Source organism: Pseudarthrobacter sp. B4EP4b (assembly GCF_006680095.1).
Classification (GTDB): Bacteria; Actinomycetota; Actinomycetes; order Actinomycetales; family Micrococcaceae; genus Arthrobacter.
This window is the reverse complement of record NZ_VHIJ01000043.1, coordinates 1-57,671: the sequence shown is the minus strand read 5'-3', so window position 1 is coordinate 57,671 and position 57,671 is coordinate 1. Positions and strand designations below refer to the sequence as shown.

40 protein-coding genes (1 of these 40 running past the window's edge) are annotated in these 57,671 nt (G+C 63.1%); 26 read left to right on the top strand and 14 right to left on the bottom strand.

The window, feature by feature from the left end:
- The 6 genes from gyrB to dnaA form a co-directional block, all read right to left on the bottom strand.
- Window positions 1-1,572 carry the 5' portion of a DNA topoisomerase (ATP-hydrolyzing) subunit B gene (gene gyrB / locus FNL14_RS16660; protein ID WP_091419365.1) on the bottom strand. The gene continues 501 nt to the left of window position 1, outside the view, so only the first 1,572 of its 2,073 coding nucleotides appear in the window; its start codon is at window positions 1,570-1,572; its stop codon lies off the left edge, out of view.
- A 381-nt stretch (window positions 1,573-1,953) separates the two neighbouring features.
- Complete coding sequence (locus tag FNL14_RS16655; RefSeq protein ID WP_142062116.1) at window positions 1,954-2,511, bottom strand: DUF721 domain-containing protein; 558 nt, start codon at window positions 2,509-2,511, stop codon at window positions 1,954-1,956.
- Window positions 2,504-3,706, bottom strand: coding sequence for a DNA replication/repair protein RecF (gene recF / locus FNL14_RS16650; protein WP_142062113.1), 1,203 nt, complete (start codon window positions 3,704-3,706; stop codon window positions 2,504-2,506). The genes FNL14_RS16655 and recF overlap by 8 nt, the downstream gene beginning before the upstream one ends.
- 45 nt (window positions 3,707-3,751) lie before the next feature.
- Entirely contained in the window at window positions 3,752-4,636 is an 885-nt protein-coding gene (gene gnd, locus FNL14_RS16645) for a phosphogluconate dehydrogenase (NAD(+)-dependent, decarboxylating) (protein WP_142062110.1), read from the bottom strand.
- A gap of 102 nt (window positions 4,637-4,738) precedes the next feature.
- A complete protein-coding gene (gene dnaN, locus FNL14_RS16640; protein WP_091419638.1) occupies window positions 4,739-5,863 on the bottom strand; it encodes a DNA polymerase III subunit beta in 1,125 nt (374 codons plus the stop codon).
- A gap of 524 nt (window positions 5,864-6,387) precedes the next feature.
- Window positions 6,388-7,809 (bottom strand): chromosomal replication initiator protein DnaA, encoded by a 1,422-nt coding sequence (gene dnaA, locus FNL14_RS16635; RefSeq protein WP_091419371.1) that lies wholly within the window; start codon window positions 7,807-7,809, stop codon window positions 6,388-6,390.
- A gap of 468 nt (window positions 7,810-8,277) precedes the next feature.
- Here dnaA and rpmH point away from each other — a divergent pair, with 468 nt between their 5' ends.
- The 8 genes from rpmH to FNL14_RS16595 all read left to right on the top strand — a co-directional run bounded on the left by rpmH (window position 8,278) and on the right by FNL14_RS16595 (window position 14,034).
- Window positions 8,278-8,415, top strand: coding sequence for a 50S ribosomal protein L34 (gene rpmH / locus FNL14_RS16630; protein ID WP_003800212.1), 138 nt, complete (start codon window positions 8,278-8,280; stop codon window positions 8,413-8,415).
- A 40-nt stretch (window positions 8,416-8,455) separates the two neighbouring features.
- Window positions 8,456-8,863, top strand: coding sequence for a ribonuclease P protein component (gene rnpA / locus FNL14_RS16625; RefSeq protein ID WP_091419373.1), 408 nt, complete (start codon window positions 8,456-8,458; stop codon window positions 8,861-8,863).
- Window positions 8,856-9,248 (top strand): membrane protein insertion efficiency factor YidD, encoded by a 393-nt coding sequence (yidD, locus tag FNL14_RS16620; protein WP_170850781.1) that lies wholly within the window; start codon window positions 8,856-8,858, stop codon window positions 9,246-9,248. Before rnpA ends, yidD begins: the two co-directional genes overlap by 8 nt.
- Before the next feature lie 15 nt (window positions 9,249-9,263).
- Entirely contained in the window at window positions 9,264-10,235 is a 972-nt protein-coding gene (gene yidC, locus FNL14_RS16615; RefSeq protein ID WP_091419377.1) for a membrane protein insertase YidC, read from the top strand.
- Window positions 10,235-10,801: a R3H domain-containing nucleic acid-binding protein gene (locus FNL14_RS16610; RefSeq protein ID WP_091419378.1), complete on the top strand. Its 567-nt coding sequence runs from the start codon at window positions 10,235-10,237 to the stop codon at window positions 10,799-10,801. The genes yidC and FNL14_RS16610 overlap by 1 nt, the downstream gene beginning before the upstream one ends.
- Before the next feature lie 21 nt (window positions 10,802-10,822).
- Entirely contained in the window at window positions 10,823-11,473 is a 651-nt protein-coding gene (rsmG, locus tag FNL14_RS16605; protein ID WP_142062108.1) for a 16S rRNA (guanine(527)-N(7))-methyltransferase RsmG, read from the top strand.
- A gap of 89 nt (window positions 11,474-11,562) precedes the next feature.
- On the top strand, window positions 11,563-12,630 hold the full coding sequence (locus FNL14_RS16600) for a ParA family protein (RefSeq protein ID WP_285249545.1): 1,068 nt from the start codon (window positions 11,563-11,565) through the stop codon (window positions 12,628-12,630).
- Window positions 12,631-12,696: 66 nt separating this feature from the next.
- Window positions 12,697-14,034 (top strand): ParB/RepB/Spo0J family partition protein, encoded by a 1,338-nt coding sequence (locus tag FNL14_RS16595; RefSeq protein ID WP_142062106.1) that lies wholly within the window; start codon window positions 12,697-12,699, stop codon window positions 14,032-14,034.
- A gap of 5,396 nt (window positions 14,035-19,430) precedes the next feature.
- Here FNL14_RS16595 and trxA read toward each other — a convergent pair.
- From trxA to FNL14_RS16570, 5 genes are all read right to left on the bottom strand, one after another.
- The gene (gene trxA / locus FNL14_RS16590; protein WP_091419383.1) at window positions 19,431-19,757 is read right to left on the bottom strand and encodes a thioredoxin; all 327 of its coding nucleotides are present in this window, start codon (window positions 19,755-19,757) and stop codon (window positions 19,431-19,433) included.
- 33 nt (window positions 19,758-19,790) lie between these two features.
- The gene (gene trxB / locus FNL14_RS16585) at window positions 19,791-20,747 is read right to left on the bottom strand and encodes a thioredoxin-disulfide reductase (protein WP_142062104.1); all 957 of its coding nucleotides are present in this window, start codon (window positions 20,745-20,747) and stop codon (window positions 19,791-19,793) included.
- A gap of 255 nt (window positions 20,748-21,002) precedes the next feature.
- Window positions 21,003-22,601 carry an ABC transporter substrate-binding protein gene (locus FNL14_RS16580; protein ID WP_142062101.1) on the bottom strand — a complete coding sequence of 533 codons (1,599 nt, stop codon included), beginning with the start codon at window positions 22,599-22,601 and terminating at the stop codon, window positions 21,003-21,005.
- A gap of 165 nt (window positions 22,602-22,766) precedes the next feature.
- Window positions 22,767-24,935: a murein biosynthesis integral membrane protein MurJ gene (murJ, locus tag FNL14_RS16575; RefSeq protein ID WP_142062098.1), complete on the bottom strand. Its 2,169-nt coding sequence runs from the start codon at window positions 24,933-24,935 to the stop codon at window positions 22,767-22,769.
- A gap of 60 nt (window positions 24,936-24,995) precedes the next feature.
- Window positions 24,996-25,496 (bottom strand): NUDIX hydrolase, encoded by a 501-nt coding sequence (locus FNL14_RS16570; protein WP_050057127.1) that lies wholly within the window; start codon window positions 25,494-25,496, stop codon window positions 24,996-24,998.
- Window positions 25,497-25,703: 207 nt separating this feature from the next.
- On the opposite strand from FNL14_RS16570, the gene FNL14_RS16565 reads away from it, so the two are divergent.
- The 18 genes from FNL14_RS16565 to FNL14_RS16480 all read left to right on the top strand — a co-directional run bounded on the left by FNL14_RS16565 (window position 25,704) and on the right by FNL14_RS16480 (window position 54,024).
- Entirely contained in the window at window positions 25,704-27,209 is a 1,506-nt protein-coding gene (locus FNL14_RS16565; protein WP_142062095.1) for a CCA tRNA nucleotidyltransferase, read from the top strand.
- Window positions 27,206-27,790, top strand: coding sequence for a histidine phosphatase family protein (locus FNL14_RS16560; RefSeq protein ID WP_091419393.1), 585 nt, complete (start codon window positions 27,206-27,208; stop codon window positions 27,788-27,790). The genes FNL14_RS16565 and FNL14_RS16560 overlap by 4 nt, the downstream gene beginning before the upstream one ends.
- A gap of 438 nt (window positions 27,791-28,228) precedes the next feature.
- Window positions 28,229-28,504, top strand: coding sequence for a hypothetical protein (locus tag FNL14_RS16555; RefSeq protein WP_220126192.1), 276 nt, complete (start codon window positions 28,229-28,231; stop codon window positions 28,502-28,504).
- Between the two features lie 135 nt (window positions 28,505-28,639).
- Entirely contained in the window at window positions 28,640-30,106 is a 1,467-nt protein-coding gene (locus FNL14_RS16550) for a glycosyltransferase family 87 protein (protein ID WP_142062089.1), read from the top strand.
- On the top strand, window positions 30,099-31,547 hold the full coding sequence (locus tag FNL14_RS16545) for an NAD(P)/FAD-dependent oxidoreductase (RefSeq protein WP_142062086.1): 1,449 nt from the start codon (window positions 30,099-30,101) through the stop codon (window positions 31,545-31,547). Before FNL14_RS16550 ends, FNL14_RS16545 begins: the two co-directional genes overlap by 8 nt.
- A gap of 66 nt (window positions 31,548-31,613) precedes the next feature.
- Window positions 31,614-33,602: a penicillin-binding transpeptidase domain-containing protein gene (locus FNL14_RS16540; RefSeq protein ID WP_142062083.1), complete on the top strand. Its 1,989-nt coding sequence runs from the start codon at window positions 31,614-31,616 to the stop codon at window positions 33,600-33,602.
- 42 nt (window positions 33,603-33,644) lie between these two features.
- The gene (locus tag FNL14_RS16535; protein ID WP_142062080.1) at window positions 33,645-35,327 is read left to right on the top strand and encodes an ABC-F family ATP-binding cassette domain-containing protein; all 1,683 of its coding nucleotides are present in this window, start codon (window positions 33,645-33,647) and stop codon (window positions 35,325-35,327) included.
- A gap of 142 nt (window positions 35,328-35,469) precedes the next feature.
- Window positions 35,470-36,243 (top strand): DeoR/GlpR family DNA-binding transcription regulator, encoded by a 774-nt coding sequence (locus FNL14_RS16530; protein WP_142062077.1) that lies wholly within the window; start codon window positions 35,470-35,472, stop codon window positions 36,241-36,243.
- Window positions 36,240-37,433 (top strand): MFS transporter, encoded by a 1,194-nt coding sequence (locus FNL14_RS16525; protein ID WP_142062074.1) that lies wholly within the window; start codon window positions 36,240-36,242, stop codon window positions 37,431-37,433. Before FNL14_RS16530 ends, FNL14_RS16525 begins: the two co-directional genes overlap by 4 nt.
- 58 nt (window positions 37,434-37,491) lie before the next feature.
- Complete coding sequence (locus FNL14_RS16520) at window positions 37,492-38,988, top strand: bifunctional phosphatase PAP2/diacylglycerol kinase family protein (protein WP_142062071.1); 1,497 nt, start codon at window positions 37,492-37,494, stop codon at window positions 38,986-38,988.
- Between the two features lie 163 nt (window positions 38,989-39,151).
- Window positions 39,152-40,099 (top strand): ABC transporter ATP-binding protein, encoded by a 948-nt coding sequence (locus tag FNL14_RS16515; protein ID WP_142062068.1) that lies wholly within the window; start codon window positions 39,152-39,154, stop codon window positions 40,097-40,099.
- Between the two features lie 5 nt (window positions 40,100-40,104).
- On the top strand, window positions 40,105-41,001 hold the full coding sequence (locus tag FNL14_RS16510; RefSeq protein WP_142062065.1) for an ABC transporter permease: 897 nt from the start codon (window positions 40,105-40,107) through the stop codon (window positions 40,999-41,001).
- Window positions 41,002-41,023: 22 nt separating this feature from the next.
- Window positions 41,024-42,406 (top strand): sensor histidine kinase, encoded by a 1,383-nt coding sequence (locus tag FNL14_RS16505; protein ID WP_142062062.1) that lies wholly within the window; start codon window positions 41,024-41,026, stop codon window positions 42,404-42,406.
- On the top strand, window positions 42,403-43,095 hold the full coding sequence (locus FNL14_RS16500; protein WP_142062059.1) for a response regulator transcription factor: 693 nt from the start codon (window positions 42,403-42,405) through the stop codon (window positions 43,093-43,095). The genes FNL14_RS16505 and FNL14_RS16500 overlap by 4 nt, the downstream gene beginning before the upstream one ends.
- A 62-nt stretch (window positions 43,096-43,157) precedes the next feature.
- Window positions 43,158-44,048, top strand: a complete 891-nt coding sequence (locus tag FNL14_RS16495) for an intradiol ring-cleavage dioxygenase (protein ID WP_142062057.1) — start codon at window positions 43,158-43,160, stop codon at window positions 44,046-44,048.
- A gap of 10 nt (window positions 44,049-44,058) precedes the next feature.
- A complete protein-coding gene (locus FNL14_RS16490) occupies window positions 44,059-45,360 on the top strand; it encodes a M18 family aminopeptidase (protein WP_142062054.1) in 1,302 nt (433 codons plus the stop codon).
- 298 nt (window positions 45,361-45,658) lie between these two features.
- Window positions 45,659-51,172: a DUF4082 domain-containing protein gene (locus FNL14_RS16485; RefSeq protein WP_142062050.1), complete on the top strand. Its 5,514-nt coding sequence runs from the start codon at window positions 45,659-45,661 to the stop codon at window positions 51,170-51,172.
- 122 nt (window positions 51,173-51,294) lie between these two features.
- Window positions 51,295-54,024 carry a WecB/TagA/CpsF family glycosyltransferase gene (locus tag FNL14_RS16480; RefSeq protein ID WP_255470884.1) on the top strand — a complete coding sequence of 910 codons (2,730 nt, stop codon included), beginning with the start codon at window positions 51,295-51,297 and terminating at the stop codon, window positions 54,022-54,024.
- A gap of 48 nt (window positions 54,025-54,072) precedes the next feature.
- Here FNL14_RS16480 and FNL14_RS16475 read toward each other — a convergent pair whose 3' ends face one another.
- Genes FNL14_RS16475 through FNL14_RS16465 form a run of 3 tightly spaced genes read right to left on the bottom strand, consistent with a single transcriptional unit; the run spans window position 54,073 to window position 57,574 of the window.
- A complete protein-coding gene (locus FNL14_RS16475; RefSeq protein ID WP_142062047.1) occupies window positions 54,073-55,374 on the bottom strand; it encodes a hypothetical protein in 1,302 nt (433 codons plus the stop codon).
- 44 nt (window positions 55,375-55,418) lie between these two features.
- Window positions 55,419-56,252, bottom strand: a complete 834-nt coding sequence (locus FNL14_RS16470; protein ID WP_142062044.1) for a chain-length determining protein — start codon at window positions 56,250-56,252, stop codon at window positions 55,419-55,421.
- Window positions 56,240-57,574, bottom strand: coding sequence for an O-antigen ligase (locus FNL14_RS16465; RefSeq protein WP_255470887.1), 1,335 nt, complete (start codon window positions 57,572-57,574; stop codon window positions 56,240-56,242). The genes FNL14_RS16470 and FNL14_RS16465 overlap by 13 nt, the downstream gene beginning before the upstream one ends.
- Between the last annotated feature and the right edge of the window lie 97 nt (window positions 57,575-57,671).

Genomic DNA, 57,671 nt, shown 5'->3' with positions numbered 1-57,671 from the left:
GAAAGCCGTGATCATGGACTGGACCTCCGCGTTGCCCAGGGCCTTGTCCAGGCGGGCACGCTCTACGTTCAGGATCTTGCCGCGGAGGGGAAGGATGGCCTGGGTCTCGGGGTTGCGGCCGCGCTTGGCGGAACCGCCTGCCGAGTCACCCTCCACGATGTAGACCTCGCACCTCTCCGGATCCTTGGAGGAGCAGTCGGACAGCTTGCCCGGCATGCCGAAGGATTCCAGCGGGCTCTTGCGGCGGGCGTTGTCGCGGGCTTTGCGTGCAGCCATGCGGGCCTGCGCTGCCGAGATCGCCTTGCGGATGACGTCGCGGGCGGGACCGGGGTTGCGTTCCAGCCAGTCGCCGAGCCCATCGGTCACAACGCGCTGGACGAAGCCCTTGACCTCGGAGTTGCCCAGCTTGGTCTTGGTCTGGCCCTCGAACTGCGGCTCGGCGAGTTTGACGGAAATGACGGCGGTGAGGCCCTCACGGATGTCGTCACCGGTGAGGTTGTCGTCCTTTTCCTTGATGATGCCCTTCTCGCGCGCGTAGCGGTTGATCAGGGAGGTCATGGCAGCGCGGAAACCCTCTTCGTGGGTGCCGCCTTCGTGCGTGTTGATGGTGTTGGCGTAGGTGTGGACGCTCTCGGAGTAGGCGTTGGTCCACTGCATTGCCATTTCCAGGGCGATCTTGCGCTCCTGGTCCTCGGTTTCGAAGGCGATGACGTCCTCGTGGACCACGTCCACCTTCTTGCCCGAGTTGAGGTGCTTGACGTAGTCCAGCAGGCCCTCGTTGTACTGGTACACCACGGTGCGGTGCTCTGCGCTGACTTCGCCTTCGGTGACTACGCCGTCCAGATCGAGGTCGGCATCCGCCTCGCTGTCGCCGGCGGGGGTGCGTTCGTCGGTCAGGGTAATGCGCAGGCCCTTGTTGAGGAAAGCCATCTGCTGGAAACGTGCGCGCAGGGTCTCGAAATCGAACTCGGTGGTCTCGAAGATCGCCGGGTCCGGGTAGAACGTCTGGGTGGTTCCGGTGAGGTCTGTTTCCTCACCCTGCACCAGGCTGCCCTGGGGCTTGCCGCCGTCGGCGAAGGACATCCGCCAGACATGGCCCTGGCGGCGGACCTCTGTGTCCACCCGGCTGGACAGTGCGTTGACAACGGAGATACCCACGCCGTGGAGGCCGCCGGAAACGGCGTAGCCGCCGCCGCCGAACTTTCCACCCGCGTGCAGGATGGTCATAACAACTTCCACCGTGGGCTTGTGTTCGGTGGGGTGCATGTCCACGGGGATGCCGCGGCCGTCGTCGACAACCTTCACGCCGCCGTCGGCCTGGAGCACTACCTCGATATGAGTGCAGTATCCGGCCAGGGCTTCATCAACGGAGTTGTCCACCACTTCGTACACCAGGTGGTGGAGTCCGCGGGGTCCGGTGGAGCCGATGTACATGCCGGGACGCTTCCGGACAGCTTCCAGGCCTTCAAGCACGGTAATGTCGCTGGCGCCATACTCCCGTGGAGTGTCAGGCGTGCGGGCATCCTCGACTGCGGATTCAACTGCCAGAATATCTGTATTGTCGTTAGCCACAGGCGCTGTCGACTCCTCTGTTCTCGATGATGGCCGGCCGAAAAGCTCTTCCAGGCATGGAAAAACCGTCCGCCAACAGGCACAAACTTATGGCGCCGGCTACTAGCTGATGGTGGGATCCGATATCCGCGTGCTGGAACCATGCGGAGAACGGACTCAGTCAACGTTTCACCGGCGCCCAGTTATCTACAACGATTCTACCGTGTAACAGGCCGGATTCCCGCATTCCGGAGACCGTGGATGGCGGGCGATATGCCTGCTGCAGGGCGTAGACCGCGCCTTGGGCGCTCCGAAACTCCGGCCTGCGGGTGCCTATACACCCTCCGGCCCTTCCAGGGCGCTACACGGCAATCAGAGGATTTTCAAGAGTTCGACGGCGGGCTATCCGTAAGTGTCCCGCGGTCCCCGGCCGTTGACGGTCCGGCCACCCTTGCGCCAGCTCGGCGCGGATGGCCCCAAAACCTGGATGCTCGTGACCACGCCCTCGCCCAGCTCCACCCGGAATTTCTCGAGCAGGCTCATGCTGAGGAGCCGCAGCTGCGTGGCCCAGGCCGTTGAATCACACCTGACATGCAACGTGGTGTCCGTGAAGCTTTCGGGCGTGCAGTGCGCCGAGATTTCCGGCCCCACCAGGGTGGCCCATTCCGCCATCACGGAGCCGACGGCAACCGGGGAGGTCCAACCGCGTTCGGCCACCAAACGGCCAACCACTTTGCCCAGTCCCAGCGGATCGCGGCCGGTGGCATGGAACTGGCTGAATCCGCGGGTATCCCGGATACCGCGCTTGGCCTTCTGGGATCCGGGACGCACTGCTGTCCTGCGGATCTCGCCCCGGGCGGCCGCAGCTTCCCGCATTCTGTTCAGGGCGGCCTGGGGCGCATCGATATTGTCGGGCTCACGGCCCGGCTGCCGGGCGTCGTCGTCCTTGGCCCTACTCATCGATACCTCCCGCGATGACCTTCACCCGCCGTCCGGACAGCTCTTCCGGGATATCGGCGTCGACGGCGGCGGTCACCAGGACCTGTTCCGCACCCGAGACTATTGCGGCCAGTTTACGCCTGCGCTGCACGTCCAGCTCGGCAAAAACGTCGTCGAGGATCAGGATGGGCGCGGAACCACCGGTCCGGGCGTCGTCCAGCATCACGTAGTAGGACGCGAGGCGCAGCGCCAGGCACATGGACCATGTTTCTCCGTGGGATGCGTACCCTTTGGCGGGCGCCTGGCCCAGGACCAGTTCCAGTTCGTCGCGGTGGGGACCCACCAGCGAAATGCCGCGCTCCAGTTCCTTGCGGCGGGAGTCGGCAAAGGCGCGCACATAGCGCTCCGTCAGCTGTTCCACGGTGAGCTGGCGCAAGTCCTCAGGTTCCGGTGTCGTACCTCCGGCTCCGCTGCCGGCAGGGCGCAACTCGGGGGCGCCGTCGTCGTCCATCTGGTTCTGGAGGGTGGAACGGTAGATGGCGTCGGCCGGCTTTGAGGTGTCCGTGAGCCCGGCATATGCCTTGGCAAGGTGCGGGCGGAGGCGCTCCACGAGCTCGAGCCGTGCGTGCAGCAGTTCGGCACCGGCTTTGGCCATGTGCTGGTCCCACACATCCAGCGTTGCTTCATGCACCGGGGTGAATTTGCCTGCCCGGGCGGACTTCAGCAGTGCGTTGCGCTGTTTGAGCACGCGGTCGTAATCGCTGCGGGTGGCCGCGTGGTGCGGAATCAGGCTGGCGAGGAGTTCATCCAGGAAGCGGCGGCGGTTGGACGGATCACCCTTCACCAGGGCCAGGTCCTCGGGCGCAAAGAGCACCGTCTGGCAAATGCCCAGCAGGTCGCGGGCGCGGACCGGATTGCTGCGGTTGATCCGGCCGCGGTTGGCCCGGCCGGCATTGATTTCCAGTTCGAGAACCGTGGTCTGCCCGCCGCGGACCAGCCGGGCCCTGACCAGCGCGCGCTCGGTACCGAACCGCAGCAGCGGACCGTCGGAGCTGACCCGGTGGGAGCTGAGGGTGGCCAGGTACCCGATGGCTTCCATCAGGTTGGTTTTGCCGATGCCGTTGTAGCCCACCAGGACGGTGACGCCCGGGCCCAGGGCAAGGTCAACCTGGGCGTAACTGCGGAAATCAGTCAGCGAGAGGTGTTCTATGTACACGCGGTTTTCGGCAATTCCGGGAACCTCCCAGGTTCCCTCTGGTTGCTACTTGGCAGGACGGGTGGCGTGCCCGCCGAACTGGTGGCGCAGGGCGGACACCATCTTCATGGCCGGGGAGCTGTCCTCGCGGGATTCAAAGCGGGCGAACAGGGCAGCCGTGATGGCCGGTGCGGGAATGGCGTTGGCGATGGCCTCTTCCACAGTCCACCTGCCCTCGCCCGAGTCCTCGACGTAGTCATCAATGTTCTGCAGCCCCGGGTCCTCGTCCAGCGCTTTGACCAGGAGGTCCAGCAGCCACGACCGGACCACGGTGCCCTTTTGCCAGGCGCGGAAGGTGCCGGGCAGATCGTTGATGATGTCCTTGGATGCGAGGAGCTGGTACCCCTCGGCGTACGCCTGCATCAGGCCGTACTCAATGCCGTTATGCACCATCTTGGCGTAATGGCCGGCACCGATTCCGCCCACGTGGACAAAACTGTCAGCGCGTTCACCTTCGGGGCGGAGGGCGTCAAAGACCGGAAGGGCGCGCTCAATGTCGGCGGCGTCACCGCCTGCCATCAGGCCGTAACCGTTCTGGAGCCCCCACACCCCGCCGGACACACCACAGTCTGCGAAGTGGATACCCTTGGCCGCCAGGAGTTCGCCGTGTTTCTGGTCCTCCGTGAAGCGGGAGTTGCCGCCGTCGATCACCAGGTCACCCTCGGTGAGTTTTTCGCTGAGCTCCTTGACGACGGCGTCCGTGATGTCACCGGCAGGAACCATCACCCAGATGAGCCTTGGGGCGGGGACTGCTGCGATGAGCTCATCAATGGAACCGGCGTCCGTGACGTCCGGGTTCCGGTCATAGCCAGTGACCTCAACGCCGCCCTTGCGCAGGCGTTCGCGCATGTTGAATCCCATTTTGCCAAGGCCAATCAGTCCAATATGCATGGTGGAATCTCTTTCTGCGCTGGGGGTGGGAAATTCTCTGGCTTGCCCAACTGGGTAGCTCTAAGTGTCGTTTTGGGCGGCCAAAACGACACTTGCTGCTACTTAGTTGGGGAGGCGGACCGGCATCACGAGGTAGCGGTAGTCATCCTGGTCTTCGCCGTCCGCGTCCGCCTGGGCCGTGATCATGGCCGGCTTCGGTGCCGTGGTGAACGAGAACCGGACGAACTTGGTTTCGATGACGCTCAGGCCTTCCACCAGGTAGTGCGGGTTGAAGGCCACTGTGATGTCGTCGCCGGAAAGCTGCGCTTCCAGTTCCTCGGAGGCCTGTGCGTCTTCGCCTGTGCCGGCGTCCAGGTTCAGCAGGCCTTGGGTAAAGGCGAGGCGGACCGGGGTGTTGCGCTCTGCTACCAGCGAGACACGGCGTACCGCTTCGACGAGTTCCTGGGTCTGGACGGTGGCGTGGATTGGCGTGGAATCCGGGAAAAGGGAGCGGATCTTCGGGTAGTCGCCGTCCACCAGCAGGGACGTGGTGGTGCGGCCGCCGCTTTCGAAACCGATCAGCCGGCTGTCATCATCCGAGAGGGCAAGCTGGATGTCTCCGCTGTTGCCCAGGGTCTTGGCAACCTCGTTGAGGGTTTTTGCCTTGACCAGTGCACTGGTGGAGATGCCCGGAGTGACAGGCTTCCACGGAACTTCACGCATGGCGAGCCGGTAGCGGTCAGTGGCGAGAAGGGTGATGAGGTCGTCCTCGATCTCCATCCGCACACCGGTGAGGATGGGCAGGGTGTCGTCTTTGCTCGCAGCAATGATCACTTGGGAAACAGCCTGGGCAAACGAGTCACCGGGAACTGTTCCGCTCACCGTGGGCAGGGCGGGAAGCGGCGGGTATTCCGCTTCCGGCATGGTGGCCAGGTGGAAGCTGCTGCGGCGGCAGGTGAGGGTGACTTTATTGCCGTCCGTTTCGACGTCCACGGGAGCGGAAGGAAGGCTGCGGCAGATGTCAGCAAGGAGGCGGCCTGAAACCAGGATGGTTCCTTCGTCCCGGATGTCAGCGGCAATCTCCAGCCGTGCTGACGTTTCGTAGTCAAAGCTCGAGAGGCTGACCGTGCCTGCTTCAGCCTTCAGGAGGAGGCCGGAAAGGACGGGGACAGGCGGCCGCGGAGACAACGAGCGGGCTGTCCAGGTGACGGCTTCTGCCAGGACGTCCCGATCGACTCTGAACTTCACGGAAGGGTGCCGCCTTTCATTGCTGCTGCGTTGGTGTTCGACGAAACTTCCCGCAGGAAGCTCCTCAAGGGAGTTGTCCCACACCTGAACTTGCATGGTCCGTGCTGCCTGAACCACGCAGAAACCCAAGGATGGGAGCGCTGCTGACAGCTTAGCCGGAAGATCCGGGATTAACCCATCCCCACTTTGCGGCGTTGGCCCCTTGGGGCCGGCGGCCCCTCCGAGCGGTGCGGGCGGATCGATCTTGTTGTTTGAGGGACTTCAAATTTTTGGGATTAGTAGTGTTAATAACTGCTGTGGAAACTGTGGATAACTGCCTCTCGCCGTACGATCCGGCGGTTAAGCCCTGTTCATGGACTGTGGGTGGAGCAGGTTTTAAACAGGGTGTGGATGGGGATAAGAATTTTGGCGTTTTTCGCGATCCACAGGCGGCTTAAGGGTTTTAAGCCCATTAACCGCGGTTGTCCCCTTAAGTATCCACAGGCTTATCCACATGCACCTGTTAATAAGGTATCGATGCTTGGTCAGGAATCCCGTTGCTGTTGCTTGATCCGGTTGGTCAGCTCGGTCACCTGGTTGTAGATCACACGGCGCTCGGCCATCAGTTCCCGGATTTTGCGGTCTGCGTGAATCACGGTGGTGTGGTCGCGGCCGCCAAGCTCCTGGCCGATCTTGGGAAGCGACATGTCGGTCAGCTCCCGGCAGAGGTACATGGCGATCTGGCGTGCGGTGACCAGCGTCCTGGTGCGGGACTTGCTGCAAAGCTCTTCCATGCTGAGCTTGAAGTACTCGGCCGTCTGCTGCAGGATCTGGCTGGACGTGATCTCCTGGGCGCCGTCGTCGGTGATGAGGTCCTTGAGCACCATCTCGGCGAGGGCAACGTCCACGGGCTGACGGTTGAGGCTTGCAAAGGCAGTGACCCTGATCAGGGCGCCTTCAAGTTCGCGGATGTTGCTGGAAATCTTGGACGCGATGTATTCGAGGGCGTCGTCCGGAGCAGACAGGCCTTCACTGAGGGCCTTCTTGCGGAGGATCGCGATACGGGTTTCCAGTTCCGGCGGCTGGATGTCCGTCAGCAGGCCCCACTCGAAGCGTGATTTCATCCGGTCCTCGAACCCGGCGAGCAGCTTGGGCGGCTGGTCCGAGGTAATGACCACCTGCTTGTTGTTGTTGTGCAGCGAGTTGAATGTGTGGAAGAACTCCTCCAGCGTCCGGTCCTTGCCGGCCAGGAACTGGATGTCATCGATGAGCAGGACGTCCACGTTGCGGTAAGTGGTCTTGAAACTGGCGCCTTCATCGTCACGGATGGAGTTGATGAAGTCGTTGGTGAATTCTTCGGAATTGACGTACCGCACGCGGATGCCGCTGTAGAGCCGCCGGGCGTAGTGGCCGATGGCGTGCAGGAGGTGGGTCTTGCCCAACCCCGAATCGCCGTAGATGAACAGCGGGTTGTAGGCCTTGGCCGGAGCTTCGGCGACGGCGACGGCCGCGGCGTGGGCGAAGCGGTTGGACGAGCCGATCACGAAGGTGTCAAACACGTACTTGGGATTCAGCCGACCGAATTCGTGGGAGGTGCTCGGCAGCATGGGCTGCGGCTTCTGCTCGATCAGCTGGTCCGGCGAGAAGGAAGGCTCCACAACAGGTTCGGGCTCTTCGTGGATGGGCACCAGGTCCGTGTCCACGTCAATGGCACAGCGGATGTCCTCGGAGAAGACGCTGTGCAGCGCATCATCCAGGGCGTCCTTGACCTGGGTCTGAAGCACTTCACGGGTAAGTTCATTGGGTACTGCCACCAGCAGGGTGGAACCGATCAGGCCCTGGGCCTGGGCAAGGATGACAAAGCCACGCTGACGGGGTGAAACGCGGTGGTCCTGTTCCAGCAGGCTGACAACGCGGCGCCAGGAACTTCCGACAGTATTGGCGTGATTGGCTTCGTCTACTGTCATCAATTGGTTCCCTCAAAACTTGCTTTGCCTGCATTGCCTGCAGCCGCAAGCACGGAACCAGGATCCGGTTCAGCTTCATCCACAGGGTTATACACAGCACGTGGATAATCGGCTACTGGGCCACTCTAGGGGATGAAAAGCCTAGAAGATAGCTGGCAAGTAGCTTGTGGATAATTACACGGTTGTGGTTCTGAAATGGAGCCTGTGAGCCACTTCATCCACAGGCTCGAAGGGCAGGTTTGCCACAGGTGGGGACAACGCCGGCGGCCTGCTTCGGTTTGACTGGGGGCAGTGAATTGCCCTAACGTTGTGAAGTCCTTTGTGTCCGCTTTTTGGCCCCATCTGAATCTCTCAGACGCAGTGCGTGTGAGCAGCCGGGGGAAGCGTGCATATACAAAACTTAGCGTCGGCCAGTTCTTCCCCATACTGATCGGGTGGGCGCACCTTTGATCCACTGGAGTAACTAACGTGAGCAAGCGGACTTTTCAGCCGAATAACCGCCGTCGAGCCAAGAAGCACGGCTTCCGCCTTCGTATGCGTACCCGTGCCGGCCGCGCAATCCTGGCAGCCCGTCGTGGCAAGGGCCGTACCGAGCTGTCGGCGTAAATAACTGACTTGTCGGTAGACATTTCTTTGCGAGTTTAAGGTGCTGGCCACCCGCAACCGTTTGAGGACTGCAACCGATTTTTCAACAACTGTACGTTCCGGTGTCCGCAATGGACGCCGGAACGTAGTGTTATATGCGGCAGCTATTGCTGCCGACGAACCCAGCCGGATCGGGTTCATTGTTTCCAAAAGTGTTGGGAACGCTGTGGTCAGGAACCTCGTTAAGAGGAGACTGAGGGAAGCCGGTGCTGCCTCGCTGCGCGAGTACGGTACCGGGTTCGCCATAGTGGTCAGGGCGCTGCCTGCGTCCGCGTCCGCGAGCTGGGAGCAACTGCTCTCGGATTACAACGCTGCACTGGAGTCGACAATGGCCCGTCTGGCCGGCCGCCCCCGGGCTGCCGCCAACGGTTCGGCCGGTACAACACAGGAGGGGACACCGCGTGCGTAACGCCACCGCCGTCGTCGCCCATTTACATCCTGTTGTGGCCGCCGTGGCGCTGTTCCTCTGGAACCTGCCCCGCAACATCCTCATTCTTCTGTTGAAGGCCTACCGCAAGGTGGTTTCTCCCTTGTACGGCCAGGTCTGCAGATTCTTCCCTTCATGCTCGGCCTATGCCCTTGAAGCGATTACTGTCCATGGTGCCGTCAAGGGAAGCTGGCTTGCTGCGCGCCGCCTTGCCCGCTGCCACCCATGGAATGCCGGCGGTGTGGACCATGTCCCCGCCGGCCACCGGGAATGGCCTGCCAGCCAGACCCCCACAATTGTTGTGCTGAACAACCCGGACAAGTACCTGGCTGCTCGGACTGATGGAGAAGGCCGCACGGCGGCCTGACGAATAGGGATAAGTATGGACTTCTTTGAAACAATCATGTTTCCGTTCAAGTGGCTCGTGTCCGTCATCATGGTGGGCTTCCATGAGGGCTTGAGCGCGATCGGCCTGCCCGAAGCATCGGGCTGGACCTGGACGCTGTCCATCATTGGCCTGGTGCTGGTGATCCGCGCCGCCCTGATTCCCGTGTTCGTCAAGCAGATCAAGGCCCAGCGCGGCATGCAGCTGCTTCAGCCTGACTTGAAGAAGCTGCAGGACAAGTACAAGGGCAAGACAGACCAGCTGTCCCGCCAGGCCATGGCGCAGGAACAGATGGCCATGTACAAGAAGCACGGGACCAACCCGTTCTCCGCCTGCCTGCCCATGCTGATCCAGATGCCCTTCTTCTTCGCCCTGTTCCAGGTGCTGTCCGGCATCAGTTCCGCCAAGACCCAGGGCAAAGGCATCGGTGCCATGAGCCAGGAGCAGGTGGTGCAGTTCGACGAGTCCAGCATCTTCGGGGCTCCGCTGTCCGCCGCGCTCCTTCACGGCGGCGCCACCAACGTGGCCGTCGTGGTCCTCTCGATCATCATGATCCTTGCCATGACGGCCTCGCAGTTCATCACGCAGAAGCAGATCATGGCCAAGAACATGTCTGAAGAAGCCATGGCCAGCCCCTTTATGCGCCAGCAGAAGATGATGCTCTACATCCTGCCCATTGTCTTCGGTGTTGGCGGCATCAACTTCCCCATCGGTGTGCTCATCTACTGGACCACCACCAACCTCTGGACCATGGGCCAGCAGTTCTTTGTCATCCGCCGTATGCCGACGCCGGGATCCCCCGCAGCGAAGGCCCTCGCCGAGCGCCGTGCCGCCAAGGGCCTTCCGGCCCTTTCGATCTTGAGTGGTAAGAAGGACGACGACGCGGACGCAGCGGCTGCCGCCGCTGCCGTGGCGCAGGCAAAAGGACAGCGCACCCAGCCACAACGCAAGAACAGGAAGAAGAAGTAATGTCAGCCGAGAGTACTGAACAGGCCCTTTCTGAAGTGACTGTCGACGAGCAGGACGAGTCCTTGGACCAGGATCTTTCCTCCCCCAAAGCCTCCTCAGCGAGCCGCCTGGAGGAAGAAGGCGACGTCGCAGCGGACTACCTCGAGGAGCTGCTGGACATTGCAGATATCGACGGCGACATCGACATCGAGGTCCGCAACGGACGCACCTACATCTCCATCGTTACGGAGGAGGAATCGGACAGCCTCGACAGCCTGGTTGGCGAGGACGGCGAAGTCCTTGAAGCCCTGCAAGAACTGACCCGCCTCGCCGTGCTGTCCGCCACGGAAAACCGTTCGCGCCTGGTGCTGGATATCAACGGCTACCGGCAGGAGCGCACTGGCCACCTGCAGAAAGTTGCCGAGGACGCGGCCGCCACTGTAAAGGAAACCGGCCAGGCAGTTGCCCTCAAACCGATGAGTGCCTACGAACGCAAGATCGTCCACGACGCCGTTGCCGACCTCGGCCTGGTGAGCGAGTCCGAGGGCGAAGGTGCCGGCCGCCATATCGTTGTATCCGCGGACTAGAGAATTGCTGATTCGCTAATCATGGTTGACATCACGCCAGCTGAGCTTCTGGCAGCTGAGAAGATTTTCGGTGACCGCCTGGACCTCGCTAAGCGTTATGTGGAACACCTCGCCACTTCCGGAACTGAGCGCGGGCTGATTGGCCCCCGCGAGATCCCCCGGCTGTGGAGCCGCCATGTCCTGAACTGCGCTGTCATTGAAAGTGCAATTGCCCACGGAAGCCATGTAGCGGACGTGGGAAGCGGGGCCGGGCTCCCGGGCCTGTGCCTCGCTATCGCGCGCCCGGACCTGGAACTGACCCTGATCGAGCCTCTGGAACGCCGGGTGATCTGGCTTCAGGAAGTGGTTGACGACCTGGGCCTGGAGAATGTCACGGTGATGCGCACCCGCGCCGAGCTGGCAGTGGGACATGTGGACGCAGATGTTGTGACCGCGCGTGCTGTTTCTGCCCTGAGCAACCTTGCCGGCCTCACCATCCCCCTGCTCGCAGGCAAGGGTGAAGTGGTTGCCATCAAAGGCCGCAGCGCCGGCGAGGAAATCGAGAAGGCGGCCAAGGTCATCCGGAAGCTGGGCGGTGTGGAGACATCGGTCCTCACGGTTGGCGATAACCTGCTGGAAGAGCCCACCACTGTGGTACGCATCGTTGTAAACAAGTCCCAAAAGAAGCCCTAGTGTTGGCCCGGCAGCCGCAGTCTGCCGGGGTAAGCAGTTAGGCTAGTCAACGGCAGCAAAAATAGCTGAACGAGAGTGAGTGTGCCCCAGTGACCAGTAGCGAAGCCTCCACACAACGGATTCCCCCGTTTGTGTCTTTGGGGTCAGCACGTTCTTTCGCTGGGACTGTCTCGGGCGCCTCAGGTGTTCTTGGAAATCAACCCGGTGCGGTAACAAATTCATCTCCGGTGTTCGTTTCACGTGAAACAACCTCCACAAGTAGGGGGAATATCATCGACGCCATTGATGATTCCAGTCCTATTGCCCGTGAACTGGCTCATGAGACCCGCCGGCGTGAGCGGCTGGTCGGACGGCAGTTGCCGCGCCCGGAGAAGACGCGCATCTTCACGGTATCCAATCAAAAGGGCGGGGTGGGGAAGACCACTACCACGGTTAACATCGCGGCCGCCCTTGCAGCAGCCGGACTGAACGTCCTGGTCATCGACATTGACCCGCAGGGCAATGCGTCCACCGCGTTGGGCATCGAACACCACGCTGATGTGGACAGCATCTATGACGTCCTGATTAATGACGTGCCCCTTGCCGATGTGGTGGCACAGTGCCCGGACATCGGTAATCTCATCTGCGCGCCGGCCACTATCCACCTGGCCGGCGCTGAAATTGAACTTGTTTCCCTGGTGGCGCGTGAGCAGCGGCTCCGCCGGGCTATTGACGTTTATGCCAAGGCCCGCGAGAAAAATGGCGAACAGCGTCTGGATTACATTTTCATTGACTGCCCGCCGAGCCTTGGCCTGCTGACGGTCAACGCGTTCTGCGCAGCCAATGAAGTGCTCATTCCCATCCAGTGCGAGTACTACGCGCTGGAGGGCCTGAGCCAGCTGCTCAAGAACATCGAGATGATCCAGAAGCATCTGAACGCCGATCTTGTAGTTTCCACCATCCTGCTCACCATGTATGACGGCCGCACCAACCTTGCCGCGCAGGTGGCTGCCGAAGTCCGTCAGCACTTCCCGGAACAGGTCCTGTCCGCCGTGGTGCCGCGTTCGGTGCGCATCTCCGAAGCGCCGAGCTACCAGCAGACGGTGATGACTTACGACCCCTCATCCAGTGGTGCCCTGTCCTACCTGGAAGCTGCTGCTGAAATAGCAGAACGCTAAAATCTTCAAGAACTGCAACAACTGGAGCCCGGCTGGACCTGGCTCTTCCACTGGAGGGATTTATTCATGAGCGAGAAGCGACGGGGCCTGGGCCGCGGTCTTGGCGCACTGATTCCGAGTTCCGCCGGTGCTAACGGGGCGGGCAACGGAACAGCTGTGGCGCGCCCTGTCGATCTCTTCTTTCCCGAGGGGCGCCGGAAGACCGATCCCGCCGAGTCTGTTGTGGATTCAGCACCGGTAGAAGAGTCCGCGGCCGGCACTGTTGCCGGGACCTCTTCTGTTGAGTTGCCGGATGCGGTCTCGAAGGGATCAGCGTCCACATCCTCAAGCAACGGCTCTCGCAAGCCCGCGGCCGCAAAGTCCTCCAGCGCAAAGAGTGCACCTGGAGCGGCCGGCCCCCGCTCCAATGGGCAAACTACAAAATCCAATGCCAATTCGAACGGTGCGGGCAAGAGCACCGCGCCGGCCAAGAAGGCTGCCGACACGGTTGAAGTTCCCAATGACAAGCAGGAGGTTGGACGTGGTGGCCCATCCCCCGAATCTGCGGCAATTCCTGCGACGGACAACGGAGTGGACCTGGTAGAGGTACCCGGTGTCCGCTTTGCCGAGATCCGCGTCACGGACATCCACCCGAACCGCAAACAGCCCCGTTCCGTCTTCGATGAAGACGACATGGCGGAGCTGGTTCACTCTGTCCGGGAAATCGGCGTTCTCCAGCCAATTGTGGTCCGGAACTCAACCGAGTCCGGTGGAGAACCGTTTGAGCTCGTTATGGGTGAACGCCGTTGGCGTGCAGTGCAGGCCGCTGGACTGGAAACCATCCCGGCAATAATCCGCGACACCACCGACGACGACCTCCTGCGTGACGCTCTGCTCGAAAACCTCCACCGCAGCCAGCTCAACCCCTTGGAAGAGGCGGCGGCCTACCAGCAGCTCCTCGAAGACTTCGGCACCACACACGAGCAGCTTGCAGACCGGATCGGCCGGTCACGGCCGCAGGTCTCCAATACCCTGCGGCTGCTGAAGCTGCCTCCCCTTGTCCAGCGCCGGGTTGCTGCAGGTGTTCTCTCCGCTGGCCATGCACGGGCCCTCCTGGCCCTGCCGGACGCCGCAGCGATGGAACGGCTGGCCCAGCGTATTGTCGCTGAGGGAATGTCGGTACGGGCCACGGAAGAGGCCGTCACCATGTACCAGGATCCCGCCAAGCCTGCCAAGAACAACATTCCGCGTCCGGGTGCGCGGCACGAGCGCCTGGACTATCTGGCCTCTTCGCTGTCGGACCGACTGGATACCAACGTCAAGATCTCGCTGGGAGTCCGCAAGGGCCGGGTCAGCATTGAATTTGCCAGCGTTGAAGACCTCAACCGGATTATGGACGTCCTGGCACCCGGGGCAGACAGCTAACAAGGGTTTTGCGCGGGCGGTTGCTTGGCGGATTACTCAGCTGCTCTCCCCGGATGTCGCATACCTGGATGCTCTTGAATCCTTAATCCTGCTGACTCCCGTGTCCGCAGCGTGTGCGTTGTCAGATCAACAAGCCGTTCTGGTTCTTGCCGCTTGGTTGAATGGACACGGCGCGCCCTGCGTCTTCTCGGTTGGGGCTGATGCAGAGCCTTCGTTTACCGACGAGAGTTAGAAGACGCGCTCCTCTGCTCGATCGCGCACAGCTGCCTGGCGAAGATCGCATATATCCCGACTGCGTCAGCCCAAAATTGCGCCTCGGCTTCCCCCTCTTCTCTTCTCATGACTTGGCAGATCATGCGCCGGCAGCCTGTGGTCCCTCTGTTTCACGTGAAACAGACTGAGCGTTAGGCGCCGAGAGCGCCGCATCGTCGCTGTCCCGCATGCGCAATAAGGATAAAGTCACCTTTCCGGTCTATCTGCGGCGGCGGTTTAGGTCCTGAGACGCGCAGTATTCTGCTTCAGCTGGTTCCGGAGATGGGCAACTCGACGGACGGGGTGACTGTGCTGGAGCCTATTCGCCCACTCAGGGGCGAGGTGACGGGCTGAATAGAACTACACAAGGCGCTGTGGCACCCACTTTCGTCTCCCGACCTATAAGCCACCGCATCCGATAAGCCTCTTGTGCGTCCGTTGTGCAGATATTCACTGGCGGATATCGTGTTGCGATGGACTCCTGAGGAATCCGCGATGTCAGAGTACCGTGCTGCACCTCCCCACTTTTGCGCAGCTCCAATCGTCTGCTGGCCGCGGTTCCGCGAGTTCACCCTTTGCATGATCCGTAGGGTTATAGGTTCTCGGGCGACATGCCGGCGGTTGGGCCTCGCGTTTCGGCTCGCAGAGCGATCACCTTGAAGAAGGCCAAAGTGATACGCGTATATGTGGTGGGCATACGTCAGCAAAGACCTCTGACCGTCGACGATCAATTGCCAGGTCGATTCGGGCCATCGCTGCCGCATTCTTGAAGTGAACGAATGTGCTTTCCCCGACCCCGCGCAGGATAGTATCAGCGCTCTAATTCGTCCTAAATGCGACCGTTTCGCTACGCACCAATGGACTTGCCACCACCAGTACAACCGGTGTTCGAATCGATCAGGGCCATCTATACGACGGCGCGATGAGCATTTTCCACCTTCTCCTCGCGGCAGAACCGGCACCACGACGTTTCACGTGAAACGGTCTGCTGTCATCTGCCCGCTCAAGTCTGCCTCTTTGACGTTGAGCTTCCGAGCTAGGCTTCTAGATCGGAATGCAGCTTTGGCATTACCGCCACGGGTGCGACAGTTGCGTTCGGAGAAGGAGATCACCGCTGCCAGCCAACCAGTATCCGTGCTGGGTTCAGTCGGTTGCACGAATTGCTTTTCGGGGGTGGTCAAACGGGTAAGCCCGCGCCAAAGCGGAGGCGTCGGGCATCACTGCACGTAGAGAAGGTGGCAAGCTATTTTCAATGCGGCGAACGGTCCCCTTCCGCGTTGGTTCTCTAGTGTTCGGTCTTACTCGACGCTAAGGTGCACCGCTTCAGGAGGTCATTAGTGTCTGCGCCAATAGTCTCAGGCACCAGGATTGCCCTCGACGATGTGCAGTGGACTGATCATGCCGGCTGCGCGCAGCGTATTGGGCTTCGACGGTGCGGCGCCAACCGGCTGGCTTAGTGCATGGTGGGCTCTAACGGTTTGGAGCCAAACACTCCCCCTTGGATGCGTCCGGATCCGGCAGAGAATCATGGGCCCATGTCCTTCCTGTTGCTGCTCGGGGTATTTGTAGAGCCATGAGAGCTCGCTCCTAATGGTCGATATGGATGAACGAACGTCGCCATTTGAGCCGGAGAAAGAGTGTCCTCGCATGGCCACTGGTCCGACCCCGTCGCCGTTTCACGTGAAACATGTTCAGCTGCGATCAGCCCGAGCGGCAAGGTCTTAGCTTCATATGGGAGGCGCGGCTAGGTGGGCAAGCAGGTACCTGGGCGGCTCGAGCGGACGTCTTAGATGGTCGGATCGGCCGTTTGGTTTTTGGTTTGCCTCGAGTGGGCGGCGCCTATCTTGCTCCGTGACACTTTGGCCTTGGCTGCACGACACCTGCCTGGCTGTTACTACTTCTGGCGCGGGCGTGGAGCGACGGTGGTCTGGCCTCGGTCCCCCGAGGTCATTTGAACGACTGGCACCCAAGCAGCGGAGTCTGTGGGCTCTCCGGTGGTGTGAAGAAGCCCTGCTGGCTGACTAGATGAACCTGCTCGGGTGCTGGCAACTGGTCAGTGTGGCGAGGCAGCACGCCTCCGGCTCATGCCTTCGAGTTCGCAGGCGGACAGATCGACCAGTCTGGGGCCTCTCCATGTGACAGCGGGCCTTCGCGGGTCGAGATTGAGGCCGAGTAGATCCACTCGCTGACCGCTTCTGACGCCAAGTTAGTCGGTGGATATCGCTGTGGATAACGGTGTGGATAGTCGAGCTTCTCCCTGTGGATGTGACAGACTTCTCATCCCCTCGCTCCGCTGCTACTCTCGGCCTACCAGAGCGCTAGAACCGCAGTCACGCCAAGGGGTTTCACGTGAAACGGCTCGAGAACCCTCAAGTCGAGAATCAGGTCGGTTCAAGGGGTGCGCTGCGGCCCAAAGAGGCCCGTTTTCGGTTTATTTCCGGGCGTTCCGGCACCCGTTCTACGTCCTGCTCTGGCCTGGTGCAGGGTTTAACCTCGCTAGGCGTAGCAGCTGGGATCTTCGTCCAGCGTAGAGGCCAGCCCGCGTTCCTTAGCGTTGCCACCAACCTGCTGGATGTCCTGTGGATAACCATGTGGACAAGGTGAGACGGAGCCTGTGGATAACTTGGGGAAAACTCAAGCGCCACGTGCCGCTTTTCGGCCCAAGCTGCGCGTACTTTGCGGCGGTGCAGAGGCAGCACGGATAGGAGCAATCCGGCTGTTGATGTTGCGGGGGTCCCTGCGACGGGCTATGCAAGTGGCGGGAATGGTCGGGATAGTGTCGACCGTCCATGGGGCTGCATCCTGGTTTCCCCTCTTCATTGGCGCATTGCCGCAATGCCGCACTGCCGTATTGCCGCACTGCCGCCTTGCCACATTGCTGCGTCGCCAGGGCAGCCAGCCATGAAGCCTCGTGTTGCCTCACTATGGCACCGCCAATATTCGGCAACTTCAGGGACGAAGGCGGCGGCATATAGACGTAGGGCAGCTGAGTGGATTGCATGCAGCGTGCTTGGGGTCTGGTTCTGGAAGGTAGCGCTCATTCGAACAATCGACAGCCGGCTCGTGTGACTCGTATGCGGCGGGGCGATACTGGTAAAGGGCCACCTCGCCGCAACCGGAGTGCCCCTGACTTTACGGGGGGCGGAAATGGGCCTGCCAACATCACAGTCTCCTCCTCTGCATCTTTTACTCGTGCGGGTGGCTTTGGAGGCCTGACACGACTCCTTGACCACATCCGAGCTCTGGCGTCCGCTGATCTATTGTCCAGGCCCCGTACATGGTGAACTCTGATGTAGGTGAGTATCCGTCTGGTGCCCCCGGGGCCGTTGGCTGATGCTTGGGGGCCAAGACACGCCTTTCACGGGGCGGTAGATTGGCGTAGCGCTAGGGGGCCTTGGACAAGGCAGGAGGCGCGTCGTAGAAGGATTTGTTTCGGGGACTGGCGCAGGTGCAGGCGTTTCCTGGCGGCCCGGCTGGATCCGACGCTGTTTCACGTGAAACAGTGCGAAAGACCTGCCGTGGCCTAGGTCCGCATACCTCTGGTCGAACGGCAGCTGGTTGATGACGGGCACGGGGTGGGGGCCGTGTTGGGCGGTCCGCGTTGCACCAACAGGCCGATCTAACAGCCTGCCCCGTGACTATTCTGGACCGTAAGTTCGGAAACTTTTGGAGGTGGTCCTGTAGCGGCGTCTGAGTGGCAGTGGTTTGCTTCTACCGTGAGTACCGGTGGAAGATAGTCGGCCCTGACTCGCACTCGTGGAGACGACACCGATAGTGGTCGCTTTTGAATCGCAACCGTTAGAAGGTCGCGTCGGGCGCCCACATTGCACCATGGGAAAGGAACTGAAGGATTGTGGGCGTACGTTAGCCTCAGGTGGATTTGAGTTCGAGCAGGTCTATTGCCGGCACCGCTAGGAGTTCCCTTTTTGAAGGTTGAACGATGCCCCCCGGCCGCCTCTCTGTTTGATCGTCTTGGGCACGAGCCTGGGATCAAGTGTATTGAGCGCCCCGATGTCGTTCGGACGCGGCGTTGTCGGAACGGCTGACGGGCTGCGTACCGTGGATGCAGCCTTCAGCATGTCCTCCTCGTCAGAGTTGATATATGGGGCACCGCGGCACCTCTGAACTTACGGGACTGATCCGCGTTTAGGTCGTCCCTACCTGTTCCTGTCCCTGTTTCACGTGAAACAGGGCTGAGCCTGGAGGCCTAGTCATTTGCCGGCATGGATACGGTACGGTCCCGCTTCCACTGTTTGCGGCATTGAGGCCACTGCGGGCCCCATTGATGGGTCGTCCGTATTTCTGTTTCACGTGAAACAGGGATAGGCGCGAGGCCGAGTCATTTTCGTTACGGATGGGCGATCCTTCAGCTTCCACTGTTTGCGGCGGCGTGGCCAATGCTGGCCCAGGTGAGGGCATTCGGAGGCGCTGGCGTCTTGTTCACTTTCACCGCGCATGTTTTGGGAAAGGCGACGTGGTCCAAATCGAGATTGGCACAACCCGGCGAATTCGCTTCCCCAATCGCAGTGAACATCCGAAACTTTCCCCCCCACACTCGTGCCTTTTGGGGTATGGAGCTGGTGCAAACTCCGTGATGGTTGCCATGCACTGGATGCGGACCGGCGTCATCGGCTCGAATCGATTTGAGCGGCTACTCTTTTTGGCCCCACAGCTGGAATCGATGAAGATAGCAGACCCGGCCCGGCAAAGCTTTGGGTTCTGGTGCAGCTCCGTCGCCCCCTGTGGTGCTCCTGCTGGAAAGATGACTCAAGATCGCTGTGCCGCGCTTTTCCACTGTTTCTGCGGCTTCACCTGTTTTATCACCACAAATTGCTGCTGCAGCTCGCTGCGCTACCGCAACAATCAACTGGGGTCCGTGTTTCACGTGAAACAGCAGGCGCGAAGTACGGCGGGTTCAGCCGTGTCCAGGAGTGAACAGAATTGTGCGGGGAACGCAGTATTCCCCTGTATCCGCAAAGCTCATCCAATGGCAGTGGGCCGCCCCGTGCGGATGTGCAGCAATGAGAGCACCCCATTCTGCCTGCACCACAGCAGCGAACACCCGGGGATCAAAAAAGTGGCCACTGCCCTCACGAGCAATGGCCACCCTCTATGGTTGCTGGTCCCCCAGCGAGCGTCTTTTGCTAGGACAGTACGTCCGCGAATTCCTTCTCAAAGAACTGCTTCGGCTTGGCACCGATAACCGTGCTCTTCACTTCGCCGCCCTGGAACAGGTAGACGGCAGGAATGGACGTGATTCCGTATTCGGCTGCGATAGCCGGGTTGTCGTCAACGTTCAGCTTCACGACATCAACCTTCTCGCTGTACTCAACGGAGATTTCGTCGAGGATAGGCCCGAGCTTGCGGCAGGGACCGCACCATTCCGCCCAAAAATCAACGATGACCGGCTTGTCAGAGGACAGGACGTCCGTGCCGAAACTTGCGTCTGTTACATCTTTTGCATTGCTCATAATCTGTCTCTCTCTTCGATGGCGTTTACGGACTTAGGCGTGCAGGTCTGCGAGGTAGTGCTCCACGTCAATGGCGGCTACACAGCCCGAACCCGATGCGGTGATGGCCTGGCGGTAGGTGGGGTCCACAACGTCGCCTGCAGCAAAGACACCCGGCAGGCTCGTCCTGGAACTCCGTCCCTGGACAGCGATGGTGCCCTCGGGCGTCAACTCCAGAACGTCCTTCACCAGGTCGGTACGGGGGTCGTTACCAATAGCCACAAACACACCCGTGACCGCAAGATCTGAAACTGAACCGTCAATAAGGTTCTTCAACTTCAGGCCGGTGACTTTGGCTTCGCCGATGACATCCTCAACGGTGCTGTTCCAGATGAAGTTGATCTTCTCGTGCGCCAGTGCCCTGTCGGCCATGATCTTGGAGGCCTTGAGCGAATCACGACGGTGAACAACCGTTACCGATTTAGCGAACTTGGTAAGGAACAACGCTTCTTCCATGGCTGAGTCTCCCCCACCGATGACAGCAATGTCCTGGTCCTTGAAGAAGAAACCGTCACAGGTTGCACACCAGCTAACACCGTGTCCGGACAGCCGCTTCTCATTCGGAAGGCCAAGCTCACGGTAGGCGGAGCCGGTGGAGAGAATCACTGCCTTGGCCTGGAAAGTTTCCCCCGTGGCGATGGTGACCTGCTTGACAGGTCCTTCCAGTTGGAGCGATGTGACGTCTTCGAACTGGATCTCCGTGCCGAAGCGTGCTGCCTGCTTCTCGAAGTTCTCCATCAGGTCTGGTCCCATGATGCCATCGGGGAAGCCCGGGTAGTTCTCCACATCGGTGGTGTTCATCAGTTCACCGCCGGCGGTGACAGAGCCTGCCAGCAAAAGGGGCTTCAGGTTGGCCCGGGCAGTGTAGACAGCTGCCGTGTAACCAGCGGGGCCGGAGCCGACGATGATGACATCACGTACATCCGACGTGGTGTTTTCTGCGATGGTCACTGAACGGTGAACCTCTTCCTTATTAGACGCGCCCCGCCTTGGAGGCCGGCCACATGGCACAACTGATACTGCTGGCTGATTATTCCGGCGCCCAACACGATGGATTTCCGGCAGGCAGCAACTAGCCAGCTCCGTGAGGCGCTCTTTCCAGATTACCGTCTCGCGGCAAAAGGAAAGTGCCGCAGCCCGATGACCATGGACTGCGGCACTTCCATCAGATAACTAGAAGAGGGACCCTTCCTGGTGGACCCGCGCTTACTGGACCTTGATCTCAGCGAGCCGGAGGCCGTATCCGTAACGTGTCTTCGGAGCCGCCAACCGAGGAAGCGAATTGATCGACACGATCACATACTGCGCCTGAACCGGTTCTGCCAGGGGGATGTTCAGGTCTGTGGACGTGAAGCTGTTCGTGCCAACAGCCTTGGCCCCGTCGATTGAGGGCCGGTCGTTGGTGTAGAGGGTGATGTTTCCACCGGAGCCGCCGAGCTGCGAAAGCGTGATCGACGAGACGGTGGCAGGGCTCTTCAGCTTCACAACCAGCGGAACACCCTCGGGTGCGAGTCCGCCCCAGTTCTCAGTGGCAAATTCCATGTCCGACCAGTAGCTGGCGGCGTTGCCGTCGTAAGCCTTCACCAAATCGCGGTCGAACGTGGCGGCGAAGTCGAAGTTACCCTGGCGGGTGACTCCTTCAATGGCCGGCGGGACAGCAGGCGGTGCAGAGGTAGGTGCCTGGGTTGCGGTGGCGTTCGCAGAGGGAGCGCTGTTGTTAGTGCTGGCCGCAGTCGGCTTGGCCTGTGGCTGTGCAGAAAAGAGGCTGCCAAGGTTGGTCACGGCAAACACCAGCCCGGCAATCAGGACCACTGCGAGGAGCCCGCCCACCAGCCACCGCATGGAGCGCGGTTCACGTTCCGGGGCATCCTGGTCGTCGCCGTCATCATAATCATCCTGATCGGCGTAAGAAGCGCCCGCAGCGGCACCTGCAGCAGCGGCCGGGGCTGCGGACCGTGCAAAGACCGGAGACTTCTTTTTGGCAGGCCGCGGCTCTTCTTCTGCCTGGGCATCTTCGTACAGGTCCTGGTCATCGACGTTCGCGTAGTCGTCCTCGGACCACAGCGAGACCTTCGGCTTCCCGGGACCGGACGGGGAGACGGATGACTCATCCCGGTCTGAAGGGCTCGACGGGAAGCTGGCGGTGGCCGGCTCCTCGGACTGAACCGCTGGCCTGGTGGCCGGACCCGAAACGCCCGGTGAAGCCGCACCGGCAGCGGCGCCAGCCGCCGCACCAGCGGCAGCCCCACCCAACGCAGACGAACCGGAGGGCTTGCGTCCAGCGGCGGGAGCCGCCGCCGGCCGTGCCGGCGGCTTGGGCGGCGCTACGGGCGCTGCAGGGTAAGGATCAACCTGGCTGCGATGTCCGTCGGAGTAATTGATGTAGCCGGCGTCGACGTTTTCTTCGTCATCATAGGGCTCGGGTTCGCGGGACCGGGGCTGACCAAAAATCTCGCTCCCCAAGGTGTCCGTGAAGAACGGTTCCACATAGGGAGGGTTGGAGGCCACCACGAGGTCCAGCAGGTCCGCGGCGGACGTGTGGTTGGTGATGAGGTACGTGGCCGCAGCTGTGACGCCGAGGTCCAAGACCTGGACTGTGCCGGGGCGCTCCCCGGTGGCAACCTCCCGGGCGCTTTGGGCCACCTGCTCTGTGTTGTCGGGTCCGGCAACCAGGATGCTGACCGGACGGTTCAGCACCTGGTCCACACCATCCAGCACCAGATCGTGGTCGTGCGAGGCCAATACGGTGGCTGTGACCTTGTAACGGCCGCCCAGTACTGATCCGACATCGATCGGGTTGGACACGTGTTCCTCCTAGACTGTCCGGTATTGCCGGCTCGGTTGACGCAACCACCGTTCAGGGACCGGCGCGAGGCTGGCCCTTGAATGCAACTACCCCTGTTCCCTTCCGATCCTAGCCGATTGAGCCCAGCCCACCGTGGACAAAGGCAGCGGCGAACGGCCGGAATATCACTTCTTGCGTGGCCGCCGAGGCTTGAAATGCGGGTTCTCGCCGGGCTTGCCCTGGAAGGTCCGCCGGCCGGGCAGCGGGATTTGCTCACGCAACAGGCCGCCCCGCGCAGTACTGGGCTGGTCCTCTCCGGGGAGGTAGCCGCCGTCGTCCTGGCCCCTGCCGCCCTCCGCAGGCGGCTGTGCGGCCGCCTCGCGCCGGGGAGCGGGGCCGGCGCGGAAGGAAACGGCGTCGAACTCGCCGGAAATCCGGGGAATGAGGCCGGTGTCCACAGAGGTAGTGGCGCGCTCGGGCGCCTGCGGCTGACGGTCGCCGGAGGAACCACCGGAGGAACCCCCAGAGGGATCACCCGAGGAAGAGCCCGACGGCGGCGCGTCGTCTTCCGCTGAAGATGCAGCCGGTCCCCCGCGCCCCAGCCGTCCCATCAGTGGCCGGAGCAGGTCCCGCAGTTCCGATACCCGGAACAACCTGAGCAGGAAGAAGTAGGCCACCAGCATGACGGGGCCCGCCACAACTACGGTGATGAGCGCCGTGATCCGGTTCTCCCAGGCAAAACCGTCCGGGTTGTAGCTGCCCAGGAGCCAGAGCGCGCCCGCACCTGCAATGGCGGAACCCAGGGCTGCGTAACCCATGCGGATGTAGGAGTTGGCGATCCGTGCCCCATCCAGGTGGCCCAGGAGCCGGCGCAGGAAGTACGCGCTGATCACCACCGAGAGGATATTGCCCACCATATAGAGGACCGCGATGGCATAAATGATCTGGTTGACGGGCAGGAACTGGATGGCAAACGCCCCGGCCACGTACACAACGGCCAGCAGCAGTTGGATGTAGAAGGGTGTCCGGGCGTCCTCGTTGGCATAGAACACGCGGGACATCATGAAGTTTGCGCTCATAAACGGCGTGCTGAGCGCGAGGATGGTTAACGTCTGGGCCAGCATCACGCCGTCCTGGCGGTCGCCGCCAGAGAAGAACATCCCGAGCGGCCCCGCGAGGGCAAACAGGGCAAGGGCTCCGAAGACCGTGGCGACGGCCATGGTCCGCAGGCCGTGTGAGAGGGCATCACGCAGTTCGGCCCGGTTGCCGTCCTGGGATGCGCGGGTCATCCGGTTGAACAGGACAGTGGCCAGGGACAGGGCAATGATGGAGTGCGGCAGCAGGTACAGCTGGCTGGCCACCTCAAGGACGGCGTTGCCCGGAAGCATCTCCGCAGCGGGGTCGCCCGCCTCCTTCAGCCGGAGGCGTTCGGCTCCGGGGATGGTGGCGATGCGCATGACGTACAGGAAGGCGAGCTGCCCGACGGCGGCCGTCAGCAGCGTCCAGACGCTCAGCTTGGCTGCCTTGCCCAGTCCCACACCACGCCAGCCGAAGCGTGGACGGAGGCCCAGCTTCAGCCGGATCACGGGAATCATCAGGATGGCGGTCTGCGACACCACGCCGATGGTGGAGAAACCGGCAACGAACAGGGTTTGGGTGGGCCCCCAGTTGTCCAAGGTGTGTGCATTGATTTCGTTGGCGCCGAAGATCCAGATGAACATGCCCAGCCCGGCGATGGCCACCACGTTATTAAGGATGGGCGCCCACATGGCCGGCCCGAACGCACCATTGGCATTCAGGACCTGGGTGAGGAGGGCATACAGGCCGTAAAAGAAGATCTGCGGCAGGCACCAGAAAGCAAACGTTACCGCCAGCGCTTTTTGCTGCGGCGAGTACCCCTGGGTGGTGAGCTCAATAACCCCGGGCGCTGCCAGGGTCACCAGGGCGGTCAGCCCCAGCAGGAGCAGGACAGCCAGCGTCAGCAGGCGGCTGATGTAATCCGCTCCCCTGTCCGGGGCCTTGCTTGCCTTGATGATCTGCGGCACCAGCACGGCGTTGAACACGCCGCCGGCCACCAGCAGGAAAATCAGGTTGGGCAGGTTGTTGGCGTTGATGAAGGTGTCGTTGACGGTTGATCCCAGGCCCAGGGCCGTGCCCAGCATCCAGGTCTTGCCGAAGCCCAGGAAACGGGACACCAGGGTGCCCGCGGCCATGATGGCACTGGAACGGGTTTCGCTGGGGCCTGCAGGAGCTGGCTGGGCAACGTCCGGGGCGGCCGGCTCCGGCGGAACGCCGTCGGGCGCCGCGTCGTCGGGCCGGCTGGACCTGTCGGAAGGAAAATTGGAAGCTGACATCGAGTTCATCGTCTCACCCGCAGCAGCCCATCGCCGCACGGCAGTCGCCGCGGTGCGCCCCTAAAGGTGTTCGGGAAGGACTTCCCGGGCGAGGTCGGCGATCCGGCGTTCATTGGGGAAGGACAGCTTGCGGGCGAGTTCCTGGATGGGAACCCACGCCACGTCCACCGCTTCCTGGTCCGGATCGTTTTCGATGGTCAGTTCGCCGCCCGTGGCGCGCAGGAGGTAGTGGTGGACGGTTTTGTGGACACGGTGGCCGCTGACCGTGAACCAGTAGTCGATGCTTCCCAGCGGTGCGAGGATGTCGCCTTCAATGCCGGTTTCCTCGGCAATCTCGCGGACGGCGGCCTGCTCGTTGTTTTCCTTGCCTTCGGGATGCCCCTTGGGCAGGCACCATTCCAAACGGCCGCCGCGATTGAGGCGGGCGATAATCGCAACCCTCAGTTCGGCGTCGGACGTATCCACCACCACGCCGCCGGCGGAGACTTCCTCCACCGTGGGCAGCGAGGCCGGCGCCGAATGCTGGGCAGGCGCAACGTGCGCACCGATTGCCGACGGCAACGGTGCGTTTGTCCTCCTGCCTGGAGCGCTCGGTACTGGATGGGCCATGGAGTCCACTCTAACGACTGTTGCCCGTCCGTGATGACCGGAACATGACATCAACATGGACGGCATATGACGCGCTTTGCCGGGGGCGGACGGAATCAGCAGGATCTTGACAGTATTTTGGCCTGCGGTGCCGCTGGTTTCTGACAAGCTTAAGTAACTATGGCGCACGCACATCACAAGACTGAATCCCACACCGTCGATTTCCAGGTGGACCCGGTGGTCCTGGAGCTCGGCCAGCGCTTCGTGGACGCCGGCCATGAACTGTCGCTGGTGGGCGGTCCCGTGCGTGACCTTTTCCTGGGCAGGACCTCCCCCGACCTGGACTTCACCACAGACGCCACGCCGGACCAGACGGTATCCCTTATCAAGAAGTGGGCGGACAACTACTGGGAGATCGGGCGCGCCTTCGGGACCATCGGCATGCGCAAGGCCGGATTCCAGATCGAGATCACCACCTACCGGGCGGAGGCGTACGATCCTGAATCCCGCAAACCCGTGGTGGCCTTCGGCTCATCGTTGACCGACGACCTGCTCCGGCGCGACTTCACCATCAACGCCATGGCCCTCAAACTGCCGTCGCTGGAACTAGTGGACCCGTTCGGTGGGGTCAAGCACCTGCATGCCTCCATCCTGGCCACCCCCGGCGCCCCTGAAGCGTCCTTTTCCGACGACCCGCTGCGGATGATGCGCGCGGCCCGGTTCGCGGCGCAGCTGGGCGTCTCCGTCCATGACGACGTCCGGCAGGCCATGACCCAGATGGCCGAGCGGATCACCATCATCTCCGCGGAGCGCGTCCGGGACGAGCTGGTCAAGCTCATCTGCGGAGCCCGTCCGCGCGTGGGTATCGACCTGCTGGTGGACACAGGGCTGGCGGAATTCGTGCTGCCCGAGGTTTCGGCCCTGCGGCTCGAATCCGATGAACACCACCGGCACAAGGACGTCTACCAGCACTCGCTGCAGGTTTTGGAGCAGGCAGCGGAGCTCGAAACCGACGCTGAGGGTCCCGTGCCCGGGCCGGACTTTGTGCTGCGTTTCGCAGCGTTGATGCACGACGTCGGCAAGCCGGCTACGCGGCGCTTCGAACCGGGCGGCGCGGTGAGCTTCCGCCACCACGACATGGTGGGTGCCAAGCTCACCACCAAGCGGATGAAGGCGCTCCGCTTCGACAACGACTCCATAAAGGCAGTTGCCCGCCTGGTGGAACTCCACATGCGGTTCTACGGCTACGGGGACGCCGGCTGGAGCGATTCCGCAGTCCGCCGCTACGTCACTGACGCCGGGCCGCTGCTTGAGCGGCTGCACCGGCTGACCCGATCCGACGTCACCACCAGGAACCAGCGGAAGGCCGAGCGCCTGGCGTTCGCCTACGACGACCTCGAGGCCCGGATCGCGGCACTGCGGGAACAGGAATCGCTGGAGGCCGTCCGGCCGGACCTTGACGGTGCCCGCATCATGGCGTTGCTGGACCTCAAACCGGGTCCGGTGGTGGGTCGGGCCTACAAGTTCCTGCTCAACGAGCGGATGGAACACGGACCGCTGCCTGCCGCGGAAGCGGAGGCCAGGCTTCTTCGCTGGTGGGCCGAACAGCCTGAATCAGCACCTGCCGCAACCGGGGATGGAACCTCTCCCGCCGGCGTCGCCCTTTCCCCTAAGGAGTCCAAGTGACCAACCCTGCCATTGCCCCCCGCCCCCAGCTCTGGATCCTCCGCCACGGCGAGACCGAGTGGTCCAAGAGCGGGCAGTACACGGGTCTCACTGACCTGCCCCTCACCGTAGAAGGCGAACAGCAGGCGGTGGAGGCCCGGAAGGTGCTGGACCCCGTCGATTTCGACCTGGTGCTGACATCACCGTTGCGGCGCGCCCGGCGGACTGCCGAACTCGCAGGCTTTCCCGACGCCCAGCACGAACCGCTTGCGGTGGAATGGAACTACGGGGACTACGAAGGAATCAGCTCGGACCTGATCCGCAAGGACAACCCGGATTACCTGATCTGGACGCATGGCGTGCCCAACGGCGAGACGCTGGACGAGGTTGCCGCGAGGGCGGACAAAATCATTGGCCGGGTCCTCGAATCGGGAATGGATAATGTGCTGATTGTGGCCCATGGACACTTCTCCCGGATCCTGACAGCCCGTTGGCTTGAACTCCCGCCCGCTGAAGGACGGCACTTTATTCTCGGCACCGCGAAAGTGTGCACCCTTGGCTGGGATAAGCGGACGCCGGCAATTGTGCGTTGGGGCCTTTAGGAACTGTTTCTAAATCTTTTTGATGATTTCTACGAATTAGGTAGCCGCGCGCACTAATTGTGGTGTAGCTTTATTCCTGACCCCAGAGCCACTTGCCGGGGTTACCGGCGCATGTTGCTGCAGGTGAACAGCCTGGGCAACGGCAGAGCAGAAAAGGAGGTTGGGAAAATGATTACTTTGACTAGCGGATGGAAGATGACCATCACCGCGGCCCCGGCCTCTGATGCTTTTGCGCGCCTGTTTAGGGGTCACGCCGGCTCCTAGCCTGCGCCCTTTCCGCCGGTACTGAGTCCGGCGGTGACCGGGCGGCTGCGCACCGGCGTCTGTACCTCTTGCGCCCATTGCACGGCGCAAGAGCCCGCCCCCTTTTAGCCGCGCTTTCTGCTGCTTCCTGCAGATATTAGCTGCCTGCTTTTAGCGGCCTTTTTATGCGCTCTAATGACAGCGCATAAACTTCCCTGCCCATTGCACTACATTTCGCTGCCCCAAATCCGCCTGTATCCGCGGTATGAAGAGGGCTTAATTGCCGCGCCCATTTTGCGGGCCAGCCAATTCGAAAAGGAGGTGACCACAATGATAAAGAAGATTCAACAGTTCCTGCTTCCCCAACGGGGAAAACGCAGCAGCCGCCGGCAATTCAACCGTCCGCTCCTGGAGAAGCAGCGGGAAGACGTATTCGTCCTTCTGCACCAGCACATGGGTGGCCTGCGCTGACTCTGTGGCCTGTCCCTTAGGCCTGTCCCCGGGAGAACCGATGAAGCAGGTCCATGCGGTACAGGAGCCCACGCGGCCGCGCGTGGGCTCCTGCCGGTCCCGTTCCCCGTCCCGGGCGGCGGTAAGCTCGAGGGCATGCAGGAGAACCAGCCGCCGGAGCATCGAGGGCGGCCCCGACTGGTAGTTCCCAGCCGCAGCGACATCCTCTTGCGGAACTTCACCGAAGTCATCGGCGGCCCCCTGGGATCACGCTCTGCGCCGGGCATTGTCCGGCCCGGGATTTTCACTGTTGAACGCGTCCTGGTCCTCCTGACGGTCCTGGCTGCCCTCACCGGGATCCTGGTCAAGGGTTATTGCCGGGCCAATGGCTGGGAATCCCCCACACAGTTCTATGCCACCTGCTATTCGGACTTTCCCGAGCTGTTCCGGAACCGGGGTCTGGCAGACGGGACCTTTCCCGTCCTTGGCCCCGGAAGCCTGTTTGAGTACCCCGTCCTGACCGCCCTTATTGCCGGAGTTACGGCCTGGCTGGTCCCCGGGAGCGGAATAACCGATTCGCGCGTCCTCGCCTACTTCGATATCAATGCCGCCCTGCTGGCGGCGGTCACCCTGGTGGCGGTCCTGGCGACCGCCCGGATGAGCAGCCGGCGGCCGTGGGATGCCGCCATGGTGGCACTGGCCCCGGGCATCGTGCTGGCCGGAAGCATCAACTGGGACATGTGGGCCGTGGCTCTGCTCGCCCTTGGCATGTACTTCTTCGCGCGGCAACGGCCCCTGCTTGCCGGCGTCTTCATTGGCCTGGGCGCGGCCACAAAGTTTTACCCGCTGCTGGTGCTTGGCGCCATCCTGCTCCTTGCCCTCCGCACGGGACGGTTCCGTCCCCTGTTCGTGACGGCCGGCGCCGCCGCAGCCGCCTGGGTGGCCGTAAATGTGCCTTTCGCCTTGGCCAACCCTGCGGGCTGGACCTACTTTTTCCAGTTCAGCGCCGACCGCGATGCCGGCTACAGCTCGCCCTGGTTTGTGTACAACCTGGTTGCTGCCCGGCTGCGGTGGACGGAACTCAGCCCGGCCGCCGTCGACCTTCTGTCCCCGGGCCTCTTTCTGCTGTCCTGTGCGGCCATAGCGGCGGTTGCCCTGACTGCCCGGCGGCGGCCCCGGCTGGCACAGCTGGCCTTCCTGATCGTGGCGGCGTTCATACTGACCGGCAAGGTCTACTCGCCGCAGTTTGTGGTGTGGCTGGTCCCGCTGTTGGCGCTGGCCCGGCCGCGGTGGCAGGAGTTCCTGATCTGGCAGGGCATTGAAGGACTGCACTGGGCGGCCGTGTGGATGTACCTTGGACAGGTGACCAGCGCAGGCTCATCCCAGCACAACCTGGATATGCCGTACTACGCCCTGGCCGTGGCTGGGCACATGGCCGCGGTGGGATACCTGATGCTGCGCGTGACCTGGGACATCTTCGATCCGGCCTACGATCCCATCCGGCGGCACCACGTTGATGATCCCCACGGCGGCCCCTTCGCGGGCGCGCCCGACTGGTTCCGGCTGGGCACCGGCGGATCCTCCCGTTCCCTCCTCCCATGGAAAGCAGGGTCCCATGCCTGATGTTGTGGTGGTGGGCGCCGGGCCCAACGGACTGGCAGCGGCAGTAGTGATGGCGCGGGCAGGTCTGTCCGTGGAACTCTTCGAAGCCGGCCCAAGCATCGGCGGGGGCACCCGCACCAGCGAGCTGATGCAGCCAGGGCACTTCCACGACATCTGCTCGGCGGTGCATCCGATGGCCGTGGCATCACCGTTCTTCAAGGCCTTCGAACTGTTCCGGCGCGTCAACCTCATCACGCCCGAGCTGTCCTACGCCTCCCCGCTGGACGGCGGACGTGCCGCCCTCGCGTACCGGTCGCTGGACCGGACCGCCGAGGAGTTGGGGCGCGACGGCGGGGCCTACCGGAGGCTGATGGCGCCCCTGGTGCAGCGCATCGACGACGTTATGGACTTCACCCAGAACCAGCTCCTTCGGATCCCGCGCAACCCTTTGGCTGCGGGGATGTTCGGGCTGAGGACCCTGGAGCAGGGATCGCGGTTGTGGAATACCCGGTTCAGGGAAGAACTAGCGCCCGCCCTGCTCGCAGGCGTGGCGGCGCACGCGATCTCCCACCAGCCGTCCCTGGCAGCTTCCGGCGGCGGGTTGATGCTGGGAGCACTGGGACACGCGGGAGGATGGCCTATTCCGGAAGGCGGGTCCGCATCCATAGCTGCGGCCCTGGCCGAGGACCTCGCTGCGCACGGGGGTGTAATCCACACCGATGCACCAATCGACCGGCTTGAGGACCTTCCCCCTGCACGCGCCACTCTGTTGAACGTGGCTCCGCAAGGGCTGTTGAACATGGCGGGCCATGCCCTGCCCACCAGCTACCGTGCCGCCTTGGAATCATTCAGGTACGGCAACGGTTCCTGCAAGGTGGATTTCATCCTTTCCGGTCCTGTGCCATGGACTGCACCTGAACTGGCCAACGCCGGGACAGTCCACCTCGGCGGGACCCGGGCGGAAGTTGCCCGCTCTGAGAACGAGGTCAGCGCCGGCAAACACCCGGAACGGCCTTATGTGCTGGTGGCCCAACAGTCCCGCTTCGACTCCAGCCGTGCTCCGTCGGGCCGCCACACCCTCTGGGCGTACTGCCACGTGCCCGCCGGCTCAACGAGGGACATGACGGAAACCGTCACCGCCCAGGTGGAACGTTTCGCACCCGGGTTCCGGGACGTCGTGGTGGAGTCCAGGGCCATCACCGCCGCCGGACTGGCCCAGTACAACCGGAATTACGTGGGCGGGGACTTCAGCGCCGGGAGCATGGACATGCTGAACCTGGTGCAGCGGCCCGTGGTTTCGCCCGTGCCCTGGCGTACACCGTTGCGTGGCATCTACCTTTGCTCCTCCTCGACCCCGCCCGGGCCAGGGGTCACGGGCATGCCGGGCTACCACGCGGCCAAACATGCCCTGCAGGACATATTCGCCCTGCCCGTCCCGACACTCGGCCTGGACGCGGCCTAGGCCCTGCTCCGTTTCGTGCCGCGGGCCATGGCAAGCCCGGGGCAAAAACCGGGAGATAATGGCGCGATGGGGATATCTACAAAACTGTCTTTGGGCATTGCTGCCGTCATTCTTGGAACATCGCTGGTGGCTTGTGATGACGGCAGGGGCGGCGCCGAAGCCGCCGCCACACAACTGGCTACCGCCGTCTCGGGACTCGACGTAGGGGCGGTGCCCTTCGACGGCAAGGACTCCACGGCCGCCAATGACCAGCTGAAGAGCGTTTTCGCCGCCCTCGACCCCTCGAAGCCAGCCGTTGAAGCCGGCGAACTCACGCTTGATGGCGACAACGCCTCAGCCCCGCTGAACTACACCTGGAACTTTGGCGGTGCCGAGTGGAAATACACCGTCTCGGCCAAATTCAAGAAGTCCGGGGACAAATGGCTTACCGTGTGGGACCCTGCCACTTTGGCGCCGGGGCTGGCGGACAGCGAGATCCTGACCAAGGGATCGCAGTCACCCCAGCGCGCGGACATCCTGGGCGCCGGAGACGTGCCCCTGGTGACGTACCGCCCCGTCGTGAACGTTGGCATCGACAAGCCCCAGCTGGGCGCTGCAGACCCCGCTGATTCCGCCGGCAAACTGGCCGCCCTGGTGGGCGTTGATCCCGCCGCCTACACCCAGCAGGTGCAGGCCTCCGGCGCCGAGGCCTTTGTCTCCGCGATAACGCTGCGCGACGAAGGCCGCACCATCACCAACGAGCAGATTGCGGCCATTCCCGGAGCCCGTGCCATTCCCGCATCCATGCCGCTGGCACCCAGCCGCACCTTTGCCCGGGCCGTCCTCGGTTCCGTCGGGGAGGCTACTGCCGAGCAGATCGAAGCATCAAAAGGCGGGCTGACGGCGGGAGACGTGACCGGCATCGGCGGGCTGCAGCAACAGTACGACGAACAACTCAGGGGAACTGACGCCGTCGTAATCCGCGCGCAGCGGGCAGACCTGACCAGGGAACAGATCCAGTCGGCCGCCACGGATCCGCGTCGGGTCCTCTTCGAAGTGAAGCCCACGCCGGGAACGCCGCTGAAGACCACCCTGGACCCGACGCTCCAGTCACTGGCGGAGACCACCCTTGAAGGAGTGAAACCGGCCTCCGCGATTGTGGCTCTCCGGCCGTCCACCGGGGCTGTGCTGGCAGCAGCGTCAGGGCCGGGAAGCAACGGCTACAACACGGCCATGCTGGGCCAGTACGCACCGGGCTCCATCTTCAAAATGGTGGATTCGCTGGCCATGTTCCGGAATGGCCTGACCCCGGATTCGAAGGTTGAATGCACGCCAACATTGACGGTGGACGGGCGGACGTTCAAGAACTCGGAGGGGTACCCGGAGAGTTCGCTGGGGTCGGTGACGCTCCGTGATGCCTTCGCGCACTCCTGCAACACGGCCTTCATCGCCGCGCGGGACAATGTCTCCCAAAGCCAGCTTGAAGCAGCGGCCCTTGCCATGGGCATCGCCGTCGAAGCGCCCACCCTCGGCGCGGACGCCTTCCTGGGCTCCGTCCCCGGCGAGGCCGCCGGCACCGAGCACGCCGCCTCCATGATTGGCCAGGGCAAAGTGCTGCTGTCTCCGTTGGCCGCCGCCATGATGGCCGGCTCGGTGGCCAAGGGCGCTCCGGTTGCCCCGCAGCTTGTCCTGAATCCCGACGCCGGTGCTGCCGCCGAGGGAACCACCAGCGGGTCCTCTGTTCCGCCTGCGCAGCCCTCCGCCACCGCCAGTGCCGAGGCGCCCTCCCAAGCATCCGGCAACCCCATCACCCCGGAAGAGGCGACGAAGCTGGCAGACATGATGCGCGCCGTCGTGACCTCCGGACATGCCGGCTTCCTCACCAGCGTCCCCGGGGCACCCGTGGGGGCCAAAACCGGCACCGCTGAGTTCGGGAAGGAAAACCCGCCCAAGACGCATGCCTGGATTGTGGCCGTGCACGGCGACCTCGCCGTTGCCGTCTTCGTGGAGGACGGCGGCCTGGGCGCAACCACCTCCGGCCCGCTGCTGCAGAAGTTCCTGACCGCCGCCGGCTAAGGCCAAAAATCCGGGAGGGCGTGCCGTGGGAAGATGGAGTACGTGGCCCATATTGACGTTTCCGGCATTGATTACTTCCTCTCCGACGGCACCCAGCTTCTCAACGGAGTGACCTTCAAGGTTCCGGACGGCACCAAAACGGCCCTGATCGGTCCCAACGGAACTGGCAAGACCACGCTGTTCCGGATCATCGCCGGGGACCTGGTGCCGGACGAAGGGGTTATCGGCCGGTCCGGGAACATGGGCATCATGCGCCAGTTCGTCGGCCAGGTCCGCGATGACTCCACAGTGCGCGACCTGCTGGTCTCCGCCGCGCCGCCCGCACTGGCCGCTGCCGCCCGTGAGGTCGACGAGGCGGAACTTGCGATGGTGGAGCACGACGACGAACCAAGCCAGATGCGCTACGCCCAGGCCATCGTGGACTGGGGGGACGCGGGCGGCTACGACGTCGAGACCGTCTGGGATGAAGTGTGCATGGCCGCGCTGGGCCTCCCCTTTGACCGTGCACAGCACCGCCCGGCGTCGAGCCTGTCCGGCGGTGAGCAGAAGCGGCTGGTCCTTGAAGCGCTCTTTGCCGGCCCTGACGACCTGCTGCTGCTGGACGAACCGGACAACTACCTGGACGTGCCCGGCAAGCGCTGGCTCGAGGAGAAGCTGAACGACTCCAAAAAGACCGTCTTCTTCATCAGCCACGACCGCGAGCTGCTGAACAACGCTGCCGGCCGCATCGTGACCCTTGAGCCGGGCATCAACGGGGCTGGAGCCTGGATCCATGGCGGCGGGTTCGGCTCCTACGTGGAGGCCCGGGCGGACCGCAATGCCCGCTTTGAGGAACTGCGCAAGCGGTGGGACGAGGAGCACGTCAAGCTCAAGGAACTCGTCAACATGTACAAAAACAAGGCTGCGTTCCGCTCCGACATGGCCAACCGGTACCACGCCGCCCAGACCCGGCTGGCCAAATTCCTGGAGATCGGGCCGCCCGAAGCGCTGCCCATTGAGCAGAACGTGCAGATGCGGCTCAAGGGCGGCCGCACCGCCAAGCGCGCCATCGTGGCCGAAAAGCTGGAACTGACCGGCCTGATGAAACCGTTCTCCACGGAAGTATGGTTCGGCGACCGGGTGGGCGTCCTGGGCTCCAACGGTTCCGGCAAATCACACTTCCTCCGGCTGCTCGCCACGGGCGGCACTGATCCGGAGCGGGAGCACCTGCCCGTGTCCGACGTCGAAATCGCCGAAGTGCCCCACGAAGGCACAGTGAAACTTGGCGCCCGCATCCGCCCCGGCTTCTTTGCCCAGACGCACGTGCGCCCGGACCTGCTGGGCAAAACGCTGCTGGAAATCCTGCACCGCGGAGACGAACACCGGTCGGGGCTGGGGCGCGAGGCAGCAGCCGGCGCACTGGACGGGTATGGGCTGGCCGGGCAGTCTGAGCAGAAGTACGAGTCCCTCTCCGGCGGGCAGCAGGCGCGCTTCCAGATCCTGCTCCTGCAGCTCAGCGGTGCCACGCTGCTGCTGCTCGACGAACCCACTGACAACCTGGACCTGCACTCGGCCGAGGCCCTGGAGCGCGCCATCGACCACTTCGAGGGAACCGTCCTGGCGGTGACGCACGACCGCTGGTTTGCCCGGACCTTTGACCGCTTCCTGGTCTTTGGATCTGACGGCAAGGTATATGAATCCGACGAGCCGGTGTGGGATGAGAAGCGGGTGGAACGCGCCCGCTGACCCTCACACGCTCTCTCAGTTAATGGGCCTTTTCGTTGACCCTCTCGCATGAGTGCGAGAGGGTTGCGAGTTTTGGCGCATCAAGTGAGAGAGCGTCTGACGACTTTATGATCAAATGATCAGAAGTTGCTATCATTTGGTCATGAAGACGGACGAGCGGCATCGTACTATCGCCGAGCTGCTCCGCCAGCGCCAGGAGGTGACGGTGGAGGAGCTGACGCTTGCCTGCGACGCTTCCGGAGCTACGATCCGCCGCGACCTTGAGGTCCTCGCCGCCAACGGCGTTCTTCGCCGGGTCCACGGAGGAGCACGAAGCCTGATTGGCCATGGCGGGAATCCGGGCTACGGGCAACGGGAACTGGAGGACCAGGACGCCAAGAAGCGCATCGCCGCCGCCGTTGCCGGCCTCCTCCGCGACCGGGAGCATGTGTGGCTGGACAGTGGCAGCACCGCCACCGAGGTGGCCCGGGCGCTGGCAGGGAGGGACCTGACCCTGATGCCGATGTCACTGCGGTCGCTCAACGTTCTCGCCGCTGAAGAAGCTACGGCCGGAACCCGCCCCGCCCTGCTGCTGCCGGGCGGAAGCCTCGTTCCCACCGAACTGTGTTTCCGGGGTCCGCTTGCGGAATCCAATGTCCGCTCACTGCGCTTCGACACGGCAGTGGTCACGCCCTGCGCTGTGGACCTCAAAGACGGAATTCTTGCCCATGACCTGGAGGACGCGGCGGTGAAGCGGGCCGGGCTGGAATCAGCGTCCCGAGTGGTGGTGGCTGCCGCCGCAGCGAAATGGGATGCGCATGCCAGGGCCCTTGTGGCCGGCCTCGACCGTGTGGACATCATGGTCACGGACAAGCAGTTCAGCCAGGACGAACGACGACGACTTGAAGACAACTCTGTGGAAGTAGTGAACGTATGAGCATAAATACAGGTACGGCACAGCAGGCCGGACTTAAGGCAGCCGCGGCCGCCACTTTTGTTGTCTTTGGCATCAACGGACTGGTTTTCGCCAGCTGGGCCGCACGGATTCCCGCAGTCACCGAAACGCTGAAGATCACATCGGGCCAGATGGGTACCCTGCTGCTCTGCACCGCCGTCGGCTCACTGCTCGCCCTGCCCACCGCAGGATGGGTGGTAGGACGGCTCGGTACAGCGAACACCGTACGCCTGGGCGGATTGCTGGCCTCGGCCGCCGGCGTGGGAATCGCGTTGTCGCTGTCCATCGCGTCCATCCCGGGCACAGCCGTTTCCCTGTTTTTCTTCGGTATCGCCATCGGCCTGTGGGATGTTTCCCAGAACATCGAAGGTGCGGACGTGGAACACAAGCTCCGGCGGACCATCATGCCCCAGTTCCATGCTGCCTTCAGCGGCGGCGCGTTCGTTGGTGCCCTCATCGGGGCAGGCCTGTCCAACCTCGGCATTGACCTGCCGCTGCACCTGCTGGTCATCGTGGGCATTGTCCTGGTGGTGACCATGATCGCGCCCCGGTACTTCCTGCCGCATGTCCCCATCCCCGCTCCCGCCGACGGCGCCAAGGCCGTCAAAGGCCCGTCCGCCTGGCGTGACAGCAGGACCGTGCTCATCGGCATTGTTGTCCTTGGAGCCACCCTGACTGAGGGTGCGGGCAACGACTGGATCGCCAAGGCGTCGGTGGATGGCCTGGGCACCTCCGAATCCACGGGCGCCCTGATGTTCGCCCTCTTTGTCCTGGCCATGACGGCGATGCGCTTCCTCGGCGGCCGCGTCATCGACAAGTACGGCCGTGTTGCCGTGCTCCGGGCGAGCATGGCCGCAGCTGCGGCCGGACTGTGCCTCTTTGTGCTTGCCGGAAACCCATGGCTGGCCGCCATGGGTGCCGCACTCTGGGGCATAGGGGCTGCCCTGGCCTTCCCGATGGGTATGTCCGCTGCTGCCGACGACCCGCAGTACGCTGCAGCGCGTGTCTCGGTAGTGTCCACCCTGGGATACATCTCATTCCTTGCAGGTCCTCCCCTGCTGGGCTACCTGGGCGACCTCACCGGTATCCACCACGCATTGCTGGCAATCCTTGCCCCCATCCTGGTGGCGCTCCTGCTGGCCGGTGCTGCCAAGCCGTTGAAGGCCAAGTAGGCCGCAACGCCGGTAGCAGCCGCTTCCGTCCCTTGTCTACGGCGGTAGGGTGAGGGGCATGCAGAGCACATGGCGGACAAGCCATCGATGGATCAGCCGCACGGATAGATACCTCGTTCGGTATGTTTCACGCTTGCCGGGCGGAAACCATGACGAGTTTTTCCGCAGGCTTTCCGCTGCCGCCAACCACGGAAAACTCTGGATGGGCATAGCAGCGGCCATCGCCATAATTCCCGGCAGGCCCCGGCGGGCCGCTCTTCACGGACTCATCGCCCAAGCGGTGGCTTCGGCGGTCACCAACGGCATTTTCAAGACGCTCCTTCCCCGCGCCCGGCCACTCCCGGAGCATCTTCCAGTGTTCCGGTTTGTCCATCCGCAACCCAAGAGCTCATCCATGCCGTCGGGACACTCGGCCTCGGCCGTGGCCTTCGCCGTGGGGGTGGGACTGGTGAAGCCGTCCATTGGTGCAGCGCTGGCTCCGGCGGCGCTGGGAGTGGCCTACTCCCGCGTTCACACCGGAGCGCACTGGCCCTCGGATGTGCTCTTCGGCTCAGCGATCGGGGCGGGTGCTGCCCTGATAACGCAGCGGTGGTGGCCTGTCCGCCCGCCCTTTCCGCAGACCAGCAGGACCTGGACCTCAGCTCCCGAACTGCCCGAGGGAGACGGGCTAAGCATCGTGGTAAACACCCTCGGCGGGTCTTTCAAGGAAGAGACGGCCGAAGCACTCCTGAAAGTATTCCCTAAGGCGTATATAAGAACTGTGGAGCCGGATGAGGACCTCCTGGCAGCGATTGACCAGACGGCGGCACGGCCGGGGACGCTTGCGCTGGGGGTGTGGGGTGGCGATGGAACCGTAGGAGCTGCGGCCGCGGCCGCCGTCGAACGTTCCCTCCCCCTGCTGGTGCTGCCGGGCGGGACACTCAACCACTTCGCCCGTGACGCCGGTACCGGGAGCCTGAAGGAGGCCCTGGCCGCAGCATCCAAGGGCGAAGCTGCCTTGGCCGACGTCGGCATTGTCACCGTGGAGCGCGGCCTCGCGGGCAAGCCGGAAGCAGCGGAAGTGATCATGCTAAACACCTCCAGCATCGGTCTCTATCCCAACCTTGTCCGCCGGCGCGAACACCTGCAGCCGGCATTGGGCAAGCCCCTGGCAGGAGTAGTTGCGACGTTCCGCACGTTCGCCGCCGGCACCCCCACCACCCTGACCGTGAACGGCCGGAGCCATAAGTTGTGGATAGCCTACGTGGGACGCGGCCGGTATTACCCCCGCGACCACGCGCCGCTGTTCCGGCCCGTTCTCGACGACGGCATCCTTGACGTCCGGATGATTACGGCTGATGAGTCCTTCGCCCGGCTCCGCCTGCTCTGGTCCGTGTTGACCGGCACAGTGGCCACTTCACGCATTACCCACCTGAGCGAGGCGACGAACGTGCGGATCGAGGCAGGCGGCTCACCCATGGCACTGGCTGTGGACGGTGAGGCGGTAGCGGGCGTACGCAGCGTGGAGTACAGCGTGCGGCGCCAGGCACTGACGTACTACTCCCCGCGGCCCTGACACAGCAGTCCCAGGAAGCAGTCATCCAGGGGGACTACCCCGGTTTACCCCTGAATCATCCCTGAGACCGGCGAATTCGGGCTGTCGGATCGGTAGCGTGGGGTTTACACCACGTCCCAGCAACCTCTCCCGCAGCGCATACTGCCGTCCGAAGGAAACATCCATGATTGAGGCAAAAGGCCTGACCAAGGTTTATGGCGGAAAAACCGCCGTGGCCGGGGTCAGCTTCACCGTGAAACCAGGGCTCGTTACGGGCTTCCTGGGACCGAACGGTGCCGGCAAGTCCACCACCATGCGAATGATCATGGGACTGGACCGGCCGACGTCGGGTTCGGTCACCGTCAACGGCCTCCCCTATGCGCAGCACAAGGCGCCGCTGCACGAGGTGGGCGCACTGCTGGACGCGAAGGCCGTGCACACGAGCCGCAGCGCGTACAACCACCTGTTGGCCATGGCTGCCACGCACGGCATTCCCAAGGCCAGGGTCCGGGAAGTCATTGAAATGACCGGCCTGGAGGCGGTGGCGCGCAAGAAGGCGGGCGGCTTCTCCCTGGGCATGGGCCAGCGGCTGGGCATTGCCGCTGCGCTGCTGGGCGACCCCCAGACCCTCATCCTGGACGAACCGGTCAACGGCCTGGACCCGGAAGGCGTGCTGTGGGTCCGGAACCTGGTCCGGTACCTGGCCAACCAGGGCAAAACCATCTTCCTGTCCTCGCACCTGATGAGCGAGATGGCCCAGACCGCGGACCACCTGATCGTCATTGGCCGCGGCCGGATCATCGCCGATGCACCGGTGAAGGAAATCATTGCCGGAACCCGGCAGGCCAAGACGCTGGTCCGCACCGGCGCCGCCCTGGAACTCTCCGCCCTCCTGGCCGGCGACGGCGTCACCGTGGACCAGAGCGAGCCGGAGACCCTTGAAGTGACTGGGATGGACTCCCGGCAGATCGCCCGCATCGCTTTGGACAACCGGGTGCTGCTCTACGAACTCACGCCGCAGCTCTCATCTCTGGAAGACGCGTACTTCGACCTCACCAAGGACGAAGTGGAATACCACTCACACCTGACCGGCGGGCCCGCAGTATCCGCCCCGGCAGCGGCAGGAAAGTAAGGACGATGAGCACCATGACTGAAACCCGTACCGTCCCCACCCGTTCCTCCGCAGGTTCACGGGGAGTGACTTTTACCGGCGTCCTGCGGTCCGAATGGATCAAGCTGTGGTCCTTGTTGTCCACCCGCATCCTGCTGCTGCTGACGCTGCTTGCCATCGTGGGCGTGGGGGCACTTGCTGTCCTGATCCGCTACAGCTACCTGGATGAAATGATTCGCCGCGCCAGGGACCAGGGGCAGACGATGACCCCTGACATGCTGGAAAAATCCTTTCCCCCGGGCTCCGGTTTTGACCTGTACAACCTGCCCAACGCTGGGCTGCAGATCGGCATCCTCATCCTCGGCTCACTCGCGGTCCTCTTTATGTCCTCCGAGTACGCCACCGGAATGATCCGTTCCACCATGAACGCCGTCCCCCGGCGCACGCCTGCCTTTGTGGCCAAGGCGATCATCCTCACCGTCATCTCCTACGTCATCACCACCATTGCCGGGGCGGCAACCTTCCTGATCGCCATGCCGGTGTTCCAGGGGATGGGCTTCGACCTCGACTGGTCCACCGATGGTGTGCTCTACAGCATCTTCACCGGCGGCCTCTACGTGGCCGGTGTGGCCCTGATCGGACTTTCGCTGGGAACGCTGCTGCGCAATTCCGCCGGCGGCATCACCGTCCTGGTGGCCTTGTTCTTCGTCCTGTCCATCGCCGCAAGCTTTATGACCCTCATCCCCGGCGAGTTCTGGAAGTACGTGCCGCAGTACATTCCCAGCGAAGCCGGCGGCCGCTTCCTCTCCATTGGACACACGGACGGCATCATCGACCCTTGGCACGGCGGCCTGATCTTCCTGGGATACGTGCTGCTGTTCCTGATCCCGGCGATGATTGTGCTGAAAAAGCGCGACGTATAACCCAGCAGGAATATAAGCAGGAATGACAGAAACGGCAGTAGGAAGGGACGCGCCGGCCGGCCAGGCCGACGCGTCCTTTGCCGAGCTCACGGCCAGGCGCAGGGGACTCATCCGGCGCTACCTGCATGCCCATCGGCGGGTTATGGATGCTGTGGTGGTTCTCAGTTACGGCCTGCTGGTGGCACCCACGGTGGTGGACGCCGTCGGGTCCGGCAACTGGATTGCAGCACTCCTGCTCGCGGCCGTGGCGGGGGCGTTGTTCCTCCGGCGTTCCTACCCCGTGGCCCTCGTTGCCTTCGTGGCGGTGGCGGAGGTGGCCGTGACGCTGTTGCATCCGTGGGGTTCCAACGTCTCGGCGGGGCTGTGGTTTTCGCTCTACGCCGTGGCGGTGGGCCGGAGCCGCCGCTTCGCGATCATCGCGACGGCCGCAGCCACCGCGCCGCTGGCACTCCTCTACCTCCTGGCCGCCGTCGGGCCGATGCGGATAGAGGTTGTCCACACCCACGTCAATCCGGAAGATTTCCACCTCCTGACCAGCATTGCCACCGGTGCCACCATCGCGCTGTCCAACGTTATTGCCACGGGGATCGGCATCTCGGTCCGGCAGCGGCGCGAACACGAACAGGAGATAGCCGCCTGGGCGGCGAGGACCGCGAGCCTGGCGTCCGTCAGTGAACGGAACCGGATCGCCCGGGAAATGCACGACGTCGTGGCCCACTCGCTGACGGTGATGGTCAGTTTGTCCGACGGTGCCGCCGTCGTGGTCCGGAAAAGTCCGGAACGCGCCGGCGAGGTGCTCGGTGAACTGTCCCGGACGGGCCGCACAGCCCTCGCCGATATGCGGCGTGTGCTGGGCGTCCTGCGCGAGGACGGATCGGCGGCACCCCGGCTGCCGCTCGCTTCGGGGGACAGCCTGTCCAAGCTTCTGGAGGGTTTCCGCACGGCAGGCCTGCCCCTGCATTACTCCCACACCGGGCCGGCCTTGCCCGACGACGCCGCCTTCCAGCTCACCGTGTACCGGATCGTCCAGGAATCGCTGACCAATGTGCTCCGCTACGGCCGTTCACTGGGGCGGGTGGACGTTTCGATCATCCGCTCAGGTTCCACAGTCACCATAGACGTGCTCGACGACGGCGCGGGAGTTCCCGGGGAGATCCCACCTGACGGGGTCAGCATTTCGGGCGCCGCGAACGGCTCCTACGGCACCTCTTCGGGCACCTCTTCCGGGACCTCGTACGGCACGGGCCAGGGAATCACGGGAATGGCTGAACGTGCCCGGATTTATGCCGGCAGCGTGGAAGCCGGCCGCAGCGGACGGGGCTGGCGGGTGCACGCCGTCCTTTCCTGGCCCGGCGACGAGGTTACCGATTCCATCCGCCCGCACCAACTGCAAGGGAAAGCATGACGATCAACCCGGCCATCACGGTCCTGCTGGTGGACGACCAGCCCCTGCTCCGGATGGGGTTCCGGCTCATCCTTGAAGGCGAGGAGGATCTGCGGATTGTGGGCGAAGCCTCCGACGGCGCCGAGGCCGTCCGGCTGGTCCGTGAACTCACGCCCGACGTGGTGCTGATGGACGTCCGGATGCCCGTGCTGGACGGCATTGAGGCCACACGGGCCATCACGGCCGACGGCGCGGGCTCGAGGATCATCATCCTGACCACCTTTGACGTGGACGAGTATGCCTTTGCCGGCCTCCAGGCAGGCGCATCCGCGTTCCTCCTGAAGGATGCGGCGCCGCAGGACCTGATTAATGCCGTCCGGGTGGTGGCCAGCGGTGATGCAGTGGTGGCACCCCGAGTGACCCAGCGGCTGCTCGAAACGTACGTGCGCGGCACCACCAGGCCGGCGCCCGTGACAACTGCGCCTGATCCCCTCCTGGCGGATCTGACGCCCCGGGAAACCGAGATGCTGGAAGCGATGGCAGAGGGACTGTCCAACGCGGAGATCGCCCACCGGTACTTCCTGTCCGAGGCGACGGTGAAGACGCACGTGCGGCGGATCCTCACCAAACTCCATCTCCGCGACCGTGTCCAAGCAGTGGTGTATGCCTACGAGACCGGCCTGGTGGTGCCGAGCAACCCGGACTACTGAGGCACAGCCTGCGCACAGGAATGCCCTATGCAGGTGACAGGCGGGGACGGTTGGATGGTGGCATGACAAACAAACTCCCCCATCCCGATCACGACCGCGGACTGGAGTTCGACCTGTCCACGCTGATGAGCCGCCGCTCCCTGGGCATCTTCCTTGGCGCGGGCGGCGCCGCCGCAGCCCTGGCTGCGTGCACGCCAGGCGGATCAAGCTCCGGCGCCGGCCCGTTGGCGTCGAACGCTGCAGCCACTGGGAGTGCGACGGCATCCGCCTCTGCTTCGGCAACCGCCGCACCATCGCCCACATTGACCCGGGCAATCGCCGAATGCGGCGTGGAGATTCCGAAGGAAACGGCCGGCCCGTTTCCAGGGGACGGCTCGAACGGACCGAACGTCCTGGAAGCCTCGGGAGTGGTACGGCAGGACATCACCTCCAGCTTTGGCACAGGCACGGCCAAGGCCGAAGGGGTACCGCTGACCTTCACGCTGACGCTGCTGGATAACGCCGACGGCTGTGTGCCGTTGGCCGGTGCGGCCGTCTATGCCTGGCACTGCGACAGGGAGGGGAGGTATTCGATGTACGATTCCAGCCTCGGGAACGAGAACTTCCTCCGCGGGGTCCAGGAGGCTGACGCGAACGGCCAGGTCACGTTCACTTCAATATTCCCTGGCGCGTACACGGGCCGTTGGCCGCACATCCATTTTGAAGTGTTCGAATCGATGAGCAACGCGACGGCGGCGGGCCAGGTGCTGGCCGTTTCGCAGATTGCCCTCACCCAGGCCGCATGCGAGGACGTGTACGCCACGGCGGGCTATGAGTCCAGCGCCAAGAACTTTCCCCGCACCACACTCAAGTCGGACAACGTCTTCAGGAACGACGGCGGAATCTACCAGCTGGCCACTATGACCGGTTCAGCCGCAGCCGGCTACACGGCGGGCCTGAACGTCACCATCTAGACTCGGGAGCATGCCTTCTCTTTCCTCCGCTGCAGACCACATCCAGGACCTTGGCGCGTATGTCAGCGCATCGCCGTCGAGCTTTCACGCGGTGCACGAGGCGGCCCGCCGGCTGGAGGAGGCCGGCTTTGTCCGCCTGGACGAGCTGGAGCCTTGGGAAGGCGGTGCGGGTTCGTTTTTTGTGATCCGTGACGGCGCGCTGATCGCGTGGGTGGTGCCGGAGGGCGCCGGCCCCACCACGGGGTTCAGCATCCTCGGGGCGCACACGGATTCGCCCTCCTTCAAGCTCAAGCCCAAGCCGACTACCGGTGCGCACGGCTGGCTGCAGGCAGGTGTGGAGGTGTACGGCGGGCCGCTGCTGAATTCCTGGCTGGACCGGGAGCTGCAGCTCGCCGGCCGGCTGGTGATGCTGGACGGCACCGAGCACCTGGCCGCCACCGGGCCCCTGCTGCGCTTCCCGCAACTGGCCATCCATCTGGACCGGGCCGTAAATGAAGGCCTGACGCTGGACAAGCAGCGGCACATGAACCCGGTATGGGGACTCGGGAACCCTTCTGATTTCGACCTGCTGGCGGTGCTGGCTTCTTCTGTCTCCGGGGCCTCCGTTGATCCCGGGCAGATTGGCGGGTACGACGTCGTGATCGCGGACACGCAGGCGCCTGCGGTTTTCGGGGGGAATGGGGAGTTCTTCGCGTCCGGGCGGCTGGATAATCTTTCGTCCACGCATGCGGGGCTGGTGGCTTTGATGGAGCACGCTTCTTCGGCATCCTCTGGCGGCCCAGTCGCCGTTCTGGCCGCCTTCGACCATGAGGAGATTGGGTCCAACTCGCGTTCCGGGGCCTGCGGGCCCATCCTCGAGGATGTCCTGGTGCGTCTCTCTGACGGCCTTGGCGCGACGGTGAGCCAGCGGCGGCAGGCGCTGGCGGCGTCGTTCTGTGTTTCTGCTGATGCGGGGCACGCGGTGCACCCGAACTATGCCGAGCGGCATGACCCCGCCAACCATCCGGTCCTCAACGGCGGGCCGCTGCTGAAAATCAACGCGAACCAGCGGTATGCCACCGATGCGGCCGGTGCGGCGCTGTGGGCGCGGCTCTGTGGTGAGGCCGGCGTGCCCTACCAGGAGTTCGTATCCAACAACGCGATCCCGTGCGGTTCCACCATCGGGCCGCTGACCGCCACCCGGCTGGGGATCCGGACGGTGGACGTGGGGGTTCCCCTGCTTTCGATGCACTCCGCGCGGGAACTGTGCGGTGTGGAGGACCCGCGGCGGCTGACTGCCGTGGCGGAGCTGTTTTTCCGGACCGCCGTGTAGGTCTTGCCCGGCTTCCGCCACAAAGGTGATGCGGAAAGCCACATCAGGGACCCCGCTGCCTAGTCCGGTGGTGGGGCCCCGCCTACGGTTGAAAAATACGGAAGCCCTTTGGGTTTGCGGTCCATGGTTCCCGGGCTGCGAACAGGGGAGGCCCAACTGCCTTCCACCGAATGGTCGTCCGTGACAACTGACTGACGCAACGGGCAAGGTGCCAAGATCTTTTTGGCGCCGGCTGGTGTGGGGAGTGCAGACCCCGTCCGGCTGCTGCCTGGTTGCGCCGTGACCATGGAGCCAAAAGATGACGTCTGCACCAGGAGTCCTCCCCCGCCGGATCATCCGCCGGGGAGTACCTGCACTGATCCTCGCCTTGCTGGCCTCCATGTTTTCCATGGCAGCGGACCCTTCATGGCTGCCGCCAGCCCGGGCTGCAGGTCCCTGTGACGCGCCTGTGGTCAGCAAAGTTGCCTGCGAGAACACCCAGCCGGGCAACCCTTCCAGCGAATGGCGGGTCACCGGCGCCGGGGACAGCTCGATCCAGGGCTACGCCACGTCGATGAGCCTCAACGTCGGGCAGACGGTGACGTTCAAGATCAAGACCAATGCGTCGGCCTACCGGATCGATATCTACCGGCTGGGCTACTACCAGGGGCTTGGAGCACGAAAGGTTGCGGCCAACCTGCTTCCTTCGGCTCCACTTCCTCAAGCGCAGCCCAACTGCGCAACATTCTCCGCCACGGGACTCGTTGATTGCGGCAACTGGGCGGTCTCTGCCTCGTGGCCGGTCCCAGCGAGTGCTGTTTCCGGGGTTTATCTGGCCCGCCTGGTCCGGACCGACAACGGCGGCGCGAGTGTTATCCCGTTTGTGGTGCGGGACGACGCAGCGAAGTCCGACATGTTGTTTCAGACGTCAGACACCACCTGGCAGGCGTACAACACCTACGGCGGCAACAGCCTGTACACCTGCACTGTGGCCTGCCCGGCCGGAAACCCTTTGGCTTACAAGGCCGCCTTTAAGGTCTCGTACAACCGTCCTTTCAACTCAGCCGTGGATGACCAGGGCCGCAGCTGGTTGATGTACGCCGAATACCCCATGATCCGCTTCCTGGAAGCCAACGGCTACGACGTCAGCTACATGAGTGGGCTGGACGTTTCCACGCGGGCGCCGTTGCTCCTGAACCACAAGAGCTTCCTTTCAGTTGGTCACGACGAGTACTGGTCTGGAGAGCAACGCGCAAATGTTCAGGCTGCTCGTGACGCCGGCGTAAACCTCGCCTTCTTCAGCGGCAACGAAATGTTCTGGAAGACGCGTTGGGAGGCCAGCGCAGACGGAAGCAACACCGCGGGCCGGACGCTCGTTTCCTACAAGGACACCCACTTCAACGCTCCGACAGATCCAGTGAGCTGGACAGGGACGTGGCGTGATCCCCGGTATGGCACAGCCACGGGTGGAGGAAATCCGGAAAACGCACTGACCGGGCAGTATTTCATGGTGAATTCCGGGACCGCGGACATAGACGTGCCAGCTGCTTACAAACAACTGAGGCTCTGGAGGGGTACCTCTATTCCCGGGATGGCTAACAACGCGACTGTGACTCTCGGGCAGGGCCTGGGAACGTTGGGCTACGAATGGGACATCGACGCTGAAAGCTTCCGTCCGGCTGGTACCTTTCGGCTTTCCCACACCATTGCTACCCCTGCTGAAGTATTCGTCGATTACGGTTCCACAACCCAGCAGGGTGCAACTGCCACACACAATCTGACCATGTACAAGGCTGCCGGCGGTGCGCTGGTTTTTGGTGCCGGTACTGTGCAATGGTCGTGGGGGCTGGATGCTTTCACAACTGGCAAGACCGTGGACCGGAACATGCAGCAGGCAACGGTCAATCTGTTTGCTGACATGGGAACGCAGCCTGCAACCCTGACTACAAGCCTGACTGCGGCACAGGCGTCCGTGGATACCACTGCACCAACATCCGCGATAACCTCTCCTGCGGCGGGGGCTACAGTCGCTGACGGCACCCTTGTCACGGTTAGCGGCACCGCCTCGGATGCAGGTGGGGTCGTCGCCGGTGTCGAGGTTTCGCTCGACGGGGGCAAGACGTGGCGGCGCGCCAACGGAACAACGAACTGGACTTACGCCTGGAATGCGCACGGTAGCCCTACCTCGGTCCTGAGGTCCAGGGCGGTCGATGACAGTGGAAACCTGGAGTCGGGCTCTGCCACTGTCAGCGTTAACGTTTCATGCCCTTGTTCGTTGACCGGGACGAATGCGACGCCAGCTTTCCCTGACGAAGGCGACCCGAACAGCATTGAAGTCGGTGCAAAGTTCACGTCAGACGTTGCCGGAACCATCACTGGAATCCGCTTTTACAAGGCTGCCCGGAACACCGGCACGCATGTCGGAAATATATGGAGTGCAACCGGTCAGCGGTTGGCTACAGCAACATTCAGCTCTGAATCGGCCACAGGCTGGCAGACGGCTGTGCTTTCACCACCACTGACCATAGCGGCCAACACGCCCTATGTTGCTTCCTACTTCGCTCCGCAAGGCCACTACTCCCAGAACACGGGCTACTTCTATAACAACCCGTCGCCCACTGGCGCCGCCAACCCGCTTGACAGCACCCCTTTGCACCTCACCCGCAGCACGCCACAGGCACCTAATGGCTTCTACCGCTACGGCACGTCGTCCGTATTCCCGGACCAGATCTACGACGCGGAGTACTACTGGGTGGACGTCCTCTTTTCAACGTCCAGCACTGTGGCACCGGCCGTAGCAGCGGCAGCACCTGCTCCCGGTGCCACCGCAGTAGCGCTCGATGTCCGGCCCAACGTGACTTTCAACCAGGCAGTCACGGCCGCATCCGTGGCATTTGCGGTCAAGGACCCCGCCGGAGCTGCAGTGGGAGGGTCTGCGTCATACAACTCGGCAACAAACACCGCCACGTTCACGCCCGCCACCGCCCTGGCCTATCAGACCGAGTACACCGCTACGGTCAGCGGTGCCACCAATTCGGCGGGGCAAACCATGAGTGCCCCTTATACGTGGACGTTCACGACTGCGGCAGCTCCAGCGGGGCCCAGGGTGACTTCGGTTTCGCCGGCGAACAACACCGCGAGTGTGGGCGTGGCGGTCAAACCGTCTGCCACCTTCGATCAGGCAGTCAATCCTTCGTCTGTGCTATTCACACTGAAAGACGCAGCCGGCGCCACCGTGGGTGGCGCAACGACATACGACGCGTCCTCCAACACGGCAACCATGAGCCCGGCCTCTGCACTCGCCTACAACACTTCATTTACCGCTACCGTGAGCGGCGCCACGAGCACATCCGGTTTGGCGATGTCAGCGCCTTACTCCTGGACTTTCACCACCGCGCCTGCACCGGGTGCGTGCCCCTGCACTGTCTTCAGCGCAACCTCGGTCCCGGCCGTTGCGGCCGAGAACGATTTCAATGCCGTGGAGCTCGGTATGAAATTCCGCGCCGACGTGGCCGGAACAGTGACTGGCGTGCGCTTCTACAAGGGAACCGGCAATACAGGAACCCATGTGGGACACCTCTGGTCAAGCACAGGAACGCTGCTGGCGTCTGCCACCTTCGGGTCGGAGAGCGCGTCCGGATGGCAGCAGGCGACTTTCAACACGCCGGTGAGCATCACCGCCAACAACACCTACGTCATTTCGTATTATGCGCCGAACGGCAGCTACGCCTCCAACGGAGGCTTCTTCGGCACATCTGCAGACCGGGCCCCGTTACATGGGCTCGCAAGCGGCACGGATGGGTCCAACGGAGTCTACAAATACGGCACCTCTGCCTTCCCGACCGACAGCTATAACAACACGAACTATTGGGTGGACGTAGTCTTCAATACCATTCCCAGCAGCTCACCACCGGCCGTGACCACAGTTACCCCGCCCAACGCGGCCACCGGGGTGGCTGTCAACACAAAGCTGACCGCCGCTTTCAACCAGCCGGTCTCGGCATCCTCTGTTGTATTCAACCTGAAGGACAGCGCAGGTTCATCAACAGCCGGATCACTTACCTATGACACTGCCACAAACACGTCAACGTTTACTCCCAATGCAGCTCTTTCATACAACACCACCTACACGGCAACGGTAAGCGGGGCTGCCAACTCAGCTGGTCAAAGCATGGCAACACCGTTCTCGTGGTCGTTCAAAACCACTGCGGCGGCAATCCTTCCCGCAGTGGAGGCGGCAACGCCAGCCAACGCTGCCACTTCCGTTCAGGTCGCAGTTCAGCCTGGGGTTACTTTCAACCAGGCAGTGACCGCCAGTTCTGTGGTGTTCACGCTCAAGAATTCGTCCAATGCCGTGGTTTCGGGTACCACTGCGTACGATTCCGCCACCGCATCGGCCACCTTTACCCCGGCCGCCGCCCTGGCATATGGCACCGCCTATACGGCGACTGTAAGTGGAGCCACGAATTCCAGTGGACAGACTATGGCTGCGCCGTTCTCTTGGTCTTTCACTACGGCAAACGCCCCGGGCACCTGCCCCTGCTCGGTGTTTCCGCCATCCGCGGCCCCGGCAACCGCCAGTGCGGACGACCCAAATGCTGTGGAGGTGGGAATGAAGTTCCGGTCCGACAAGGCAGGCACGATCACCGGGGTTCGTTTCTATAAAGGGGCGTCCAACACGGGAACGCATACCGGGCACCTTTGGTCTGCAAGCGGCGCGCTGCTGGCTTCCGTTACCTTCACCACCGAATCCGCATCGGGGTGGCAACAGGCTCTCTTCTCATCACCGGTGCCAATTGCCGCCAACTCAACATACGTGGTGTCCTACTTCGCTCCGGACGGCTTCTACTCAGCAAGCGCCGGTTTCTTCACCAACTCCGCTGACAACGCCCCTCTGCATGGGCTGGCGACCGGTGTGGACGGGCCGAACGGCATCTACCGGTACGGTGGCACCGCCTTTCCGACTGACACCTTCAACAATACGAACTACTGGGTGGATGTGCTCTTTGAGGCGGGTCCCGCCGGCTCAACGCCAGCGGTTGCAGGGGTATCCCCTTCGAACGATGCAACCGGGGTGGCGGAAACTGTAAAGCCGACTGCCACATTCAACCAGGCAGTGGCACCGGCGTCCGTGGTGTTCAGCATCAAGGATCCGGCTGGTACAGCGGTAGCCGGGACCACTTCCTACGATTCGGCCACTAACACCGCCACTTTTACTCCCGCCGACCCGATGGCTTTCAGCACGACCTTCACGGCGACTGTCAGTGGGGCCGCGAACGCAGGCGGGAGCACCATGACTGCCCCTTACACGTGGCGTTTCACCACCAAGACCCCTCCAACAGCATGCCCTTGCAGCATCTTCAGCCCCTCCGCGGTGCCCGCGACACCAAACACCAATGACAAGAAATCTGTGGAAGTGGGAATGAAGTTCCGCTCCGATGTGGCAGGCACGGTTTCAGGTGTCCGCTTCTTCAAGGGCAGTGCCAATACCGGAACCCACGTTGGGCACTTGTGGACAGCCTCCGGAAGCCTCCTGGCGTCTGTCACCTTCCTGGCAGAAGCCGCGTCGGGATGGCAAGAGGCCATGTTCTCCACACCGGTACAAATTTCAGCCAACACCACTTACGTTGTCTCGTACTCGGCGCCCGCGGGTTCCTACTCCTCAACGAGCAACTACTTCGCGGCCGGCCCAGCCGATAACGCCCCGCTGCATGGATTGGCCTCGGGTGTGGACGGAGCGAACGGCGTCTACCGCTATGGCTCCAACGTCTTCCCCACGGACAGCTTCAAGAGCACGAACTACTGGGTCGACGTCGTGTTCAACCGCTCCTAGACCCAGATGACAAAGAAAAGGCCTCCCCTCGTTGCCGGCGTTCGCGCCACCACTTTGCGCTGACGCGAGGGCCTGCCCGGGCTGTCCTCACATTGACCGGAACCCAACGGAAGGTTAGCTACGTGACCCTCTCAATTTCCTTACGAGGTCTCATTCAACCTGCGGCGCTGCTCCGGCCCCTGCCCCGGCAGATGCCGCGTCCGAACAAGCCGTCCCCCAGGGAGGAACAACATCGGACCGCCCCATCGGTAAATCTGGGAGGCGTCCACGTCACGCTCCTGGACTCCCAGCAGGCGGTAGATCTCGTCATTGAACGGGCACGGACAGGCCAGGGGCTCCCACCGCTGGGGGTCGCCTCGGCCAACTTGGACCATGTGAAGCACTTCGGATCTGGAAGCCGCTGGGAAGGCATCCTTGACGGCCTGGGAAGCACGCAATGGCTGACGCTTCTGGACGGTGCGCCGCTGGTTGCCCGGGCACAGGAGCTTACGCGGACGGTGTGGCCGCGTCTGGCAGGCAGCGACCTGATCGGGCCAATTCTTGACGCCGCCCAAACGTCCGGGTTGCGCGTAGGTTTCGTTGGCGGCAGCCCCGACACCCACGCCCTGGCAGAAGAGAGACTGGCTGGTTCCTACCCCGGGCTGGCAGTGGCGGGTTGGTGGGCGCCGGACCGGACGGTCCTTTCAGACGTGGAGGCTTCGCGGGCTCTCGCCGGCAGGATCGCTGCTTCCTCCTGCGATGTGCTGGTGGTGTGTCTCGGTAAGCCCCGCCAGGAACTGTGGATTTCGGAGTACGGGCACTTGACCGGCGCCAAAGTACTCCTGGCCTTTGGCGCCGTCGTGGACTTTCTGGCCGGCAGGGTCCGCAGGGCCCCGGCCCGGGTACAGGCACTGGGCATGGAATGGGCGTGGCGGCTGGCACTTGAGCCCCAGCGGCTGGCCAAGCGATACCTTGTCGACGGTCCTGAAGCGTACGTAAAGCTACAGAAATCGAGCGGCGACGTTTGTCGCAGCAATCCGTCTTTTGGCAGGCACTCGGCCGGTGCATCCCCTGGGGAGTCTCCAGCATTGCCCAGGCAACAACGGCCGGAGGGTTTCTCCCCGGTCACCGAACACACCGACGTGGCCGTTCTGGTTGTTGCCTACAACGGAGCAGACGACGTCGTCAGCCTCCTTGCGAGCCTGTTGCCCGAGACCTGTGGGCAGTCCATCAAGGTGATCATCGCCGACAACTCTCCAACTGATGCGGTTTGCAGGGCGCTGCGCGATTGGATAGGCGTGCACGCCTTCAGGACGGGAGGGAACTTCGGATATTCGGGCGGTATCAACCGGGCCATGAGGGAAGCCGGCACTGCCGACACCTACCTTGTCCTCAACCCTGACCTGCGGGTGGAAGCAGGATCGGTGCTTGCGCTGCGGGAGCGGATGTCAGTTTCCGGCGCGGGCGTTGTGGTTCCGGTCCTGCTGGATGATGATGGCTCGGTCTACCCGTCCCTTCGTCGCGAACCCAGCATCGCCGGGGCCGTCGGTGACGCTCTGATGGGCAGCCGGCTTGCCGGACGTCCTGACTGGTTGGCGGAAATGGACTTTGACGCGGAAAGCTACGCGCACGCGCATAGGCTCGACTGGGCCACGGGTGCCGCCCTGCTGATTCGCAGGGACGTCGCGGACTCCGTGGGCGAATGGGACGAAGACTACTTCCTGTACTCCGAGGAAACCGACTACCTGCACAGGGTCCGGGAGGCGGGAGCCAGTGTATGGTTCGAACCGCTCGCCCGGATGAGGCACAGCCGCGGCGGGTCCGGCAGCTCACCCGCCCTGGACGCGTTGATGGCCGTCAACCGCATCAAGTACGTCCGTAAATACCATTCAGCGGGCTACTCACGCGGGTTCAGGGCTGCCGTCGTGCTGGCGGCGTTGCTCAGGTTACCGCGGCCCCAGGGCGGGAAGGTGTTTGGCATGGTATGCCGTGAGCGGCGCTGGGAGGGGCTGCCGCGTGCGACCGGCTATCCCGCGCCGGTTGAGCACTTACGGGGCTTTCCTGCCGGGGCCGTGATCATCCCCGCGCATAACGAGGCGGCTGTGCTGCGGCGGACCCTTGACGCCCTTACGGCACCGCTGGCCAGCGGTGCCGTCGAAGTTATCGTGGCATGCAACGGCTGCACGGACGGAACCGAAGCAATTGCCGGGTCCTTTGACGGTGTCCAGGTCCTCAGCGTTGCCGAAGCATCCAAGGTCGCTGCCCTGAACGCGGCTGACCGGGTAGCCACCAGATGGCCCCGCGTGTACCTGGATGCGGACATTGAGCTTCCCGCCGAAGCGCTTCGAGTCACCCTTGAATGTCTGGCCGGGGGCGACAATGTCCTGTGCGCCCGTCCCGGGTTCAGATACGAAGTGGGAGGCGCAACATGGCCGGTTCGTTCCTACTACCGGGCGCGTAACCGCCTGCCGCAGGCAACTGCCTCCATGTGGGGCGCCGGTGTTTACGCCCTGAGCCGGCAGGGACACGACCGGCTTGGTGTGTTCCCTGCAGTCACCGCAGATGACTGCTACGTTGACCGCCTCTTTGACGGCACGGAAAAGACGGTCCTCGATTGCCCGCCGGTAACCGTTCGCACACCGCGCACGACGCCGGACCTGCTGGCCATCCTGCGGCGGGTCTATAAGGGCAACGCTGAATTGAGCGGGATGACCGGTGCTGGTACCCGCCTTACGGTCAGGGAACTGGCCAGGTCCGCAAGGGGCGCCGGCCCGGCATTGGACGCTGTGGTGTATGCCGCCTTCGCGCTGCTGGGCCGCCGTGCCCGGCCCGGCGGTGTCACCTGGGAGCGGGACGAGTCAACCCGCTCATAGCCCGGCCGGCTGGGCGGCCATCCGAAGCAACCGCCCAGCAGGCCGGGATTAAAACGCCACCTTATAAGTATGGTGGGAGTACTCAGCCGCAAACGTGTCGGTGAATGCGCCGTCGACCACCGGCAGGGTGCGGTTTTCGCCTACAACCTCCGCAGCGGTGCCGGTGACACCGGCAGGCAGCGTGAATGTCTTGGAACCGGTCGAGTGGCCAAGCCCTATGCTCGCAAAAATGTACGACGATCCCTTGTAAGCCTTGAACATTGTGTCCGTGGTGGTGTTGAAGGCGTAGTCGTAGGACTGGGTATTGAGGACCGGCGCCAGGGCCGTTATGCCCTCGTTGATGGCACGTATCCCATCAAGCCTGGCGGCATCGCAGTCCACCAGCGAGTAGTAGCCGCAGACGGGCCCGTTATTGTGCTGGAAGTACGTCAGTCCGCGTGCTTCATGAATAATGGCGGACCAGGCCGCGCCTTCAATCTGTTCCACGGAAATAGTGAGCGAGCCCTCATCGCGCAAGAGCGGCATCGCGGACTCAACCAACATCCAGTTAGGGTGCTCTCCGGGGGAATCCTGGTAGGACCGCATACGGTCGACAAGCCAGCCGTAAGCGGCCGACGTGGCCGGCTCGGCGCCGGTGGGCCAGTGTGGCGAATGGGCTATCTGGCCATCCACGAATGGACTGGTGTAGGCATACTTGTCCACGCTTGCAACATCCACAATGTTCATCAGCCCGGCCATCGATCCCTGCCCCCAGTAGGTGTCCAGGATCCCGTTGGAGTAATTGGCCATCGTAAATCTGCCGTCATTGAGCCCGTGGATCCTGGTGACCTTTTGCTGTTGGTCCTGCAGATTTGCGGCGGCGTCCGCACCTGAGCAACCCAAGCCGATGTCGCATTCGTCAGACACGAACCAGCCGACGGCCCGGTTGTCCTGTCCCACCTCCGCTGCTGACCATTCGTCCTGGGGAAGGACGAACAGGCCGTTACCGGTCATTGCCGAGAGGAGCGAACCGTCATGCTCCGCCCCCAAATAGGTGTTGATGCCGAGGGACTTCAGCTGGGAAGCGTGCTCGGGTTTGCCCATAAACACTGCGATGGGGAAGAAGGCCGGGTCGTTCCAGCCGGCCTCAGCAGCCTTTGGGAACTGGTTCCAGTAGGCAGGTCCGCCTTCCCACGGAATCCTCGCCAGCCCATCAAGGACTGATGCTGGATTTTGCGGGTCTGCCTTGGCGGCACCTGGCACGTCACATCCGCTCAGGGCTGCTGAGCACGCCAGACCGATGACTGCGGCCACCGCTGGGCCTCGGATCCTTGACCAGTAGTTGGTCTTCGATCCGAAATTTGCAGACATGAGAGCTCCCAACTGACGTAAACCGATAGGTAAGGGCTCGACTGTCACTGTTTGGCCCCCGACAGCCGGCGCCCATGCTGTACAAGCGTTTTTGAATCATTCAGGCCAAATTCGATGTCGAAGGGAGGGGTCAGCGCCGCGGAATCGGGCGTGGCCTGAGGCACTTCAATGTCGCTGCTGCCGCGGACAGCCCTTCGGCGTCTCTTTCCGCCCGCAGCATCGGGGGAAAGCAGTAGCCGCCGCTCCTTGGCCGCCGCCATCGACCTTGCCATCGAAACCGCACCGAACATCGCCACTACGCCGCCGAGGAAGACTACGATCAAGGCTCGAAGCCGGCTGGAGAACTGCTCGGTTGCCTTGTCCGGACTTGCAACCATAATCGAGGAAAACAGGTAGACATCGTCAGCGCCGTTGACCTTCTGCGCCTCGTGCAGGTATTCCTGCAGCAGTCGCCCCAAGGCCTCTGTTGTGGCGATAGACCTTTCCGGCGTTTCGCCTTCCCCGGTGATGTCCACCAGGAATCCATTCAAGCCACCGACACCGCGACTGACCGTGTACTGGTCGCTCAGGCCCTGTCCGGCCAGCAGGTCAGCGGTGGACCCGTCATTGAGCCTGGTCAGCAAGACCTGCACGATGAGCGAAGGGTCCGAAGAACGAAGATACGGATTCTTTGGGTTCAAGTTCCCAAGCTCGGGATGTTTGATGACGTCCAGTTCCGTGGGGATGTCCGGGTTGATCATTGCGAACGTCGACGACGACTCGTAAGACCGCGGGGCGAACTGGAAGACGTAGACGGCAGCCAGAACTGTCAGTACTGCGATAGGGATCGCAACGATTCGTTGCTGCCAGATGGTCCTTAAGACGGCTAGCGGGTCCATGGGCCTTCTCCTTTCAGGGTCCGACCCGATCCAACATTCGGAACAGGTCTGGAAATAGCAAGCTCAGACGGTGGAACGACTGCGTTTTCGCTCTTGGCCATCAGCCACACTGATCCGCTCAGGCCAACGAGCACAGGGTAAGTGAGGGCGAAAACCGGAAATGACATGGAGTCGAAAGTCAGGGAACATACCGCGGCCACCATGGCTCCGGCACCCACGGCGCCAGCCAAGGATTTGAGTTGCGGATTGCTGCTGGCGCGGGCAGCCATGACGGCACTCGCGCCCGGCAGCACCATGTACACAAGGAGGGCCACCAGGCCAACCAAGCCCTGCGTTACGGCTGCGTTCAGATATTGGTTGTCCAGGATGTGGATCGCGGTGTCCGCGATGTAGTTTCCAGGGCCGAGCCCCAGCCAGGGACGGTCCGAAACCATGGCCTCGACCCGGGGAAAGTTGTCGGTCCGGGTAGTGATCGACGGGTCTGCCTCGGAGCCGGAGACTGTGCCCGTGAGAGTGCTGACCAGTCCAGGAACCCCGAGGAATAAGGCCCCGAGGGCCACAGGTGCGGCCAGTAGGGCCCACAGCCTTGGGGTGCGGGCAAGAAACGGAATGAAAATCAGCAGGCCAGTGACGAGGCCCAGGATCCCTGAACGGGACACTGTGGACGCAATTGCAAAGATGAGCAGGGCCGGCCCGATCAGGCGTCGCATCAGATTTCCCCGCGGGTCGTATATAGCCCGCCACATAGAAAGTGGCAGCAGCATCGCGGCGACTACGGCCAGTTCGATGGAGTGGAATGTGCTGCCAGCCACCCGAAGCAACGCGCCGCGGGATTGGAACGGCGTATCACCGCCATTGTATTCAAATCCGGGCATCGCCACCTTGAACCATTCCATTGGATTCAGTTCGAAGAAGAACTGCACCACGGCTACCAGGCAACAAAACATGGCACCTGCCAGCAGAGCGCGGAGCAGCACCAGGGCATCGTCCATGTTCCGCACGACCTCCCCAAGGGCGATGATGATCCCGGCACTTGCCATCAGCAGGATCATCCAGCGGTCGGCCGACGCCCGGGCGACCTCGGTGCTGCCCCCAGTGATTCCGGCGTACAGTGCGACGTACGAGGCGCTTGTGGCGAGGAACAGGATGCCCACCGCCAGGCGGCCGGGATGCCGGAAGCGGAGCGGGTCGTGCAGGCCAAAGAGGATGCTGCAGACCCAGATCCCAAATATGAGCGCGGCCAGGATCATAGGAACCGTACCGGCAGCGCCGATGGGCCTGAACACCATCGACGACGGGAAGAAGAAGATACAGAAAGACATGGTCCGCACGATCCACGGCACATCCCCGCCGCGGCCCACTTCGGCTGGCTTTCCCGCCCCGCCCCCTGTCATCCTGCTCATGGGTGCGGCTCCAACA

Bases quoted from the DNA above. Each gene is read 5' to 3' on its own strand.
- trxA (WP_091419383.1), bottom strand. From the start codon at position 19,757: ATGAGCAATGCAAAAGATGTAACAGACGCAAGTTTCGGCACGGACGTC.
- FNL14_RS16530 (WP_142062077.1), top strand. From the start codon at position 35,470: ATGAAGACGGACGAGCGGCATCGTACTATCGCCGAGCTGCTCCGCCAG.
- gnd (WP_142062110.1), bottom strand. From the start codon at position 4,636: ATGCATATTGGACTGATTGGCCTTGGCAAAATGGGATTCAACATGCGC.
- FNL14_RS16515 (WP_142062068.1), top strand. From the start codon at position 39,152: ATGATTGAGGCAAAAGGCCTGACCAAGGTTTATGGCGGAAAAACCGCC.
- FNL14_RS16595 (WP_142062106.1), top strand. From the start codon at position 12,697: ATGAGCGAGAAGCGACGGGGCCTGGGCCGCGGTCTTGGCGCACTGATT.
- rsmG (WP_142062108.1), top strand. From the start codon at position 10,823: ATGGTTGACATCACGCCAGCTGAGCTTCTGGCAGCTGAGAAGATTTTC.
- FNL14_RS16525 (WP_142062074.1), top strand. From the start codon at position 36,240: ATGAGCATAAATACAGGTACGGCACAGCAGGCCGGACTTAAGGCAGCC.
- FNL14_RS16545 (WP_142062086.1), top strand. From the start codon at position 30,099: ATGCCTGATGTTGTGGTGGTGGGCGCCGGGCCCAACGGACTGGCAGCG.
- FNL14_RS16510 (WP_142062065.1), top strand. From the start codon at position 40,105: ATGAGCACCATGACTGAAACCCGTACCGTCCCCACCCGTTCCTCCGCA.
- FNL14_RS16555 (WP_220126192.1), top strand. From the start codon at position 28,229: ATGACAGCGCATAAACTTCCCTGCCCATTGCACTACATTTCGCTGCCC.
- dnaA (WP_091419371.1), bottom strand. From the start codon at position 7,809: ATGACAGTAGACGAAGCCAATCACGCCAATACTGTCGGAAGTTCCTGG.
- murJ (WP_142062098.1), bottom strand. From the start codon at position 24,935: ATGTCAGCTTCCAATTTTCCTTCCGACAGGTCCAGCCGGCCCGACGAC.
- FNL14_RS16505 (WP_142062062.1), top strand. From the start codon at position 41,024: ATGACAGAAACGGCAGTAGGAAGGGACGCGCCGGCCGGCCAGGCCGAC.
- FNL14_RS16485 (WP_142062050.1), top strand. From the start codon at position 45,659: ATGACGTCTGCACCAGGAGTCCTCCCCCGCCGGATCATCCGCCGGGGA.
- FNL14_RS16540 (WP_142062083.1), top strand. From the start codon at position 31,614: ATGGGGATATCTACAAAACTGTCTTTGGGCATTGCTGCCGTCATTCTT.
- FNL14_RS16610 (WP_091419378.1), top strand. From the start codon at position 10,235: ATGTCAGCCGAGAGTACTGAACAGGCCCTTTCTGAAGTGACTGTCGAC.
- FNL14_RS16550 (WP_142062089.1), top strand. From the start codon at position 28,640: ATGCAGGAGAACCAGCCGCCGGAGCATCGAGGGCGGCCCCGACTGGTA.
- FNL14_RS16470 (WP_142062044.1), bottom strand. From the start codon at position 56,252: ATGGACCCGCTAGCCGTCTTAAGGACCATCTGGCAGCAACGAATCGTT.
- FNL14_RS16465 (WP_255470887.1), bottom strand. From the start codon at position 57,574: ATGTCTTTCTGTATCTTCTTCTTCCCGTCGTCGATGGTGTTCAGGCCC.
- FNL14_RS16490 (WP_142062054.1), top strand. From the start codon at position 44,059: ATGCCTTCTCTTTCCTCCGCTGCAGACCACATCCAGGACCTTGGCGCG.
- FNL14_RS16495 (WP_142062057.1), top strand. From the start codon at position 43,158: ATGACAAACAAACTCCCCCATCCCGATCACGACCGCGGACTGGAGTTC.
- yidC (WP_091419377.1), top strand. From the start codon at position 9,264: ATGGACTTCTTTGAAACAATCATGTTTCCGTTCAAGTGGCTCGTGTCC.
- FNL14_RS16520 (WP_142062071.1), top strand. From the start codon at position 37,492: ATGCAGAGCACATGGCGGACAAGCCATCGATGGATCAGCCGCACGGAT.
- FNL14_RS16500 (WP_142062059.1), top strand. From the start codon at position 42,403: ATGACGATCAACCCGGCCATCACGGTCCTGCTGGTGGACGACCAGCCC.
- FNL14_RS16475 (WP_142062047.1), bottom strand. From the start codon at position 55,374: ATGTCTGCAAATTTCGGATCGAAGACCAACTACTGGTCAAGGATCCGA.
- FNL14_RS16655 (WP_142062116.1), bottom strand. From the start codon at position 2,511: ATGAGTAGGGCCAAGGACGACGACGCCCGGCAGCCGGGCCGTGAGCCC.
- FNL14_RS16565 (WP_142062095.1), top strand. From the start codon at position 25,704: ATGGCGCACGCACATCACAAGACTGAATCCCACACCGTCGATTTCCAG.